This window comes from Streptomyces sp. NPDC088745 (assembly GCF_044751045.1).
In the GTDB taxonomy this organism is placed as follows: domain Bacteria; phylum Actinomycetota; class Actinomycetes; order Streptomycetales; family Streptomycetaceae; genus Streptomyces; species Streptomyces cremeus.
Genome location: NZ_JBIVLB010000006.1, coordinates 219,174 through 274,646, shown reverse-complemented (window position 1 = coordinate 274,646; position 55,473 = coordinate 219,174). Strand labels below are relative to the sequence as shown.

Sequence of the window (55,473 nt, the reverse complement as noted above, 5' to 3'; positions counted from 1 at the left end):
TCGGCCGCCGGGGTGCTCGTGCGCAGGCGCTCGACCAGTTGTCCGGGGAAGCGGCCGTCGGTCTCCAGGACCACCCGGGCGGTGGCGTCGGCCCGTTCGGGATACGACAGGTAGAGGGCGCGGGTGTCGGCGACGAGCGCCCCGCGTGCCGGGCCGTCACCGGTCTCGACGTCCACGTGCAGCCTCGGGGCCAGCCGCGGAACGACGTGACCGGCGGCTATCGCGGCGGCCAGCGGGTCGTGACACGCCGACCCCCGGAAGGGCAGCGCGACCTCCTCGTGGAAGTCGAAGTAGACGTCGAGCGCGCGGGCGGCGAAGACGCAGGCCGGGGAGCCGTGGGCGAGCAGGTCCCGCTGGGTGGCGGTGGTGAGGTTCTCCCGCATGGTCACGTCGAGCGGAACGATCGTCAGGTCCCAGTCGGCGGCCAGGACCAGCGCGGCTGCTTCCGGGTCGTTGCCGATGTTCGCCTCGGCGAGCGGGGTGATGTTGCCGGGGTGGTGCACGGCGCCGCCCATCACGGTGAGGTGACGGACCAGTTCGGGCAGCCGGGGCTCCCGGCGCAGGGCGAGGGCGAGGTTGGTGAGCGGTGCCGTGGCGAGCAGGGAGAGCGCCCCGTCCGCCTGCCGGGCCGTCTCGATGATCAGGTCGACGGCGTCCGTGTCGGCCACCGGGGCGGTGGGGGCGGGCAGTTGCACGTTGCCGATGCCGTTGTCGCCGTGCACGTGGGTGGCGTAGTGGGGCAGCGAGCCCTTGAGGGTCCGGTCGGCTCCGGCGGCCACCGGGATGTCCGTACGTCCCACGAGTTCGAGGACCTGCAGGGTGTTGACCGCGGCCTGCCGGGCGGCGGTGTTGCCGCCGACGGTGGTGACCGCGCGGAGGTCGACGTCCGGGGAGAGCGCCAGGTAGAGCAGGGCGAGGGCGTCGTCGACGCCGGTGTCGCAGTCCATCAGCAGGGGCTGGGGGGTCGTCATGTCACTTCGTCCTTGAGGTGATCGATCGGTTGGGTACGGGGGGCTGCCGCCGGCCGGGCAGGGGGATCGTGTGGGGGCGGGGTGGGTGAGTGCGGGGCGACGGGGCGGCGGCCGGGGTGAGGGTGGTGCGCTCAGGGCGGCAGAACCCCGGCGGGGTCGGGCCGGAACGAGGGCGGGCGCGCTCAGGGTGGGGAGAGCGTGGGTGTGGAGTGGCGGGGCCTCGGCCGGGATCAGGGCGGAGGGGAGGTGGGTGCGCTCAGGGCGGGGGGGGTCCCGGCGGGCCTGGGGGGGAGGGAGTGGGTGCGGGGGGAACGGGACCGTGGCCGGGGGGCGAGGCGCGGGGAGCGTGGATGCGCTCAGCGCGACAGGGCCTGGAGCCGGCTCACCGCGCAGCGAGCGTGGATACGCCGGGGGCGGGGCCCCGGCCGCCGTCAGGGCGGAAGGGTCGTGAATGCGTCCAGAGCGGCAAGACCCCGGCCGCGCTCACGGCGCGGGGAGCGTGGACACGCCCAGGGGCGGGACCCCAGCCCGGCTCACCGCGCAAGGAGCGTGAGTGCGCCCAGGGGTGGGGCCCCGACCGCCCTCGGGGCAGAAGGGGCGTGAACGCGCCCAGAGCGACAGGGCCCGGCCGGGCTCACGGCGCACGGAACGTGGATACGCTCAGCGCGACAGGACCCCGGCCCGGCTCACCGCGCAAGGAGCGTAAGTCCGCCCAGGGCAGAGGCGGGGCCCCGGCCGCCGTCAAGGCAGAGGGGGCGAGGAGGGCGCGTCCAGGCTTCGTCCCTGGGCGCCGTGCCAGGTCGTCGCACGTGCCCCCGCCGTGACCGCGGCACGGAGCGCCTCGGCCGGCGGTTCCCCGGCGGCGATCCGGGCGGCGAGCGTGCCCGCGAAGCAGTCGCCGGCACCGGTGGTGTCCACGACCTCGACCGGCGGCGGCACGGCTTCGTGTTCGCCCCAGCGGGCGCCCCGGCCCCCGAGGGTCACGCACACCGACCCGGCGTCCTCGCCGAGTGCCTCGTACTCGTGCTCGTTGACGATCACCGGATCGGCGAGCCGCAGGAGCCGGGAGGGCACTTCGGCCACGGGAGAGGCGTTGAGGACGACCCGCACGCCGGACCGGTCGGCGAGCTCCGCGGCCCGCACGACGGCCGGGAGCGGCGTCTCCAACTGGAGCAGCAGCACGTCGGCCTCCGCGATGACGTCGGCGGCCCGTTCGACGTCGGCCGGGGTGACGGCCCCGTTGGCGCCCGCGATCACCACGATGGTGTTCTCGCCGAGGTCGTCGACACAGATGTGCGCCTGCCCCGTGGGCTCGCCGGGGGTGGGGACCACGTCCCGTGTGTCGACGCCGTCGGCGTCCAGTGCCGCGAGGTAGCGGCGGCCGCCGTCGTCCTCGCCGACCCGGCCGAGCATCCGGACCCGGGCTCCCGCACGTGCGGCGGCCACCGCCTGGTTGGCGCCCTTGCCGCCGGGCAGCACGGTGAGCCCGCTGCCGAGCACGGTCTCGCCGGCCCCCGGGTGCCGGGGCACTCGGGTCACCAGGTCGATGTTGAGGGATCCGAGCACCACCACGGTGGGCTGCTGGTCATGCATTGTCGGACCTTTCGCGGGGAGCGGAGGAAACTTTTCGGCCGATTTGCCGCCCAGGGAGGGAGGGCGAGACGCCAGTTGTCTTACAACTCGTGATCGACTGGTGGGACAGTAGCTCCGGACGGGGCCCGCGACAAGGGGGAACTTCACACGTATTCGGGCGGGCCGGGCCCGAGTATGCTCGGCAGGGCCCGCAGAAGTCCGACAACTCGCGCGGCCAGTGAGGACGAACGGATGTGCCGGGCCGGCACAGCAGCAGCACGAGGGGGATGCGGAGTGACGCAGGTTCGTACGCGACGCCGTCAGCCGAGGGTCGAGCTCTACGAGCGCATCGTCGCCGCGATTCATGACGGCACGTATCCACCGGGCACGAAACTCCCCTCCGAGCCCGTGCTCGCCGCCGAACTGGGGGTCGGCCGGCCCGCCCTGCGCGAAGTGCTGATCCTGCTCCAGGAGGACGGCGTCATCACGCGCAAGCACGGGGTCGGAAGCCGGGTGAACCAGCCCCCCGCCACCCGGGGCATCGAACGCCTGTCCCCCGTCGAGGCGCTGCTCGGCCCCGGTCCGGTGACCTGCCGTCGCCTCGCCGCCGAGCTGGACGAGCCGACCGACTTCTCCGGCTTCCACCTCCGGCTCCCGCCCGTCAGCCGCACCTGGTTCTGGGAGACCCTGGTGGAGGTCGACGGCGTCCCGGCCTGCTTCGCGCACGAATGGGCGGCCGACGCCTCCGCGCTGGGCGAACTCGGCCCCGCGTTCGCGGCCGCGCTCGGTGCGACCGTCTCGCCCGCGCCGCCGATCAGCATGCTCGCGCTCCTGATCGCGACGGCCGAGGACCGTGCGCTCGCGGCCAAGAGCACGATGGGCGCGACGATCCTCGGCAAGGAGCGGGGCAGGGCCATGAACCGGCCGCCCGAGACGCCCGCGATGCTGATCACGCAGGTCGTGACCGCGGACAACAGCCCCGTACTGGCCGCGAAGTACCTCGTCCCCGGCGGCGCGCCCCTGATCCACCTGAACCAACGCCACTGACGGCGGCGGGAGCGCTCGCGCAGGAGGAGCGTCAGCGCGATCCGGCGGCGGATCACACCAGGGTGACGTCCATGCCGCCTTCGGCCAGGACTTCCAGGACCGAGGCGAACACGTCGTAGGGGCGGCTCGTCGGTGACGTACCGGCCGTCGAGTTCCTGGGCGTGCCCGGCCGGCCGGTCCCGGCCCGGTCGTCGGCGGCTCCGCTCGCGTACGAGGTCGTGCCGGGCCCCGCCGCGGCGGGTGTCGAGACCGGCCCAGATGTCCACAGCGGCCGGTAGTCCACGGTGATCATGCCTCAGTCCGTGCCGGACGGGCGCTCCGGGAGCAGGCACTCCGCCAGCAGGGCGACGACGTCGTGCCAGGCCCGCCGGGCGTGCCGGGGGTGGTGGCCGACGCCGGGACGCACCGTGTGGCCGACCGTCGGGTGGTGGAAGGCGTGCAGGGCTCCGCCGTAGACCACGATGCGCCAGTCGACGCCCGCGGCCTGCATCTCCTCGGCGAACGCCTCCCGTTGCGCGGGCGGCATGATCGGGTCCTGGGACCCGACCCCGGCCCACACCGGGCAGCGGATGCGCGCCGCCTCGCCCGGCCGGCCGGTGGTCAGTGCGTTGACCGTGCCGATCGCGCGCAGGTCGACGCCGTCGCGGCCGAGCTCCAGTGCGATCGCGCCCCCGGTGCCGTAGCCGATGGCGGCGGTCCGGGCGCGGTCGGCACCTGGTTCGGCCCACAGCACGTCGAGCGCGGCGTGACCGATCGCCCGCATCCGGTCGGGATCGGCGAGCAGCGGCATGCAGCGCGCCAGCATGTCCTCGGGGTCCGCCAGATAGCGTCCGCCGTGGAGGTCGAAGGCCAGTGCCACGTACCCCAGTTCGGCCAGCGCCTCGGCGCGGCGGCGTTCGACGTCGCTGAGCCCCGTGCCCTCGGGTCCGATCAGGACGGCGGGCCGGAGTCCGGTGCCGGCGGGGAGGGCGAGGTGGCCGGTCATCGTCAGGTTGTCGGCGGGGTACTCCACCGTGCGCGTGGTGATCGTCGTCATGCGGCTGGACGGTAGTGCCGGTCGCGTCCGCTCGGGGTGGTGTTCACCGACGGCAGACGGCGGGCCGGCACCGGCCGGGGGTCAGGGGGTGACGGGCACCGCGTTGTTGTCCGGGGCGCAGCGGACGGTCCAGGGAGTGGCGGAGCGGACGAGGTTCTCGTGGATGCGGATGTCGATCTGCTCGGGTTTCCTGGTGCCGGGGACCTCCGCGTGCGCGGCGGTGCAGGCGAGCTGGCTGATGGCGGTGACGTCGAGGTCGCCGGCGCTGACCGCCGAGGGGACGAAGACGTCCACCGCGCCGGTGACGGCGTTCGCGGTGAGCTGACCGCCCATGGGCGGGACCTGGTTGATCAGGCCGCGCCGGCGTTCGGCGGGGGTGGGGCCCTCCAGGAGGAGGTCCAGTGCGTGCTGCGGGCTGAGCGGGCGGTCCGTGGGCCGGGTGACGGCCCGGATGCCGTACGGGCCCGCGAAGTACAGGCGTACGGAACGGGCTTCGGTGCCCGGCCGCGGGACGCCCGAGGCGGGGCCGCCCGCGTCGCGGGGATCGGTGGCGCTGATCCCGCAGCCCACGGTGGTCGTGAAGAGGAGAAGGAGAAGGAGGGCGGGGGCGGGGCGGGGGCGGGTCATGGCTGTTCCAGCGGGGCGGGGGGCAGGGCCAGGGTGAAGACGGCGCCCCCGTGGGGGCTGTTGGCGGCGGTGAGGGCGGCGCCGTGCAGGAGGGCGTTCTCGTGGGCGATGGCGAGGCCCAGGCCGCTGCCCTCGGAGCGGGTGCGGGCGGTGTCGGCCTTGTAGAAGCGCTCGAAGACGTGCGGGAGGACGTCGGCGGGGATGCCGGGGCCGTGATCGGTGACGGTGACGACCGTACGGCCGTCGTCGGCGTCGGCACGGGCGGCGAGGACGACCGGCGGGCGTCCGTGGCGCAGGGCGTTGCCGATCAGGTTGCCCAGGATCACGTCGATGCGGCGGGGGTCGGCCCGTACCGGCAGCGGTCCTTGGAGGTCGGTGCGCACGCGGGGGTCGTCGGCCCAGCCGCGGAGCTGGAGCGTCTTGGCGACGAGGGTGCGCAGGTCCGTGTTCTCCAGGTGCAGGGGGGCCGCCTTGGCGTCGAAGCGGGAGACCTCCATGAGGTCCTCGACCATGCGGGCCAGGGTGCGGGTCTCCGTGCTGATCAGACGTACCGCGTCGGCGGTGTCCTCGGGCAGGACCCCGGACGCGGCGTCCTCGTCGAGGACTTCGGTCACGGCGGCCATGGCGGCGAGCGGGGTGCGCAGTTCGTGGGCGACGTCGGAGGCGAACCGGCGGGCGCCCGCCTCCAGGCGGCGCAGCTCGGCGTCGTCGCGTTCCAGGGTGGCGGCCATGGTGTTGAAGGAGCGGGTGAGGGAGGCGAGTTCGTCGTGACCCCGGACGTCGAGCCGGGTGTCGAGTTCCCCGGCGGCGATGCGTTCGGCGCCGCCCCGCAGCCGGCGTACGGGACGCAGGATGTGCGCGGCGGCGTACAGGGCGGGGATCAGGGCGAGCGCGAGGGCGGGCACCGCTCCGGCCTGTGCGGCGGTGATCAGGGCCTCGATGTCGGCCTGGTCGTCGTCGAGGGGGAAGGAGACGTAGGCGGTGAGACCGGAGAGCCCGGCGGGGTTGTCCTGCCGTGGGGTGTCGGCGCGGGCGGGTTCCCGGGCGTAGGCGACGGGCATGCCGACGGCGAGCCAGGGGCGGCCGTCGCGCTCGACGTACTGGTAGGCGGCGTGGCCGCCGCTCTCGACCTCGCGGCGCAGGGTGTCGGGCACCGGTGCGACCGGCGGTGCCGGGGAGGCGGGGGCGGCCGGGGACGCGGAGACCAGGGGGCCGCGCTGGTACGCGGCGGAGGCGTGCCAGAGGCGGGAGCCGCCGGCCCGGTCGAGCTGGAGGGCGAGGCCGCGCAGGGTCTGCGTCGTCGGAGGGAAGACGAGGTCGGGGGCGAGGGAGTCGAGCTGGCCGCGCAGGTCGGCCGTCGCGGTGTCCTGGGTGCGTTGCAGGATCGCCGAGCGGGCCTCGCGGAAGGTGAGACCGGCGGTCAGCAGGGCCCCGAAGGCGGCGGCGAGCAGGAAGGCCACGACGAGCCGGGCCCGCAGGCCGCGCGGCGGGCGCGGCCGGAGGGGCGGGCGGGGCTCGTGTGCCGGGACCGGCCGGGACGGTCTGCGGGCCCCTGGGGGCGCGGAGTCCGTTTCCCCGCCGGGCGGGCGAGGGCTCACGACAGGGGCCCGAAGCGGTATCCGAAGCCGCGCACCGTCTGTACGTAGACGGGGTGGCGCGGGTCGTCCTCGATCTTGGCGCGCAAGCGCATGACGCAGGCGTCGACGAGGCGGACGTCCCCGTAGAAGGAGTGCTCCCAGACCTGTTCCAGGAGCTGCTGGCGGCTGTGGACCTGACCGGGTACCGCGCTCAGGAACAGCAACAGCTTCAACTCGGAGGGGGCGAGGGCGAGTTCGGTGCCGTGCTTGGTGACGCGCAGGGAGGCCCGGTCCACCGTGAGACCGGCGAACTCCTCCATGCCCAGGGGGGCGACACCCGTGTCCTGGTGGGGGGCGACGCGGCGCAGCACCGCCTTCATCCGGGCTTCGAGGATCTCCCCGCTGGCGGGTTTCACGACGTAGTCGTCCGCGCCCGCCTCCAGGCCGACGATCATGTCGAGTTCGTCGCCGCGCGCGGAGAGGATGATGATCGGGATCTGCTGGGACTCACGGATGCGGCGGCACACTTCGAGGCCGCTCATCTGCGGCAGCATCAGGTCGAGCAGGACGAGGTCGGGCCGGTACCGCTCCAGGGCGAGCAGCCCCGTCTCGCCACTCCCCGCGATCTCGGTGTCGTGACCGCGCCGCTTCAGGGCGAGGGCGACGCCCTTCTGGACGGCGGGGTCGTCTTCGATGAGCAGGACTCGTGCCATGGGTGCTGTGCCCTTCCGGCGGAACACGGGGGTCGGGGTGGGAGGGGGCGGCGCTGGGGCGCTCCCGCCACCAGGGTGCTGGAAGCATATGACGCGGCTTCTCCCGTTTTATGACGAAACGTTGACGGTCGGGGTGAAGACGGCGCGCGTACGAATGGCGTCGGCCCCGGCGAGGTGAGGTCAGGCCGCCGGGAGCCGGGTTCAGCCCCCCGTGAGGCGGGTGAGGTCCACCGAGCCCGCGCCCGCCCGGGGCTGCGGGATGACGCCCCAGAGGCACACCAGGACGACGTACACCGCCGCCAGGGCCAGGGCTCCGGTCCTGCCCGTCGCCCAGCGGGCCCGGAACCGCACCGGGTCCTCCACCAGGTACGTGGAGAGCGCGGCCGCTGCCACGGACACCGCCATGACGACGGCCGTACGGCTCTAGCCCGTCAGCCCGAGGCGTTCCTCGCTCAGCAGCAGGAACACCGGCCAGTGCCACAGGTAGAGGCTGTACGAGATCCGCCCGGCCCAGCGCAGCGGCCGGACCCGCAGGGCCCTGCCGAGCGGGGCGGCCGGGGCCTGGGCCAGGCAGCCGATGAGCAGGGCGGCGGCCAGCGCGTGGGCGAACAGGCCGCCGCGGAAGAGGGCGGCCGACGTCTGCCCTTCGGTCAGCGCCCAGTACGCGCCGATCCCGCACGCCAGGACCAGCGCCACCCGCCCGGCCGCCCTGGTGGTGAGGCGGGCGAGCAGCCGGGCGGCGGGCGGAGTGGCCGTCAGGGCGCCCAGGAGCAGCGAGAAGGCCCGGGTGTCGGTGCCCTCGTAGACGCGGGTGGTGTCCACCGGGTCGACGAGGACGATCATGAGCAGCAGCGAGGCGAGGGCCCCGGCGGCGGCCACGACCGCGACGTTGCGGCCCGCGTGCCGGCCCCGCGCCACCAGGCACAGCAGCGGTGGCCACAGCAGGTAGAACTGCTCCTCGACGGCGATGCTCCACAGGTGGCTGAAGACGTGGGTGCCGGCCGCGTCCCAGTAGCCGAGCCGGTCGGATATGAAGTGCCAGTTGGCGAGGTTGGCGAGCACCCAGGGGGTGTCGTCACGGGCCTGGCCCAGGAGCGCGGGCGGCCCGAAGGCCCACAGCAGGACCAGGGTGGCGGCGACGGTCACGGCGAGGGCGGGCACCAGACGGCGGGCGCGCCGCCCCCAGAAGGCGAGGAGGTCGACGCGTCCGCCCCGGGCCGCCGTCTCCCGCAGCAGGAGTCCGGTGATCAGGAACCCGGACAGCACGAAGAACAGGTCCACGCCGAGGAAGCCGCCGCCGAAATGGCCCGCGTGGAAGAACAGGACACCGAGGACGGCCAGACCGCGCAGCCCGTCCAGGGGTTCGATGTGCCGCTTCCGCCCGGCCGGGGCCGCGGGGACGGCGGCCGGGGCTGCGGCGCCGGCGCCGGTGGTGGGTGGCGCAGTCGTGTCTGCGGTACGGGCATGCCTGCCGGCGCGCTGGGAGGCGGCGCGCGAGAACGCGGTTCGGAGGGCGACGGGGGTGCGCATGCGGATGTCTTTCGGGTGGACGGGGTGACGGGTGCGGGGAGGGGGCAGAGCGGGGCGGGGCCGGCCGGACGCCGGGGGCGGCAGCAGTGACGCCACGCGGCCGGCGGCCCGCCGCCGGCACAGCCGGAAGACCGGGCGGCCCGCAGGGCTGCGGCTGCGGACCCGCTCGCGGCTACTTGCAGCCCAGCGGGCCGTAAACCTTGTCGCCCGTCCAGGAACCGGTGGCCCACTGATCGGCGGGCGCGGGCGTGTACGAGTACCGCTTGCCGAGTTCCTTGTCGAACCACTGGGCGAACGCGGCCGAGCCCTGCTGGCAGGAGTGGATGCCGTCCTTGCTCCGCTGGGCCTTCGCCGCCGAACCGTCGTCGCCCCACAGGGCGGAGGCGTCGAGGAAGTGGACCTCGTCCGGGTGCTGCGAAGCGACGTCCCGGGCCGACTTCGGGGCGGCCTTGATCGCCGCCTCGTTCGCCTTGTAGAAGTCGTCGATCCTGAACGGGGGCGCGGAGACCAGGACGAGTTCGGCGCCCGCGTCCTTCACCGTCTTCGCCAGCTTCTCGTAGGCGGCCCTCTGCTCCGCCGGGGTGCCCCAGTCGTAGGTGGTGATCTGGTACGCCACCACGTCGGGCTTGAAGGAGCTCAGCTCGCGGGGCAGGCTCTCCCAGGTGGGCGCGGCGATCTCACCGACGACACCGCCGCCGCCGGCCGCCGCCATCGACTTGAACTCCACGCCGTCGGCCTTCATCGCCGCGCCCAGCGCGGGTGCCTGCGCCTCGCCGATGGAGTCGCCCATCCACAGCAGTCTGGCGGGCTTCGCGCCGTCCTTGGTGGCCGCGCCGGACGCGGTGCCCGTTCCCTTGCCCGCGGTGTCCGCGTCCTTGGCGGACCCGCTGCCCTGGCAGGCCGTGAGCCCGAGGACACCGACGCACGCGGCCGCCGCGACGAGGGCGGCGAGCCGGCCGGAGGGCCGACGGAGGAGCGGCCGGCCCGCCCGGTTGCGGTTCGTGCCGTTGCCGTTGCCGTTGCCGTTGCGGTCGAAGTCGTGGTTGTTCATGTCGTGGTTGTTCATGCGGTCCAGCGAAAGACACGGAACCGCCGTTCGGACGGCCCGTCATCGCTTCATCACACACCGGGGAACGGCCCGTCACGTTCCGCGGAAGCCGCCGTCAAGCAGGCGCTTCGCGGCCCGTGATCACCGGCGTCCCGCGAAGGCGCTCCTTTGTCGCGGTGCAGGGGGTAGCGTCCTGGTCATGGACTTTCACACCACCGTTGAGCGGGCTCAACGCCTCAAGAAGCTGCACGCCGAGCACCAGCCGCTCGTTCTGCCGACCGTCTGGGACGTCTGGTCCGCCCGGACGGCCGTCGCCGCCGGGTTCCCCGCGCTGACCATCGGCAGTCATCCGCTCGCCGACTCCCGGGGAGCCGCAGACCAGGAGGGGCAGACCTTCGAGGAAGTGCTCGCCGCCGTCAGGCCGATCATCGCGGCGGTCGACGTCCCCGTCTCCGTGGACCTGGAGGCGGGTTACGGGCAGGACCCCGCCGACCTGATCGCCGGACTCACCGAGGCCGGCGGGGTCGGCCTCAACCTTGAGGACACCGTCCACTCCGAGGGCGGCCGCGTACGGACCACGCAGGAGCACGCGACGTACATCGCCGGCCTCCGCGCGGCGGCCGACAAGGCGGGCGTCCCGGTCTGGGTCAACGGGCGCACCGACCTGTTCATGCACGCGGACAACGCCGCCGACGTCCTGGACGAGACCGTCGAGCGCCTGCGCGCCCTCCAGGAGGCCGGCGCCGACAGCGTCTACCCGGTGGGCATCCAGGACAGCGACGACCTGCTCACGGCGGTGACCGGCGCGGTCGGCGTGCCCGTGAACACCACGGCCCACCCGGTCAAGCACGACCTTGAGCGCTTCCGCCGCCTCGGGGTCGGCCGGATCACCTACGGCCCGTTCCTGCAGTTCGCCATGACGGAGGCGATGAAGGACGCCATCGCTCCGTGGGCGCCGTGACGGCCTCGTGACCGGTCACTGAGCCAGGCGTACGGGCCGGCTCCCCGCCACGGAAACGGGTGCGGGGAGCCGGCCCGTACGGCATGACGGCCCCGCGGCACGGCGGAACGGTCGCCGCCCAGGACAGGACGCACACCGGACCGCCGGGCACTGGGCCACCGGGCCACCGGGCCACCGGGCCACCGGGCCCAGGCTCCGAGCGCGCCTCTGTACTATGTCATCCGATCGACGACAGCTCAGATGTCGTCGCCACGATGACCGTTCGCCCGAGGGAGGTACCCATGGCCGCAGCCGACCAGCCGCCCACGCCCCGTACCGACGACGCCCACGGTCCGGCGTCCTTCCTCGCCGCGGCGGCCGCCCTCGCCGCCGTGGACGACGCCCTGCGCGACGCCCAGCACGAGGGACCCGACCCCGTCCGGCCCGGTCCCGAACAGGCGCTGGCCTCCCTGATGCTGCTGCGGCAGGTCCGTGAGCGGTTGGCCGGCTGGGAGACCGGCCTGATCGAGACCGCCCGCGGCGCGGGCGCCAGTTGGGCGGACCTGGCCGGCCCGCTGGGCGTCGCCAGCCGCCAGGCCGCCGAACGCCGGTACCTGCGCGGGCGCCCCGGCGCCGTCGGCACCACGGGCGAGCAGCGCGTGACGGCCACCCGCCGGGCCCGCGCGGCCGAACGCGACACCGCCGCCCGGGCCCGCGCCAACGCGGCCGACCTGCGCCGCCTCGCCGCGCGGATCACCGCGCTCCCCCACCTCGGGTCCGAGGCGCGGCCGGCCCAGGCCGCCCTGCACAGCGCCCTCGGCGCCGCCGACGCAGCCGAACTCCTCGCGCCGCTGGCCGACCTGCGCCCCCACCTCCTCGCCCGCCACGCGGGTCTCGTCGCGTCCCTGGACGCCCTCGAAGACCGAGGCGCTCCGACGGCCGCTCCCGAGGACTGACCTGCCCGGCGCGGCGCACGCGGTGGCCGCGCCCGCCCCGTCCCTGCCCGTTCCGCAGCCCAACAAGCCCAGACCCACAGAAAGGTCCCTCCATGGCCAGCAGTGTCGAGACGATGGAATTCCAGGCCGAGACACGGCAGTTGCTCCGCCTGGTGATCCACTCGATCTACTCGAACAAGGACATCTTCCTGCGCGAGCTGATCTCGAACGCCTCCGACGCCCTCGACAAGCTGCGGCTGGAGTCGCTGACCGACTCCGGCCTCTCCGGGCTCGACACCAGCGACCTGCACATCGCACTGGAGGTCGACAAGGAGGCCCGCACGCTGACCGTCCGGGACAACGGCATCGGCATGAGCCGGGACGACCTCGTGGAGCTGATCGGCACGATCGCCAAGTCCGGCACCGCCGACCTGCTGGCGAAGATCAAGGACTCCCAGGACGCCGTCACCGCCGAGAACCTGATCGGACAGTTCGGCGTCGGCTTCTACTCGGCGTTCATGGTGGCCGACACGGTCACGGTGCGCACCCGGCGGGCCGGCACCGACTCCGGCACCCAGTGGGAGTCCGACGGCGAGGGCGCCTACACCCTGCGGCCCGTCGAGGACCTGCCCGTGGGCACCTCGGTCACCCTGCACCTCAAGCCCGTCGACAGTGAAGACGGCCTCGCCGACTACCTGTCGGAGTCGAAGATCCGTCAGATCGTCAAGCAGTACTCGGACTTCATCCGCTGGCCCATCCGGATGGCCGCCGAGCGCACCGACGCCGAGGGCGCGACCACGCGGGAGGTCGACACGCTCAACTCGATGAAGGCGCTGTGGGCCCGCCCGCGCGCCGAAGTGACCGAGAGCGAGTACCACGAGTTCTACCAGCAGATCAGCCACGACTGGCAGCCCCCGGCCGAGACGATCCACATGCGCGCCGAGGGCACCTTCGAGTACGAGGCACTGCTGTTCGTCCCCTCGCAGGCGCCCTTCGACCTGTTCTCCCGCGAGACCCGCGGCGGCGTGCAGCTCTACGTCAAGCGGGTGTTCATCATGGACGACTGCGAAGCGCTGATGCCCGACTACCTGCGCTTCGTCAAGGGTGTCGTGGACGCCCACGACCTGTCGCTGAACGTCTCCCGGGAGATCCTCCAGCACGACCGGCAGATCCGCGGCGTACGCCGGCGGCTGGTCAAGAAGGTCCTGGGCGCGGTCAAGGACATGCAGGCCAAGGACGCCGAGCGCTACGCGAAGGTGTGGGCCCAGTTCGGCCGGGCGCTGAAGGAGGGCCTGATCGAGGACCCGGACAACACCGAGACCCTGCTGGAGCTGGTGTCGGCGGCCTCCACCCACGATCCGGAGAAGACCACCACGCTGCGCGAGTACGTCGAGCGCATGAAGGACGGTCAGGACGCCATCTACTACCTGACCGGCGAGACCCGCGCGATGGTGGAGAACTCCCCGCACATGGAGGCCTTCACGGCGAAGGGGTACGAGGTGCTGATCCTCACCGACCCCGTCGACGAGGTGTGGGTGGACCGGGTCCCGGCCTTCGACGGCCACCGGTTCCAGTCCATCGCCAAGGGGCAGGTGGACCTCGGCGGGAGCGCCGAGGGCGACGAGGAGAAGGACGCCGAGAAGGCCCGGCACGAGCAGGACTTCGCGGCCCTGCTGCCGTGGCTGACCACCGCGCTGTCCGAGCAGGTCAAGGAGGTCCGCCTGTCGTCGCGCCTGACGACCTCCGCGGCCTGCATCGTCGGTGACGCCCACGACGTGACGCCGACCCTGGAGAAGATGTACCGGGCGATGGGGCAGGAGCTGCCTCCGGTGAAGCGGATCCTGGAGCTCAACCCCGCGCACCCGCTGATCACCGCGCTGCGCACCGCGCACGAGGCCGACGCAAACGATCCGGCGCTGGCGGAGACCGCCGAACTGGTCTACGGCAGCGCGCTGCTCGCGGAGGGCGGCGAGCTGCCCGACCCGGCCCGGTTCACCCGGCTGCTGACCGAACGTCTCACCCGCGCGCTGTGACGCACGGGTGCGGCCGGGCGCGTGCGCCGCGCCCGGCCGCACCCGCCCCGGCACGGGACGGTGGGACGCGGACGACCCGTGCGACGGGGGCCGTGACAAGTTTCACCATGCAGACGCATGCCGTCGCCACGCCGGACAGCGGTAAGAATGTCTTCTCGTGACTACCTCAGCCATATCCGCACCCACACCGATCTACGACCTCCTCGTCCAGGAACGGGGAGACGCCCTGACGGCGAGCCGTGTCGCCGCCGAGCAGACGCAGGACCAGGCCAGGCGGGCCCTGGACTGGGGCGGTCCACGCGCCGTTCCGGGTCAGCGGCCCGAACGCGCGTTCTCCGCCTTCGGCCACGCGGAGAGCTTCGGCCGCACGGACGGTCCGGAGGGCCCGGACGGGGCGCGGCCCGCGTCCTCGTAGCGCCTGTCGCCCGGACCGGAGGGGCGGAGGCGCCCGCCCTCCTTCCCGCCCCTCCGGTCCGGGCGGCTGCTCAGCGGTTCTCGGGCAGGTCGGCCTCCGCCGGGACGACCGAGAGCGAACGCTGCTTGCCCTGGCCGGCGGCCGGCTTGGCCGGCTTGCCGCAGAAGGCCGCCTCCAGCGTGCCGCCGAGCACGGTGTTCACCGCGCCCCGGTTCGAGGTGTTCGCCATCGCGGACAGCGCGCGGCGGCCGTCGCGGGTGGCGAAGGCGTAGGTGTAGAAGCCCTGGACGGTCCCGGTGTGGCCGTACACCTGGGTGCCGCAGGACAGGTCGTACCGGCGCAGCCCCAGCCCGTAGAAGCGGGTCTGGGCGGCGTCCGTCGGGGTGACCGTGGTCATGGCGTCCATCATCCGGGGCGACAGCAGCCTGCCCCGCATCAGCGCGGTGGTGAAGGTGTTGAGGTCGGCGGGGTCGGAGATGACCGCACCGGCCGCCTGCGCCCAGGAGACGGTCTGCTCCGTGGAGTCGACCAGCGGCGCGCCCTCCTCGTCGGGGTGGAGGTAGCCGCGTACGTGCTGGCCCTGGATCCGCGTCTCGGGGTGGACGTAGGACGTGTGGCGCAGGTTCAGGGGCTTGATGACGCGGCGCTCGTACTGCCGGGCGAGGGAGGTGCCGGTGGTCTTCTCGATGAGCATGCCGACGACGACGAAGTTGGTGTTGGAGTACTTGTACGCGGCGCCCGGCTCGGTGGTGCGCGGGAGGGCCAGCGAGAGGCCGACCAGTTCCTGGGGGCTGAAGACGCGGTTGCGGACGGCTTCGAAGCCGGGCACGGTCCGGGCGAACATCTGGTCGGTGTAGTCGGCCAGCCCGCTGCGGTGGGTGAGCAGGTGACGGACCGTGATCCGCTCGTCGGGCAGCAGGCCCGGCAGGTAGCGGTTGACGGGAGCGTCCAGCTCCAGCCGCCCCTCGTCGACCAGTTGGAGCAGGACGACGCTGGAGAAGGTCTTGCTGACGCTGCCGATGCGGAAGCGTGCCCGGGTGTCCATGGCCTCGCCGCTGACCCGGTCGCGGACGCCCACGGTACGGGTGCGGACGCCGTCGGGGCCGGTGAAGCGGGCCATCGCGCCCGGGGCGCCGTTGGCCATCGCGGCGTTCAGGGCCGCGGTCACCCCTTCCAGGTCGGGGGCGGGGACGGCGGGGGTCCGGGGCCCGGCCGGGGCCTGCGGGGCGGCGGAGGCCACCGTGGCGGGGGCGAGGCCGCAGGCCAGGGCGGTGATCAGGGTGGCGCTGACGGCCATGCGCCGGTGCGTCGGCAGGGACACGTGACTTCCTCGTTCTCAACTGGTCGCTGAAGCGGCGCACCTGTGGGGTGCGCCGCCGGGGCCGGGAGGACGGCCGTCGAACGCGGCCCCGCCCGCCCCTCACCGATCATGAGGGTCCGCACGGCGGGACGGTTCCTGACACGGGGCGGAAAATTGAGTTCGACCCGAGGACGGCCGTTGTTCACCCGCCCGGCGACGGATCCGCTGTCCGCCCGCCCCGGGGCGGTTCCCCGTGTCCACCCGCCCGGTGACGGCCCCTCAGCAGCAGCCGCCCTCCTCCATCAGGTGCCGGACGGCCTCCCAGTGCGACTCCGCGCCGCGCGCCGCGGCGGCCGCGCTCCGCTGCCGGTACGGCGCGGCCAGGGCCGCCCGGGTGTGCGGCCGCCCGCCCACGAGGACCGCGCTCACCTTCACCAGGTCGTCGAAGTCGACCAGCGGGTTGCCGTCCACGACCGTCAGGTCGGCCAGCTTCCCGGGCTCGACCGTGCCCAGGTCCCGGTCCGCCCCGAAGAGTTCGGCCGGGGCCCGGGTCACCGACCGCAGGGCCTGCGCCGCCGGGAAGCCGCCCCGTACCATCGCGCGCAGGACGATGTGCAGGGTGAGTCCGACCGGGGTGATCGGGGTGTCCGTGCCGATGGCCATCAGCCCGCCGCCGTCCACGATCCTCCGGTACGTCGCCAGCTCCCGCCGCAGCGCCAGCCGCTGGACGTCGGTCGGCCGTTCGGCGGCGCTGGCACGGACCGCCGCCGCGTCCCACGGCGGCATCATCGCCGTGACCCGGGCGTCGTCGGCCAGTTCCGGGAAGTCGCCCAGCAGCGGGGAGGCGACGAAGGGGGTCGCGAGGAGCTTCAGCCCGCCCCGCGTGTAGGCGGCGACGGTGTCCGCGTAGGTGAAGCCCTCGCTGGTCGCCCCGTGGCCCTGCTCGGCGCGCTCGGTGGCGACGAGGTGGCTCGTCAGGTCCTCGCCGCTCTGCAGGCCCTGCGACACGAGGTGGGAGCCGGACAGCACCCCCAGCCGCTCGTGCCCGAAGCGGGCCGCCTGCTCCATGTGGTCCTGCGGGGAGCGGACGTACGTCTTCACGAAGTCCCAGTCCAGGGCGGCTCCCCGGGCGAGCGAGCGCCGCAGCCCCTCCCGCGTCCGGTGCGCCCGGCCCATGCTGTAGGCGACGCGCGAGCCGTCGAGGAGTTCGCCGGTGGTGAGCAGCCGGGGGCCCGCCAGCCGCCCGGCGACGACGTCCTCGCGCAGCCGGGCCTGTTCGTAGGAGAACCCGGCCAGGGACACGGTGGTCGTGATGCCGTACGCGAGCGAGACGGCGGTCTGCCGCGCCCCGTACGTGTACTGCCAGGGGTGGGTGTGCGCGTCCCAGAGGCCGGGCAGCACGGTCTGGCGCGAGGCGTCGACGAAACGGCCGGCCCGGCGGCCCGCCCGGTGCGGTTCGACGGCGGTGATCCGCCCGTCACGGATCAGGATGTCGACGTCGGTGCGCACCCGGCCGTCCGTCGCCGTGCCGTCCCAGAGCCGTCCGGCGTGCACGACCACGTCGGCGGGCGCGGAGCTGCGGTAGTCGAGCCGTACCGGGAGCACGCGCCCGGGACCGGCCGCGTCGCGGGTGGTGAGCCGGACCTTTCCCTCGGCGAGGTACAGGAGGGTGCGGCTGTCGGCGCCCCAGCTCGGATGGTCCGCCCCGAGGTCGCCGATCTGCCGGGCCTCCCCCGCCGGGCTGCCGTCGGCGCGCACCGGCAGCACCCACAGCGCGGACTCGCTCACCACGGCCAGCCACCGGCCGTCGTACGACCAGACGGGCCCGGAGGCGTACCGGTCGGACAGCGAGGCGAAGCGGGCGACGGGGTACAGGCGGGAGGCGCCGGTGGCGACCTCCACCACGCGGATCAGGTTGTACCCCTCCCGGAAGCGGAAGTTGAGCCGGTTGCGGTCGGCGTAGACGAGGTGGCGTCCGTCCGGCGACCAGCTCGGCGGGCCGGGCAGTCCGCCGCCGCCCAGCGGCGCGGCCACCACCTTCTCCGTTCCGCCCGCCAGGTCCCGGACGACCAGGCCGCCGGCCATGTCCAGGCAGGCCAGCCGGGTGCCGTCCGGCGAGAGGGCGGGATGGGTGCGTCCGCCCGGCGCGAGCAGCTCGTTCTTCCCGGTGGCGAGTTCGATCCGCCGTACGGCGTTGAGGCCGTCGCGGTCGTCGACGTAGAGCAGCCACCGGCCGTCACGGCTGAAGGAGGGACCCTGGAGGTACGTGGACGGATCGGCCTCCAGGACCCGCCGGGGCCCGGCCGACCGCCCAGAAGTCGGCTGGATCCAGAGGGAGTTGAGGGCGACGAAGGCGAAGGAGCGGCCGTCGGGGGCGAGCACCGGCTGCTGGATGCCGCGCACGCGGCGGGTGCCGCGCGGCTCCAGGTCGTAACGCTTCACCCGGTACGCCGGCCGGTGGACGGGCAGGGTCGCGGTGAACGGCACCGTGCGCCCGGCGGGGTCGCGGTGCGGGCGCAGGATCTGGAACTGGCCGTCGACGGTGAGCAGGAGCCGCTCGTCGTCCAGCCAGCGCGGCGGCACGGCCGCGAGGGAGCCCTCGACCGGTACGTTCCGGCCGTCGACGACGAGGGTGACGGGCTGGAAGCGGGTGGTCGTGCCGGTGGCGGTGGCGCGCAGCCAGGCGGTGCGGCCGGCCGGGGAGACGGCGGGCGTGAGGAGCCCGCCGGGCGGTGCGGAGGCGGGCTCGGTGTGGACGACGGCGACCGGGCCCGCCCGGCCGGCGTCGGCGGGGACGGCGGCGATCGTACGGGACCGGAGCGCCGTCCCCTCGACCGTGCCGCGCACGAAGAGCACCCGGGAGCCGTCGCCGCTCCAGGCGGGGTCGAAGTCCTCCCAGGGCTTGTTCTGGTGGGGCCCCGGCTGCCCGTTCAGGCCCGTGAGCTGGCGCAGCGTGCCGTCGGCGACGTCCACCGTCCAGATGCGGTACGGGCTGCCCGTGACGGGGTCGCCGCCGCGTTCGGAGGAGAAGGCGAGGCGGGTGCCGTCGGGGGACCAGGCGGGGCTCCGGTCGTCCCAGGGGCCTTCGGTGAGGCGGCGCAGGCCCGTGCCGTCGGCGTTCAGCAGCCAGAGGTGGAACTGGCCGCCCCGGTAGCCGGAGACCGCGATGCGGCGGCCGTCGGGCGAGAGGACCGGGCGGACGGGTTCGAGGTCGGGCGGGGTGAGGGCGCGGGCGGGCCGGCCGTCGTCGCGGAAGGACCAGAGGACGTTCTGCACCTCGGCGACGTAGTGGCCGCGGTGGGCGGTGGCGGAGCCGTTGGTGGCCGCGTCGAGGCGGACGCGCCGGGTGGGGCCCCCGGGGTCCGCGAGGGCTTCGGAGGGCGGGGCCGCGCCGACGGCGGCGGCGCCGATGGTGACGGTGGCGGCCTGGAGGAAGGTGCGGCGGGGCAGGGACGGCAAGGTGACTCCCCCTGGGGTCTCAGGTGTACGCACGTGCCCCACCAGGAAACGCCGCGGGGGGCCCGGCGTCCATGAGGCGGGGCGGGCGGGGGCTCATTCCGGCCGACCCCGCACGCTGCCGCGACGGGGCTTGAGGGGGTGTCAGGCGTCTGTGCGGGCCGTCTCCTCGTGGGCGGCCCAGGCGTGTTCGCGGACGGCGGGGTCCTCCAGTACGTCCGCGGCCGTGCAGGCCGGGGCCCCGGCGGCGGCGAGCAGCACGGCGCGGGCGCGTGGTGCTGCTCGCCGCCCCGGCGAAGTGCGGGGTGTGGTCACCGGGGTCGGGGCCGTGCGGCGTGCGTCAGGGGGACGCGTCCGGCTCCGGGGCGGGCGCGGCCCGGCCGGTGTCCTCGGCATCGGCCTGCCCGACGCGCGACGCACGGGCCAGCGGATGCACCGCCGGGCCCTGCAGGACCTCGCCGTCCACCCCGAACCGGGACCCGTGGCACGGGCACTCCCAGGTGCGCTCGGCGTCGTTGAACCGCACCAGGCAGCCCATGTGGGTGCAGCGGGCCGCCACCGCGTGCAGCGCTCCGGTGTCGTCGCGGTGCACCGCGAGGTGCCGCTTGCCGTCCCGTACCACCGCGCCGCCGCCCGGGGCGATGTCCTCGACGGAGCCGGTGCGGTGCGGCAGCCGGTCGCCGACGAAGTGCGCCGCGACCGTGGCCGACGTACTGAGCACGGAGGGCGCCTCGTGCCGGGGGCTCAGGCGCACCGGGTCGTACAGGTCCGCCCACGACAGGACGTCCTGCCCGGACACGCCGGTCCCGCCGCCGTCGCCCTCCTTCGCGGTGATGCGCGCCGCGAGCAGCCGGCCGGCCATCACTCCGCCGCTCATCCCCCAGCCGTTGAACCCGGTGGCCACCCAGGTGTGCCGCGCGCCGGGATGCAGCCTGCCCACGAAGGGCACGCCGTCGGAGGGTTCGTTGTCCTGGGCCGCCCAGCGGTGGGTGAGGCGTACGCCGGGGAAGCGTTCGGCGGTCCACCGCTCCAGTCGCGCGTACCGCTCCTCGACCCCGCCGGCGCCCGGGGTGAACTTCTCACCGGTGACGATCAGCAGCCGGCGGCTCCCGCCGTCCTCGTCGTCGTCGTAGGGCGCGGTGCGCACCGAGCGGGTCGAGCCCTCCGGGGTCAGGTACATGCCGTGCGGGTCCTGCGCGGCGGGGATCGGCCCCGCCACGACCAGTTCGCGGTGCGGGGTGAGCCGGGCGAACAGCAGCGACCGGTCGAAGAGGGGGTAGTGCGTCGCCACGACCACCTCGCGCGCCCGCACCACGGACCCGCCCGCCAGCGTCAGGCGGCACGGGTCGCCCTCGTGCAGGCCGGTCACCCTGGCTCCCTCGAAGACCGAAGCGCCCTGCCGCCGCAGGTCCGCCACGAGGGCCAGCAGGTACTTGCGCGGGTGGAACTGGGCCTGGTCCTCCACCCGCACGGCTCCCGCCACCGGGAACGGCAGCCCGGTCTCGGTGACGTACGTCGCGGGCAGTCCCGCCGCCCGGGCGGCCTCGGCCTCCGCCACCACGGCGCGTCCCTGCTCGCCGGTCTCGCTGTAGGAGTAGGCGGCCACGCGTTCGAAGTCGCAGTCGATCCCCAGTTCCTCGCAGACCTGGGCCACCCGCCCGATCGCGTCGCTCTGCGAGCGCGCGTAGCGGGCGGCGGCGTCCGCGCCGCGGGACTTCCGCACCCGCTGGTAGGCGAGTCCGTGCAGGGCGGACAGTTTGGCGGTGGTGTGTCCCGTCACGCCGGACGCGATCCGGCCGGCCTCCAGGAGGACCACCGACCGTCCGGCACGGGCGAGCTCCCAGGCCGTGGAGATCCCGGCGATGCCCGCGCCGATCACGGCGACGTCCGCTTCGACGCGGCCGGAGGGCGGTGGATGCGCCGCGCCGGCCCCGTACTCCATCCAGTACGAACCGGAGTCCGGCGATTCCGTGCTCATGAGCCGCTCCTTGCCATCGTTGCCCGGGGGCCGGCGTTCCCCCAATGGGAGGAAGCCACTTTCGACTGTGCCACAGCGGGGTACCCACGTCTCGCGCACCTACACGGCATGCGGACCGGGGGAAGGGCGAGTAGACCGGGACCACAGGGGCACCCGGCGAGTGCCGCACCCGGCCTGCCGGTCCCCCCGCGACCGGCCGACGACCAGCCGATATCCAGGAGGACACATGGCCGTCCGACACCAGCTCATCCGCCGCCCGCCGGACGCCCTGTGGGCGGTGCTCAGCGACCCGTCGCGTTACGAGGAATGGGTGGTGGGCACGTACTCCACCCGCCCGGGCACCGGGGCCTGGCCCCAGCAGGGGGCGACCCTGCGCTACACGGTGCGCCTGGGCCGCAAGGAGTTCGAGGGGCACACCACCGTGCGCCGCCACGAGCCTCCGCACTCCCTGGAGCTGGAGGCGTACAGCGGACCGCTGGGCACCGCGCGGATCGCCTTCGACATCAGGCCGTGGGGCGAACACACCCTGGTGACCCTGGACGAGCACCCGCTGCGCGGCGTGGGCGGCGCGCTGCACAACGGGGCGCTGGACGCGCTGATGCAGTTGCGGCACCGCAGTCTGCTGGGCCGCCTGGCCCGCACCGTGGAGGGGGCGAGCCCGGACCGGAGCGGGCGGGACGCCCGGGTCTGACGCCGCGGCTCCGGCGCCGGGGCCGCGGCGCGCCTTCCGCCGCCCCGCCCCCGGCGCCCCGCGGGTCCGTCGCACGGGAGCACGACCAGCACACCGTGCGCGGCAAGCACGGCAAGCACGAAATGCACGACGAGCACGAGAAGAGAGAACGCATGATGGACAGCACCCTGCCCCTGCTTCTGAAGGGCTACGCCTGGCTGCCCGACCGGCACCGGCGCGAGGGGAGCTGGCCCGTGCACACGCGGCTGGCCGGGCGCCGGGCGCTGGCCCTGCACGGCCCGGACGCGGTGCGCTGGTTCTACGACGAGCACAACGTCGTACGCGAGGGCGCCCTGCCGGGGCCGCTCCTGGACACCCTGTTCGGGCGGGGCGCGGTGCACACCCTGGACGGCGGGGCCCACCGGGTCCGCAAGTCGCTCTTCATGGCCGAGCTCAAGGACGCGGGCGGGCTGCGGGACCTGTCCGACCGGCTGGCCCGCGAGTGGGACCGGACGGTGGCCGCGTGGCCCGGCCGGGACCGGGTGGTGCTCTTCGACGAGGTGTCCGAGATCATCACCCGGGCGGTCTGCGACTGGGCGGGCGTCGCCCTGCCCGCGGGCCCGGACGGCTCGCGGCACCTGGCCGCCGACCTGGTCGCCATGGTCGACGGCTTCGCCACGGCGGGTCCCCGGCACTTCCGCGCCCGCCGGGCCCGGGCGAGGCAGGAGGCCAGGATCGCGGAACTCGTGACGGCCGAGCGCCGGCGGGCGGGGACCGGGACGGAAACGGGCGGACCGTCCGTCAAGGCTGCCACGGCATTCGCCGCCGTCGCCCACCACCGGGACGCCGACGGCGCCCTGCTGGACCCGCACACGGCGGCCGTCGAGGTGCTCAACGTCATCCGGCCCACCGTGGCGGTCAGTTGGTACGTGGCGTTCGCCGCCCACGCGCTGCACCGGTGGCCCGAGCAGCGCGAGCGGCTCGCCGCGGGGGACCCGGCCCGGGCCCTGGCGTTCGCCCAGGAGGTGCGCCGCTTCTACCCCTTCGCGCCCTTCGTCGCCGGTCTGGCCGCCGACACCGCGCAGTGGGACGGCCGGCCGGTGCCCGCCGGCACGATGGTGGTCCTCGACCTCTACGGCCACGACCACGACCCGGCGCTCTTCCCCGACCCCTACGCCTTCGACCCCGGCCGCTTCCTGGACCGGGCGCCCGGCCGGGACGAACTCGTCCCCCAGGGCGGCGGCGATCCGGCCACCGGGCACCGCTGCCCCGGCGAGGACGTGACGCTCGCGGTGCTGGCGACGCTGACGCCGCGGCTGGCACGGCTGGCGTACGACGTGCCGGAACAGGACCTCCGCATCCCCCTGAACCGGATGCCGACCCGGCCGCGCAGCGGCTTCGTCCTCACGGACGTACGGACGAACGCGCGGGAGACCGACGCAGCCGGATGACGCGCCGGCCGGGCGCGGGGCGCGTTCCGCACCGCGCCCGGCCGGGACGGGCGCACAGGCGCAGCCGTCGGGGTCCCGCCGGGCCCGCACCCCGTGCAGCCGCCCCGGCCGGGCGGGTGCGCGGGGGGGGCGGACGCACCTGAGCGTGCCGGTGCTCCGTGTCGGTACGGCGACCGGCGGACGGCGGGTGACCCCGTCGTCCGGTGTACACGAAATGAACGAGGGGGAGCCCCGCCGAGCGCGGCGATCTCCCGGAGTCCAATAGCCCTCCCCCCGCGCCGGGTTCAGGAGGGCTTTCTGCTGCCCACGAGCAACTCCTCATATTCCGCTTAATCGTTAGGAAGGTTTCCCAACACTCTTGACGCCGCCTGGGCGGACCCCTAGCTTTCACGCCAGGAACACACGCTCACCCCACACCTGGAGTTCGTGATGCGCCGGTCCGCCCGATCTGTCATGTCCATGGCCAGCGGCTCCCTCGCGGCCGTCCTGCTGGCCCTCTCCGGCACCGCCTCCGCGTCCCCCGCGGGGGATTCCTCCTCCTCCGCACCGGGGGCCCGTGCGATCAACGGTCCCCTCAAGGTCTGCGGCACCCAGCTCTGTGACGCCGACGGCAAGGCCGTCCAGCTCAACGGCATGAGCACCCACGGCACGCAGTGGTTCCCCCAGTGCGTCACCAGCAAGTCCATGGACGCGCTCGCCACCGACTGGCGCGCCGACGTCCTGCGCGTCTCCACGTACGTCCAGGACGAGGGCTACGAGGACGACCCCGCCAAGTTCACCGCCCGCGCGCAGAAGTTCGTCGACCTGGCCCTCGCCCGGGGCATGTACGCGATCATCGACTGGCACATGCTGGAGCCGGGCGACCCGCACTACAACCTGGAGCGGGCGAAGACCTTCTTCACCGCCATGGCGAAGAAGTACAAGGACCACCCCGGCGTCCTCTACGAGATCGCCAACGAGCCGTCCGGCGTCAGCTGGTCGCGCGTCAAGTCCTACGCCGAGCAGGTCATCCCGGTCATCCGCGCCAAGGACCCCGACTCGGTGGTGCTCGTCGGAACGCGCGCCTGGTCGTCCTTCGGGGTGTCCGAGGACTCCGACGAGTCCGAGGTGGTGAACAACCCGGTACGGGCCTCGAACATCATGTACACCTTCCACTTCTACGCGGCCTCGCACCGCGAGGAGTACCTGCAGACGCTCGACCGGGCCTCCGACAAGCTGCCCGTCTTCGTCACCGAGTTCGGCACCCAGAACTACAAGGGCGAGGACGCCAACGACTTCGCGATGGCGCAGAAGTACCTCGACCTCATGAAGCGCAAGAAGATCTCCTGGGTCAACTGGAACTACTCCGACGACCACCGCTCCGGCGCCGTCTTCAAGGACGGCGTGTGCGACACCGACGACAAGTGGACCGGCACGTCCGTCCTCAAGGAAGCCGGCGTCTGGATCCGGAGCAAGATCCGCGCCTGATCCGCACCACCAGCACCGATTTCGACGTACGGCGGCTCGGCGCGGTGCCCGCGTTGCGACGGGCATGACGCGCTCAGCGAGAGCTCTGACCCGGCCGCCGTTCCGCCGTCCCGCCCGCCCCGGCGGGCGGGACGGCGGCCCGCACACATTCCAGCTCTCCTCGCCCCACGTCAGGGAGTCCAGGTATGCGCCTGAACGTCTCAGCCCATCTCCCCCCTTCCCCCGGAAGGACCCCCACCCTCCTCCTCTCCCTCACCGCCCTGCTCGCCCTCGTCGGCGGGCTCCTCCTCGCCCTTCCCGGCCCGGCCACGGCCGCCGCCGACCCGGTCATCTCCGGTGGGAAGGCCACCACGTCCTCCTCCGACGAGTCCTCCTCCTTCGGCCCCGAGAACGCCGTCGACGGCGACCCCGCCACCCGCTGGGCCAGCGCCGAGGGCAAGGACCCGCAGTGGCTGCGCATCGACCTGGGCGCCAACGCCTCCGTCTCGCGGGTCCGGCTGGTCTGGGAGGCCGCCTACGCCAAGGCGTACCGCGTCGAGACGTCGGCGGACGGGGTGGCCTGGACCACGATCGCCCAGGAGACCGCCGGAAACGGCGGCACCGACGACCTCACCGCCCTCACCGGCACCGGCAGGTACCTGCGCGTGTACGGCACCGCGCGCGGCACCGAGTACGGCTACTCGCTGTTCGAGGCGGAGGTGTACGGCACCCTCGACTCCACCCCGCCGCCCACCGGCGCCTTCACGGTCGTCGCGGCCGGTGACATCGCCGCCCAGTGCACCGCGTCCGACAGCAACTGCGCCCACCCCAAGACCGCCAAGCTGGCGCAGCAGCTCAACCCGAAGTTCTACCTGACCATGGGCGACAACCAGTACGACGACGCCCGCCTGAGCGACTTCCGCGCCTACTACGACAAGACCTGGGGCGCCTTCAAGGCCAAGACCCGCCCGGTGCCCGGCAACCACGAGACGTACGACCCGGCGGGCTCCCTCTCCGGCTACAAGTCCTACTTCGGCTCCATCGCCTACCCGAAGGGCAAGAGCTACTACAGCTACGACGAGGGCAACTGGCACTTCGTCGCCCTCGACTCCAACTCCTTCGACAAGGCCGAGCAGATCAACTGGCTGAAGGCCGACCTCGCCGCCAACAGCAAGAAGTGCATCGCCGCCTACTTCCACCACCCGCTCTTCTCCTCCGGCGGGCACGGCAACGAGCTGGTCTCCAAGCCGGTGTGGAAGATCCTGTACGGCGCCAAGGCCGACGTCGTCCTCGGCGGCCACGACCACCACTACGAGCGGTTCGCCCCGCAGGACCCCGAGGGCAAGGCCAAGGCCGACGGGATCGTGCAGATCGTCGGCGGCATGGGCGGCGCCGAGCCCTACCCGATCGAGGAGATCCAGCCGAACAGCCAGAAGCGGATCAGCGGCCCCTACGGCGTGCTGAAGATGGACTTCGACGACACCGGCTACGCCTGGAGCTACATCGGCGTCGACGGCAAGGTGAAGGACACGAGCCCGAAGTACAGCTGCCACTGATGTACCTGGCAGCCAACGGCCGCCCGGACGCGCCGCCCCGCCCCGCAGGGGCCCGGCGGCGCGTGCCCGGCACCGTCATCGCACTCGGCGCGGTCAGTCTCGTCACGGACGTCTCCTCGGAGATGGTCACGGCGGTGCTGCCGCTCTACCTGGTCCTCGGTCTGGGTCTCACCCCGCTCCAGTTCGGCTTCCTGGACGGCCTCTTCAACGGGGCGACCGCCCTCGTGCGGCTGCTCGGCGGACGGCTCGCCGACCGCGGGGGCCGGCACAAGCGGGTCGCCGGGGCCGGCTACCTGCTCTCCGCCCTCTCCCGGCTCGGGCTGCTCCTCGCGGGCGGCGCCACCGCCGGGATCGCCGCCTCGCTCGCCGCCGACCGGCTCGGCAAGGGCGTGCGCACCGCGCCCCGGGACGCCCTGATCTCGCTCAGCTCCCCGCCCGGCGAACTGGGCCGCTCCTTCGGCGTGCACCGGGCGATGGACACCACCGGCGCGCTGCTGGGCCCCCTGGTCGCCTTCGCCGTGCTGTGGGCGACCGCCGACGCCTACGACGCGGTGTTCGTGGTCAGCTTCTGCGTGGGCCTGCTCGGCGTACTGCTGCTCGTGATGTACGTCCCGGCGGCCCCCGCCGGCCCGCCCGTCCGCACGCGCCCCGCCACCCACCGGCCGCTGCGCGACCCCGCCTTCCGGCGCATCCTGTACGCCGCCTCCCTGCTCGGCGCGGCCACCATCGGCGACGCCTTCCTCTACCTGCTGCTCCAGCAGGGCCTGGACCTCCCGCCCGCCCTGTTCCCGCTGCTGCCGCTCGGCGCCGCCGTCGGTTACCTGCTGCTCAGCGTCCCGGCGGGCCGGATCGCCGACCGGACCGGACGCCGGGTGCCGTTCCTGCTCGGGCACGCCGCGCTGCTCGGCGCGTACGCCGTGCTGCTCGGCCCGGTGACCTGGACGACGCTCGTCGTCGTCCTCGCTCTGCTGGGCATCTTCTACGCCGCCACCGACGGCGTCCTGATGGCCCTCGCCGGTCCCGTGCTGCCCGCGCACGGCCGGGCGAGCGGATTCGCGATCCTGCAGACCGGGCAGGCCCTGGCCCGGCTGGTCGGCGCGGCCGGCTTCGGCGCGGCCTGGACCTTCTGGGGGTCGGGGCCCGCCCTGGCGACGGCGGCGGCCGTCCTGGCGGCGGCCCTGGTCGCGGCGTGGCGCGTGCTGCCCGCCTCCCCGCAGCCGCCCTCCCCGCCGCCCACCTCCTCCGCTCCCGCTCCCTCTGCCGCCCCGGAGGCGTCATGAATCTCCGCAACCGGCGACTGCGTCTGGTCCTGGTGGTCGCCGCCGTGCTCCTGCTGGGGGGCGGCTCGCTGGGTTACGTCCTGCACGCCCGCGAGCGCCAGGCCCCGGCGGGCCAGGTGCAGGCCGACGCCTCGTTCACCCTCGCCACGCCGGGCCTGTACTTCCGCGAGGGGGACTCGGGCCGGGTCGCGCGCCGGGTCGCCGGCCAGGCGTCCGCGCAGACCGGCGGGCCCTCCTGCGACCGGTTCCACGCGGCGGGGCAGCACGCCCTGTGCCTGCGGAAACTGCCCGGGGTGCCCGCCCGCACGCACGCCGTCGTCCTCGACCGGAACCTGCGGGAGGTCCGCCGGGTCACCGTCGCGGGCATCCCCAACCGGGCCCGGGTCTCCGCCTCGGGCAACGTCCTGGCCTGGACCACCTTCGCCACCGGCGACTCCTACGCCACGTCGGCCTTCTCCACCCGGACGGCCGTCCTGGACCTGCGGACCGGGTTCCTGGTCAAGTCGATCGAAGGCATCCCGCTGACCATCGACGGGGTCCGCCACCACTCCCCCGACGTCAACTTCTGGGGCGTGACCTTCGCCCGCGACGACAACCGCTTCTACGCCACCGTCTCGACCAAGGGCAGGACCCACCTCGTCGAGGGCGACCTGCGGAAGTGGTCGGCCAAGGCGCTGCGCACGAACGTCGAATGCCCCTCGCTGTCGCCGGACAACACCCGGATCGCCTTCAAGAAGAAGGTCAGGGACGACCCCTCGAAGCCCTGGCAGCTGTACGTCCTGGACCTGGCGACCCTGCGCGAGCACGCGCTCGCCGAGACCCGCAGCGTCGACGACCAGGCCGCCTGGCTGGACGACGCCACCCTCGGGTACGCCCTGCCGGGACAGGACGGCCGCAGGAGCGACCTGTGGACCACCCCCGCCGACGGCACCGGCGCTCCCCGCCTCTCCGTCCCGGGCGCCTCCTCCCCGGTGGCGGTGCGCTGACCCGGCCGCCCCCGGCCCACGACGGCGGGCCGGGGGCGGAAGTCCTTACGGAACGCGGACGTCCGCGCGCTGCGGCCGCCCGCGTGCGCCTCCCCGCCCGCGCGGATGCGAGGCTGTGCGGATGGGGAACGTGCAGCGGGTGCTGGTGGTGGACGACGACCCGACCGTGTCCGAGGTGGTCGCCGGATACCTGGAGCGGGCCGGGTTCGCGGTGGACCGCGCCGCCGACGGGCCCGGTGCGCTGGCCGCGGCCCGCCGCTGCCGGCCCGACCTGGTGGTCCTGGACCTGATGCTGCCCGGCATGGACGGCCTCCGGGTCTGCCGCACGCTGCGGGCGGACGGACCCGTTCCGGTGATCATGCTGACCGCCCGCAGCGGCGAGGAGGACCGCATCCTCGGGCTGGAGGTGGGGGCCGACGACTACGTGACCAAGCCGTTCAGCCCCCGCGAACTGGTCCTGCGGGTCGCCTCCGTGCTGCGCCGCGCCTCCCGGCCCCCCGCGCCGGGTCCCGTGCTGCGCGCGGCCGGCCTCGAACTCGATCCGGCGGCGCGGCGGGCCCGCCAGGACGGGCGCGAGCTGTCCCTCACGCAGCGGGAGTTCGACCTGCTCGCCCACTTCCTGCGGCACCCGGGGCAGGTGTGCGGCCGGGAGCTGCTGATGCGGGAGGTGTGGGGGTGGGAGTTCGGCGACCTCTCCACCGTCACCGTCCATGTGCGGCGGCTGCGCAGCAAGATCGAGGAGGACCCGGCCCGCCCCCTGCTGATCCAGACGGTCTGGGGCGCCGGATACCGTTTCGACCCGCCGCACCTCCCACCGCGGGACCGGATGCAGGACCCGCCGCGGCCCCGGACGGCGGAGAGCTGAGGGCCGCCCGTGCGCGACATCCTGATCATCGCCCTCTACGCCTTCCTCGGCGCGGCCGGGGCCGGACTGCTGGGCGCCGCCGTCCTGCACCTGCTGCGCCGCCGTTCGGTCGCGGTGTCGCTCGCCGTGGTGGCGGCGGTCGCGGTGGGCGCGATGCTCGCCGGGACCCTCGCCGTGGCCTGGGCGATGTTCCTGTCCCCCCACGACCTCTACGTGGTCACGCTGGTCGTCGCGATGGCGGCGGGGGTCTCGCTCCTCACCGCGCTCGCCCTCGGCCGCCGCCTCGTCGTCAGCACCCGGCAACTCGTGCACTCGGCGCGGGAGTTCGGTGACGGCGGCACCTTCACCCCGCCGCCGCCGGGGGCCGCGCCCGCCGAGCTGGCCGCCCTCAGCGCCGAGCTCGCCGCGACGGCCGCCCGGCTGGCCGGGGCGCGCGCACGCGAACGCACCCTGGAGGCGTCCCGGCGCGAGCTGGTGGCCTGGATCTCGCACGACCTGCGCACCCCGCTGGCCGGTCTGCGCGCCATGTCGGAGGCGCTGGAGGACGGCGTCGCGCAGGACACCGCCCGCTACCACCGGCAGATCCGCACCGAGGTGGACCGGCTCAACTCCATGGTCGGCGACCTGTTCGAGCTCTCCCGCATCCACGCCGGCGCGCTCGCCCTGCAACCGGTCCGGATGTCGGCGTACGACCTGGTCGGCGAGGTCCTGGAGGGGACGGATCCGCTCGCCCGGGAGCACGGGGTGCGGCTCGTCGGGGAGCGGGTCGATCCGGTGCCGCTGGAGGTGGACGGCCGGGAGATGTCCAGGGTGCTGGCGAACCTGCTGGTCAACGCGATCCGTCACACCCCGGCCGACGGCACGGTGACGGTCGCCGCCGAGCAGCGGGCCGCCGGGGCGGTCCTGTCCGTCACGGACGGCTGCGGCGGCATCCCGGCCGAGGACCTGGCCCGGGTCTTCGACACCGGCTGGCGCGGCACCGCGGCCCGGACCCCGCCGGCCGGGGCGGGTCTGGGCCTGGCCATCGTGCGCGGCATCGTGGAGGCGCACTCCGGGCGGGCCGAGGTCCGCAACGTGCCGGGCGGCTGCTGCTTCGAGATCACGCTGCCGACCGCCGGGGCGTGAGGTCGGCGGCGCCGAAGGACACCGAGAAGCGCTCGCACCAGATGACGGCGCTGCGGTAGGCGGAGAGATCGGTTCCGGCCGGGACGGCGTAGTTCTGGTCGCCCCGGTTGCCCTTGAGCCCGCCCAGCTCCACCGCGCCCTCGCCGAGGTTCCTCTCTGCCCCCTCGGCGTCCTCGCGCGACAGGTAGACCCGTACGTCCGGGCCCTCCGAGGTCGCGAGGCCCTCGAGGCGCAGCACGGTCCCGGCGCCGCCGGCGAGGCGGACCGTGCGGGCGGTGCCCGTGGTGGTGTGCTCGTGGCTGACGAAATCGCCCCGGGCGAGGTCGACGGGGCCGGCCGTGCCCGGGACGGGCGTCGTGCCCGGCGGGCCGGGGGCGGTGGGGGCGGCCGCCGCGGGGGGAAGCGCCTCGTTCACGGTGGTCGTGGTGAACGCCTTCCAGGGCTGGAAGGCGTGGAGGGCGGCCCCCGCGGCCACGGTCAGGACGACCAGCAGGGCGACGAGCGGGCGGCGGCGTGCGGCGGGCGCGGGCATGGGGACTCCAGGGGGGCTGGGCCGGGACGGCCGGGCCCGCGCAGGGTGCCGGGCCGGGTGTTCGTGCCCCCAGTAGACCCGCGGCCGCGCCCGCCGGGCGAGCCCTGGCGGGGGGCCGTAAGAGATCGGTAACACCTGTCCGGCCGGCGGCACTTCACCGCCGCGGCCGGGTGCGCGGCCCACCGCATCCGGAACCTCGAACTGACGACGCGCAGCGCGGCGCGGAGCCGCCCGCCGGGCCACGCCGGCGGTCCGGCCCCTCGGCCTGAGGCGTCCTCTCAGTGGCCCGAGGCGTCCTCCTGGGCCTCCTCGTTGGGGGACAGCGCGTCCCCGGCCTCCCCGTCGTGGTCCGCGGGGAGGTCGGTCCGGCCGACATCGCGGGTCTCGGCTTCCTCGAACTCCTTCAGGGCCTCGTCGAGAGCCGTCTCCGGGCGTCCGGCGTCCTGGTCCGACTGGTGCTGGGGGCTGGTCATGCGCGTCCTCATTCCTGGCCTGTACGCGTCCTCGGGTCCGCGTGCCTCCGCGCTCTGTTCGCAGCGGCTGCGTACACACGTAACCCGCTCCCCCGTCCCGTAACCCGTGCAGATGACATCGGTCCGCCGTACGGGACAGAATCGGCATTCGTCGCACAACGGGCCGACGGCGTCGGCGCGGCGCATTCGCGAGCGAGAGGGAGAGCCGGGATGGGCAACGAGTCCTACGGGAAGAAGCGGTTCAAGAGGTCGCGCAGTCACTTCGCGGACCGGATCACCGCCGACGGGCGCGACGGCTGGCCGGTGGAGGCGGGACGCTACCGGCTCGTGGTGAGCCTGGCGTGCCCGTGGGCCGGCCGGGTGCTCGTCGCGCGTCGGCTGCTCGGCCTGGAGTCCGCCCTGTCGCTCGGGATCACCGACCCGATCCAGGACGACCGGAGCTGGCGCTTCACCCTCGACCCGGACGGCCGCGATCCGGTCCTGGGCATCCGGTACCTGAGCGAGGCGTACGAGGCGCGGGAGAAGGACGCGCCGGGCGGGGTGAGCGTGCCGGCGATCGTGGACGTGCCCAGTGGGCGGCTGGTCACCAACGACTTCCAGCAGATCACCCTCGACCTGGCCACCGAGTGGACGGAGCTGCACCGTCCGGGAGCGCCCGACCTGTATCCGCGGGCCCTGCGCGCGGAGATCGACGAGGTGATGGAGGACGTCTTCCAGGACCTCAACAACGGTGTGTACCGGGCGGGGTTCGCGACCGGCCAGGAGGAGTACGAGAGGGCGTGCCGGGACGTCTTCCGCCGGCTCGACGCGCTGACGCGGCGGCTCGCCGACCGGCGCTACCTGGTGGGCGACACCCTCACCGAGGCCGACATCCGGCTGTTCACGACGCTGGTGCGCTTCGACGCGGTCTATCACGGCCACTTCAAGTGCAACCGGTACAAGCTCAGCGAGAACCCCGTGCTGTGGGCGTACGCCCGGGACCTCTTCCAGACGCCGGGGTTCGGGGACACCGTGGACTTCGACCACATCAAACGCCACTACTACCGGGTCCACCGTGGCATCAACCCGACGGGCGTCGTGCCGCTGGGGCCGGACACCGACGGCTGGACCACCCCGCACGGCCGCGAGCGCCTGGGCGGCCGTCCCTTCGGAGAGGGAACGCCGCCGGGCGCGCCCTGACGCGGTCCGCGCACCGGCCGTGGGCGCCGGCGCGTACGGCCGGGGCGGTCAGGCCGCCGCGGTGCGGAACGCGCGGGGGCTCTCGCCGGTGTGGCGTTTGAACGCGGCGCTGAAGCCGAAGGCGTCGGCGTAGCCGACGGACCTTCCGATCTGCGCGACGCTGAGGTCCGTGTCGGTCAGCAGCGTCTCGGCCTCGGCCATCCGGCATTCCGTGAGGTAGGCCAGGGGCGGCCGGCCCATCAGCGCGGTGAAGCGCTTGGCGAACAGGGCCCGGGAGACCCCGGCCCGGGTGGCCAGCGAGGCGACCGTCCAGGGTTCGGCGGGCCGGTCGTGGAAGGCCTGGAGGGCGGGGCCGAGGACCTCGTCGGCGAGGCCCCGGTACCAGCTCGGCGCGTCGGCGCCGGCCTGGTCGAACCAATTGCGCAGGGTGCACACCAGCGCCCAGTCGAGGAGCCGGTCCATCAACGCCTGTGATCCTGCGGTGAGTTGGGCGGCGTCGGCGGCGGCCTGCTCAAGCCAGGCGCAGACCTCCGCGTCCTCCGTGACCACCAGGACGGGCGGCAGCGCGCGCAGCAGCCGCTCGTGGCGGCGGCCCGAGGCGCGGTAGGCGCCCACGATCAGCGCGGTCGCCGCCTCCGTTTCGCCGCCCCAGCGGATTCCGGCGAGCTCCTCGGCGGTGCACTCCGCGTCCGCGGCGAAGCAGGCGATCTCGTAGGTGGAGTGGGGGCGTCGGACGCTGTCGGGGCGGTCCGCCAGGTGGAACGGCGCGGGGCCGCGCACGATGGCCGTGTCACCCGCGCGGACCGTCCGCCGCGTGCCGTCGGGCAGCAGCAGGGTGCCGCCGCCGCGCAGCACGCTGACCATGGTCAGCGGCGCCCCGTCGGCGAAGCGGATGGTCCAGGGCGCCGTCAGTACGGCGTGGCTGACGACCGAGCCCTCGGCCCGGATGCCGCTCAGGAGCGAACTCAGAGGGTCCATGGAAGCAGCGTAGACGATCGCCTATGTTCCGTAGCGTTTCTCCCATGGATCATCCATCCCGCCGGGTCTGTACTGGGTTCATCGCACCGACCGAGACCTACCGGGAGACACCGTGACCGAGCTCGCCAGCCAGAGCAGGACCGCCCTCGTCGTCGTCGCGCACCACCGCGCCGACTCCCTCACCGCGCACACCGCCCGCCGGGCCGCCGCCCGGCTCGAGGCGGCCGGGTACCGCGTCGACCTGCTCGACCTGCACGCGGAAGGGTTCGACCCGCGGATGAACACCGCGGACGAGCCGGACTGGGGCAACAGGGAGAAGGCGTACTCGGACGAAGTGCAGGCCCACATGCGGCGCGTCCTCGACGCCGATGTCGTCGTCGCCGTCTTCCCCGTCTACTGGCAGAGCGTGCCCGCCGTGCTCAAGGGCTGGATCGACCGCGTGTGGAACTACGGGTTCGCCTACGGCCGCAGCAAGCCCCGCCTCGCCGGCAAGCGCATGCTGTGGCTGGGCCTGGCCGGCGCCCCGTCTGACGATCCCGTCGTGGCGGGGATGCAGGCCGTCCTGGACAGCGGCCTGAACGACGGCATCGCCTCCTACTGCGGTTTCTCCCGGTCCACCGTCGGCCTGCTCACCGACGCGGAGGAGCGCCCCCAGCGCGTCGACGCCGAAGGCAACCTCCTGGTCGGCCAGGCGGTCACGGGCGCCGAACGGGAGGCGCAGTACGCCGACTTCGACCGCCGCGCCCAGGAGTTCGTGGACAGGTTCGTCGCCGAGGAACTCGTCGCGGCCTGACCGCCGACGGTCACCGCGCGCCCGCCGGTGCGCGGCGTCCGCCGACGGCGCCGCGCACCGGCCGCGGCCCGTCACCGTCTCAGACCCTGCGCACGACGTGCAGCAGGTACTCCCGGCGGTGCAGCGGGTTGTGGTCGGTGCGCGCCCTGGACGGGGGCCGCCGGGTGGCCGTCACCGGCCGGTGACGGGCGAAGGAGGTCTCCAACAGCCCCTCGCCGCCGGTGAGCCCGGCCAGCCGGCGTTCCAGCGGGTGGACGGAGGCGGCCGGGATCTCACCGGTCAGCGAGCAGCCGTACCGCTCGACGCGCGGTGCGGCCGGCACCGCCCGCAGGCGGGCCAGGAGTGGCACGACCTGTCCGAGCGCGGCCGACGGGACTTCGAGGCGGAAGTCGTGCATCGGCTCCAGCACGGTGGTCCCGGCCCGGCGCAGCGCGCTCATCAGCACCAGCGGGGTCAGGCCGCGGAAGTCCGCGGCGGTGCTCCGCACGGAGCAGAATCCGCTGTGCGTCAGCGTCACGACGCAGTCGCTCACCTGCCAGCCGTACAAGCCCTGGTGGAGCGTCGCCCGGACGGTGTCCTCCACGGCGCGCATGAACGCGTGGGGCATCGAGCCGAGTTCGACGCCCAGCCGGTGGTCCACGCCGCTTCCGGGCGGGCCCGGCTCCACCCGCAGTCCGACGGTCGCCGCGAAGGGGTTTCCGTCCTCCCCCCTCGTTTCGCGCGCCTGCCCCGGACCGTCGACGCTCTCCCGGTGCAGGGTGGTGGTCGCGGAGAACGAGACGGGGATGCCGTAGTCCTCGTCGAGCGTCGTCCCGATGACCTCCTTCTGCACCTCCCCGTACAGCGATACGGAGGTCTCGCGCCGGATCTCGTCGTGCCGCAGCCCGATCAGCGGGTCCTGCTCGGCGAGTTGCAGGAGCGCGGAGTGCAGGGCGGCGCGGTCGCCGGGGCGGACCGGCCGGACGACGGTCTCCAGGGCGGGCGGCGCGAAGTGGCGGTCCGTCCCCGTCCGCGGCCCGGGCCTGCCGACCGTGTCGCCCACCCGTACGTCGGCGAGGCCGAGCAACTGGCCGATCTGCCCGGCCGCGACCGCCCGCGCACCGGTGACCGTGCCCTCCGCGAAGACCCGCACTCCGGTCACCCTGCCCTCCCGGGCCGCGCCCGGGCCCTGCCGGAGGGTCACGTGGTCGCGTACCCGCACCCGTCCGCCGAACAGCCGGACGTACGCGATCCGCTCCCCGGCGGCGCCCCGCTCGACCTTGAAGACCGTGCCCGAGACCGGTTCGTCCGGGGCTCCCCCGGCCGGCGGCAGCAGTTGGCCGATGCCCTCGGCGAGGGCGTCGACGCCTGCCCCGGTGACGGCCGATCCGAAGAACACCGGGTGGATCAGCGCCCGGTGGGTCTGCCGCACGAGTTCCGCGCGCAGCCGGGCGGGCGGCAGCGGGTGCGGCAGGGCGTTCAGGCAGGCGGCCAGCACGGCGTCGTCCTGCTCCGCGAGGCGCTGCCCCAGGCGGTCGGCGACGTCCGCGTCCGCTTCGGGGTACGGCTGGAAGGAGGCGGTGGGGAGGCCCGCGTCGTGGACCGCGCCCAGCGGGGCGAGCGCGGGGGTGAGCCGGTCGCCGAGGGAGCGCAGCAGGGAGGTGTCCTGCGCCCCCCTGCGGTCGATCTTGTTGACGAAGATCAGGGTGGGGATGCGCAGGCGTCGCAGGGTGCGCATCAGGACGCGGGTCTGCGCCTGGACGCCTTCGACGGCGGACACCACCAGGACGGCCCCGTCGAGCACGCCGAGGACCCGTTCCACCTCGGCGATGAAGTCGGGGTGCCCGGGGGTGTCGATGAGGTTGACCGTACGGCCGTCGAGTGCGAACGACGCGACGGCGGACTTGATGGTGATGCCGCGGCGGCGCTCCAGCGCGAGGGTGTCGGTGTGGGTGCTGCCCGCGTCGACGCTGCCGATCTCGTCGAGGACTCCGGCGAAGTGCAGGAGCCGCTCGGTGAGGCTCGTCTTGCCCGCGTCCACGTGGGCGACGATGCCCAGGTTGAGGGCGTCAGACCCGGGGTCCGGGGAGGCGGAGCGCGCGGGGTTGGGCGCGCCCGCGGAGATGTGCGTTTCCGTGTGCACTGACGATCCGGTTCTCTGAAGAGGTGAAGGGGGCCTTCGGAGGGAACGCGGAAAGTCGGCGCATGTGCTGTCTCCTTGCGGGGTGGCTACGAGTGCTGGTCGCACCCTGCCGCAGGCGGGCCGGGGCCGCAATCGAATTGTGTGCGCGCGAATCGTGTGCGCGAATCGTGCGCGCGGGAGGGGGGGCGGGACCGCGCGGACGCAGCGCACCCGTCCCCTTCCCGGCGCTCGTGCCGAGGGGCCCCCTCGGCACGGGCGCGTGCGGCGGGGTCAGGACGACGGAGTGGGCTTGGGCTCGCCGGGGTTGACCACGACGACCCCCTCCCCTTCCAGCTTCAGCTGCACGGCCTCGCCCGAGCCGCCCTTCACCATGGACCCGATGCTCTGCGAGCGGTGCAGCGAGGTGCTCAGCGCCGGGCTCCAGGCGACCACGGCGTCCGTGTCCACGTGGACGGGTGTCTGCGGCGTCACCGGCAGCACCAGCGGGATGCCCGCACTGGTGAGCGCCAGCCGGCCGGTGCCGGTGAAGGTGCAGTTGAACAGGCCGCCGCCGGCCATCCCGGCGCCCTTGACGGTGGTGATGTCGTAGTTCAGGGAGGCGTCGAAGCACAGGACGTTCTTGCCGTTGACCGTCAGGCCGTGGTTCTCGTCCACGTCGACGAGGAAGCAGTGGGCCGCGTCGGAGGCGAACCACGCCTCGCCCTCGCCGGTGACCGTCATGAGGGCCAGGCCCTCGCCGGTCACCGCGCGCTTGAGGAAGTTGCCCACGCCCTGGCCCTGGCGCTCGAACTCCAGGGACCCGCGCCAGGCGACCATGGTGCCCTGCCTGGCCCGTGCCTCGCCCTTGACGGCGTACCGCACCGCCATGGCGTTCTCCTGGGTGAGCCCGGGGGCCGACACGGGCTGGACGAGGTTCTCGGGATCGAAGAGGTTTCTCAGCATGCCGGTCCCGGTACCCGGCCGTGCGGCGGTCATACGACCGGAGTTGTACGTTCCGCGCACAGGTGGTTCCGCGCACAGATTCACGTCTCGTGTTCACGTCCCGTGCGGACGTCGCGCCCGCTGTGTGCGAGCCGCGCGGTGAAAATCGGATGTGCTGACGGCGCGGGCTTGTTAGGTTCGCCGGGTGCCGAAGCTGAATCAGATCATCGCCGTCGAAAAGGGCGTCAAGTCCAAGGCCCTCCAGGAACTCACCCAGGCCCACCAGGACGTGCAGAAGCCCGCCCTGCTGGCCGGCATCTCCCGGACCTACCAGCCCAAGGACGAGGAGGGCGAGCAGTTGCCGCCCGAGTCCACCCGGGTGCAGATCAAGGCCGAGGACGCGCTGCGGGCGACCGCCGGGACGCTGACGCGGCTGTTCGACGTGACCGCGACGAAGGACTGGGCGAACCGGTCCGCGGCCGCGGACGTGGTGGTCGACGGTGCGGTGCTGCTGCCCCAGGTGCCCGTCCCGTACCTGCTGTTCCTGGAGAAGCAGCTCACCGATCTGCACACCTTCGTGCGCAAGCTGCCGGTGCTGGACGCCTCCGAGTCGTGGAACCTGGACCCCTCGACGGATTCCTGGAAGACGGAACCGGTGCGGACCATCCGGACGAAGAAGGTGCCGCGCAACCACGTGAAGGCCGAGGCCACCGAGAAGCACCCGGCGCAGGTCGAGGTGTACTACGAGGACGTGCCGGTCGGTTACTGGACCACGGTGAAGTTCTCCGGCGCACTGCCCGCCCGGCGGGTCAACGAGCTCCTGGAGCGCGTCGAGAAGCTCCAGCAGGCGGTCAAGTTCGCCCGTGAGGAGGCGAACAACACGGAGGTCACCGACCAGCGGGTCGGCGACGCGGTATTCGGCTACCTCTTCCGGTAGCCCCACACACGCCCTCCGTCGCGAGCGGAGGGTGCGCGATGAGCGCAAGCTGAAACTGATGTTGAAGCTGATCAAGGGGTGTCAGTCGGGGGTTCGAATCCCTCCCCCCGCACCACGTGCGGGGGTGGCCCAGACCTGGCAGAGGCGGCCCCGTGAAACTCAGATTCTCGCTCCAGTCTCAGTATTCGCCGCCGAACACCGGATCGACCGGCCGTGGGCGAACATCGACGGATGGAGGTTCAAGTCCTCTCGGCGCCTCTTGCGTGGCGCTGTAGTTCAAAGGCAGAACACGTCGATCTCAACCTGATCCGCGGTCTTCAACGCCGCCGGTGTGCGCAATTGGGTGGCAAGCTGGAGCCCGGGAGCTGGACATGCTCCCGGGCTCCGTCACGTTCCGGCGCGTTCTTCGCGCCGAATTCCGGCCGGTTTCCGGTCAGAAGGGCATCCGCCCGCGGCCCTTGCGGCCGGCCGCACCGCTGCGGGAGACGGCCCGGGAGCTGGTGCCGAACGGCTTGCTCAGCCAGCGGCCGAGCGGCCCCGGGGCCTTGCTCGCGGCACGCGAACCCGCGCCGAGCGTGCGCTGGGTGCCGCGCTCCGGGTGCCGCGAGAGCCGGGGCAGGAAAAAGGCCAGGACCAGCAGGACGACACAGACGACGACGATGCCGACGACCATCATGGGGACACCTCGGTTCACTGGGGAAGGGGACGGCAGGGGACGCGTTCCGTGTGCCCCGCACCGCACCGCTTACGCCCCGCGCCCGGCCCGCAGCTCCGCCCGGGTCCCGGGCGCCGGCCTTGTCCACGCATATGACGGATCGTCATGTCGGTTGTGTGGCACAGGTGTTACGGGAGTGCGAGACCTCTTGTGGGGTCCGGGGGGATGGGCCAGTCTTTCGGTGTCGGCGGGTCGGCGGCAAGCCGGGATTCACCGCGCGTTGGCTTGTCATGCCCCTGTCGTGCACTCCCCCACAGCTGCACCCCGGTGCACCACCCCACGAGGAGGATCCCTCCGATGTCGATGCATTCAGCGCCTTCCCGCAGCGGTTTCGTCGCCCGAAGATGGGCGGTGGCCGGCGCCACCTCCGTGGCCGCCCTCGCGCTCGGCGCCGTCTCCGTGCTGCCCGCCGCCGCCGCTCCGGCCGCCGCGGAAGGCCGGATCGAGAACGCCGGCGTCGCCGGAGCCGTTCCCGGCAGCTACATCGTCACCCTCAAGGACTCCGTCGTCGACGCCGAGTCCCCGCGGGGCCAGGCGCTCGCCAAGCGGTACGGGGCCACGATCAAGGACACGTACGAGCGGGCCCTCAACGGGTACGCGGTCGAGCTGTCCGAGGCCCAGGCGAAGAAGTTCGCCGCCGACCCGGCGGTCGCCTCGGTCGCCCAGAACCGCGTCTTCAAGATCTCCGCCACCCAGCCCAACCCGCCCTCCTGGGGCCTGGACCGCATCGACCAGCGGGCCCTGCCGCTGGACCGGAGCTACACCTACCCCGACTCCGCGGGCGAGGGCGTGACGGCGTACATCATCGACACCGGTGTCCGCATCACCCACAGCGACTTCGGCGGCCGCGCCAGCTACGGCTTCGACGCGATCGACAACGACAACACCGCCCAGGACGGCAACGGCCACGGCACGCACGTCGCGGGCACCGTCGGCGGCACCGCGTACGGCGTGGCCAAGAAGGCGAAGATCGTCGGCGTCCGCGTGCTCAACAACCAGGGCTCCGGCACCACCGCCCAGGTCGTCGCCGGCATCGACTGGGTGACCCGGAACGCCGTGAAGCCCGCCGTGGCCAACATGAGCCTCGGCGGCGGCGTGGACAGCGCGCTCGACACCGCCGTGCGCAACTCCATCGCCAGCGGCATCACGTACGCCGTCGCCGCGGGCAACGACAGCTCCAACGCGCAGAACTACTCCCCGGCGCGCGTCACCGAGGCGATCACGGTCGGCTCGACGACCAACACCGACGCCCGCTCCAGCTTCTCCAACTACGGCAGCGTGCTGGACCTGTTCGCCCCGGGCTCCTCCATCACCTCCTCGTGGAACACCGGCGACACGGCCACCAACACCATCTCCGGCACGTCGATGGCCGCTCCGCACGCGGCGGGCGCGGCCGCGCTCTACCTGGCCGCCAACCGGACCGCCACCCCGGCGCAGGTCTCCTCCGCGCTGACCGCCGCCGCCACCCCGAACGTGGTCGGCAACCCGGGCACCGGCTCCCCGAACAGGCTCCTGAACGTGGGGAGTTCGACCACCCCGCCGCCCGGCAAGCGCTTCGAGAACGCCACCGACGTGGCGATCGCCGACAACGCCACCGTGGAGTCCCCCGTCACCGTCAGCGGTGTCGCGGGCAACGCCCCGGCGGCCCTGAGCGTGCAGGTCGACATCAAGCACACGTACATCGGCGACCTGAAGGTCGACCTGGTGGCCCCCGACGGCAGCGTCTACAACCTGAAGGCGTTCGGCACGGGCGGCAGCGCCGACAACATCGCCCAGACGTACACCGTCAACGCGTCCTCGGAGCCGGCCAACGGCACCTGGAAGCTGCGGGTGGCCGACAACGCCAACGCGGACGTGGGCAAGATCGACCTCTGGGCCCTCCAGTTCTGACAGTTCCGACCCCGGGCAGCCGGCGGTACCGGGAATGAAGGACCGCTCCCCGGGGCGGGCCGGGCGGCGGGGCCCCTGGGCTCCCCGCCCCGGCCCGCCCCGGCTCGTCCCGGCTCATCCCGGGGCTGCCCGTGCTTCAGCCCTTCGGCCCGAGCTCGCGCAGGTACTTCGCGAACTTCTCCAGGCCGTCCATGTTGCGCGGCCCGCTGATGCCCTCGTTGTAGTCGAGGACGAAGAAGTTGTTCTTCTTGACGGCGGGGAGTTCCTTCGTGCGGGGCGAGTTCCTCAAGAAGTCGATCTTCTTCTGGGCGGGCAGGTCCCCGTAGTCGAGGATCACGACGACCTCCGGCTCCGCCTCGGCGACGGCCTCCCAGTTCACCTGGGTCCAGCGCTGGTCGAGACCGTCGAAGACGTTCCGGCCGCCGGCGGACTTGATGATGTCGTTGGGCGGGACCTGGTTACCCGCGGTGAAGGGCTGCTCGGTGCCCGAGTCGTAGAGGAAGACCGGGACCGGGTCGCCCTTGGGCGCCTGTGCCTCGACCTTCGCCACCCGCTCCTTCAGGCGGCCGACGACCGCTTTCGCCCGGTCCTCCACCCGGAAGATCTTCCCCAGCCGTCCCAGGTCCTCGTACAGGGCCTCGAAGGGGGTCGACTTCTCCGGGAAGCCCGGGTAGTTGAAGCAGCTCTCGCCGTGCAGGAAGCTCTGCACGCCCAGCTTGTCGAGGATCTGCGGGGTGATGCCCCGCTCGGCCTTGAACCCGGAGTTCCAGCCGGCCACGACGAAGTCCGACTTGGCCTTCACGACGATCTCCTTGTTGAGCAGGTCGTCGCTGAGCATCTTCACCTTGGCGTAGTCGGCCGCCCACGGCGACTCCGTCACCGGCGGGTTCGCCGGGGGCATGACGTACCCGTGGACGTGGTCCACCAGACCCAGGCTGAACAGCTTGTCGGCGCTGCCGCCCTCGTACACGACGGCCCGCTGGGGAACCGTGTAGGCGACCGGTTCGCCGCACCTCTTGACCGTGACCTTCGGGGGCGCCTTGGCGTCCGCCTCGATCGTGGCGCCGCAGCCGCTGAGCAGCAGGACGGCGGCGAGGGCCGTGCCGAGGGCGACGGGGCGGCGCAGAGCGACGGGGGCGCTGTTCGTCTTCATGACGGGGGTGCCTTTCACGGGTTGTCACAGGAGGGGAGGGAGTACAGCAGTTGGGGGCCGCCCGTCAGCGGGTGGGGCACGACGCTCGCCGTGACGCCGAAGACCTCGGCGACGAGTTCCGGAGTGAGGACGTCCCGCGGCGGGCCCGCCGCGACCAGTCGTCCCTCGCTGAGCACCCCGATGCGGTCGCAGGCGGCCGCGGCGAGGTTGAGGTCGTGCAGGACGACCAGGACGGTGAGTCCCGAGCCGCGCAGCAGGGAGAGCAGTTCGACCTGGTGGCGGACGTCGAGGTGGTTGGTCGGTTCGTCCAGGACGAGGATCTCCGGTTCCTGGACGAGCGCACGGGCGAGCAGGACGCGCTGGCGTTCCCCGCCCGAGAGGGTGAGGATGCCGCGCCGGGCGAGGTGGCGGACGTCGAGCCGGTCCATCGCGCGCTCGCACAGTTCCCGTTCGCGGCGGTCGAGCGCCTGGTTGCCCCGCAGGTGGGGCGTGCGTCCCAGGGCGACGACCTCCTCGACGGTGAAGTCGAGGTCGACGGAGCCGTCCTGGGTCATGGCCGCGACGAGCTGGGCGCAGCGGCGCAGCGTCAGCGCGGAGAGGTCGTGGCCGTCCGCCCGTACGGCGCCCGCGCTGGGAGTGAGGGCCCGGTAGACGCACCGCAGCGCGGTGGACTTGCCGCTGCCGTTCGGTCCGACCAGTGCGACGACCTGCCCGCTCGGGACGTCCAGGGTCAGTGCGTCCACCAGCGTTCTGCCGTCGGTCTCGACGGAGATCCGGTCCAGTGCGAGGTCCATGTCAACGCCCCCCGAACAGGTAGCCCTTGCGGCGCATCACGGCCAGGAAGACCGGCACGCCGACGAGGGCGGTGATGACGCCCAGCGGCAGTTCGCGCGGTGCCACGAGCGTCCGGGACACCAGGTCGACCCACACCATGAACACCGCTCCGGCCAGCGGCGCCACGGCCAGCACCCGGGCGTGCGAGGCGCCGACGACCATGCGCACCAGATGCGGCATGACCAGTCCGACGAAGGCGATGGAGCCGCTGACGGCGACCATCACGCCCGTCATCAGCGAGGCCAGGACGAGCAGGGCCTTGCGGTGCCGGTCGGGGCCGATGCCCAGGCTCGCGGCGGTCTCGTCCCCGAGGGCGAGCACGTCGAGCGCCCGCCCGTACCGGTGCAGGACGAACAGGCCGAGGACGACGACCGCGGAGACCACCGGGAGCGCCCCCCAGTCGGCGGCGCCGAAGCTGCCCATCGTCCAGTACAGGACCATGCTGGTGGCCTCGCTGTCCGGGGCGGCGTAGATGAGCAGGCTCATCACCGCCTGGAAGCCCAGCGACAGGGCCACCCCGGTGAGCACGAGCCGCAGCGGGGAGAGCGCACCGCGCCGCGAGGAGGCGGTGTACACCAGGAACGACGCCGCGAGTGCTCCGAGGAAGGCGCCGGCCGAGACCGCGTGGACGCCCAGCGCGGCCAGGCCCCCGGTGACCGTCACGGCGACGGCCCCGACGGACGCGCCGGAGGAGACGCCCAGCACGAAGGGGTCGGCGAGGGCGTTGCGCACCATGGCCTGTACGGCCACGCCGACGGCGCTCAGCCCGGCTCCCACGAGCGCCGCGAGCAGGACGCGCGGGGTGCGGATCTCCCAGATGATCTGATACGTCGTCACCTCGGCGGCGGTGACGCTGCCGCCGCTGACGGCCGCCCACACGTACCGGGCGGTGTCCGCCGGGGAGACGACGGCGGCCCCCAGGCCGATCGCGACCACGATCGAGCACAGGAGGAGGACGGCCAGCAGGCCGCAGGCGAGCAGCAGGCCCGTGCGGGACGCGAGCCGGCCCCTGGGGCCTGCCGGGGGTCCGAGCGGAACCGGGTCGGCCGGTGGGGCGGCGCCGCTGTTCGCCGACGGTGCGGCGACGGGGGGCGGGGACATGAGGCAGGACCTTCCGGGATGAGTGTGCCGAGGGCGGCGAGGGCCGCGCGGCCCCTGAAGGGGGGCGCTTCGTTCGCCGGCCGCCGCCGACGCGGCGCGGGAACAGGGCAGTTGCCCGTTCCTGTCCGTCGGGAGCGGTCGCCCGGAGGAGGGCGGCGAGGCCAACGTATATGAAAACGATAATCAGAACTAGTCTTGCCCGGAACTTCTTGACAATCATTTTCATCTCGTGAAGGCTGCTGGAGGCCTCCCCCACTCCGCCTGCCCCGGCGCCTCTCCCCGGGCTGCCCGGGCGCAGTTCCAGCGCAGCTCAGGCGCATCCCGATCCGACCGAAGGGCCACCCATGCACGAGCACATAGCCGAGGCCGTCAAGGAACCGCACGTCGTGACCGTCCCGCCGGGCGCGATCTGTCTGCGGTTCGAGACGATGAAGCTCTACGCCGCCCTCGGCGCCGTACGTCACCTGCTGGACACCGGGCTGGTGAAGCCCGGCGACACCCTCGTCGACAGCTCCAGCGGCATCTACGCCCACGCGCTCGCCCTGGCCTGCCACCGCCACGGCCTGCGCTGCCACATCGTCGGCTCGACGACGGTCGACCGCACGCTCCGCGTCCAACTGGAGATCCTGGGCGCCACCCTGGAACAGGTCCGCCCCTCCCGGAACCTGCGGCTGGACCAGAACCTGCGCGTCGAGCGGATCTCCCAACTCCTGCGCGAGAACCCGCACTTCCACTGGATGCGGCAGTACCACGACGCCGTCCACTACCTCGGCTACCGCGACGTCGCGGACCTGATCCGCAAGGAGGTGCCGGAGGGGCCGCTCACCCTGGTCGGCGGCGTGGGCACCGGGGCGTCCACCGGGGCCGTCGCCACGTATCTGCGCGAGGCGGGCCGGGACGTGAGACTCGTCGGGGTGCAGCCCTTCGGCAGCGTCACCTTCGGCGCGGAGCACGTCCTGGACCCGGACATGATCATCGCCGGTATCGGCAGCTCCATCCCGTTCCAGAACGTGCGGCACGACCTGTACGACCGCATCCACTGGGTGAACTTCGACTACGCCACCTCCGGCGCGGTCGCCCTCCTGCGGGCCAGCGGCATCTTCGCCGGACTGTCGGCGGGGGCCGCCTACCTCGCCGCGCGCTGGGAGCTCCAGCGCGACACCACGCGGACCTGCGTCTTCTTCGCGGCCGACACCGGGCACCGGTACGTCGACAGCGCCTACTCCCGGCACGCCGACGCCGTCGCCCCCGGCGCGATGCGTCCCCACGAGGTCGCGGGGCAGGGCGCGTTGCGGCATCCGTGGTCGGCGATGGACTGGCCGCCGGCCGGCGCCCCGGAGGCCCAGGGCGACGGCCGCCCGCAGCGGTCCCCGCACCCACTCCACCCGCGGCCTCTTCCCCAGCCCGAGAACGTCTGACGCTCCCCGGGAGCCGTCAGCGCCCCGCCACCGAACCGCACCCACCCTGCACACCCCGAGGAACCGCGATGCCCCCTTCGCTGCCGCACTCCCTTCCCGACCTCCAACACGCCGTGCTCGACGGCGACTTCGGGCCCCGCCCGGCCGAGCTGACCGTCACCAGCGCCTTCTGGCTGCACCACACCACGCGGCTGGCGGACAGCGCGGTCACCTACCGCAACAGGTATCTGCTGATGCGCTCGGGCGACGCCTTCGGCGCCTGCTCGTTCGAGGGCGACGAGGTGGCCGCCGACTTCTGCGCCGACGCCTCGGGGCAGACGCTCGACGCCCTCCTGCGCCACGACGCGCCGGCCGTGCGCGTCGCCGCGCTCGACGCCTACCTCGGCCGCGTACGGCCGCACCGCACCGACCCGGAGGCCGAGCCCGTCCTGCTGCCCACCGGTACGCCCGAGGAACGCGCGCGGGCCAGGGACGCCGCCGTCGCCGGGCTGCTGGACATCGCGCCCGGCGCGAAGGTCGCACTGATCGGCGTCGTCAACCCGCTCGTCGCCGCGATACGGGAGCGGGGCGGCGTACCGCTGCCCTGTGACTTCCAGCTCCGCGCCACCCACTGGGGCGACCCCGTCACCGACGACATGACGCAGGTGCTCGCGGCGGCGGACGCCGTGGTCGCCACCGGCATGACCCTCGGCAACGGCAGCTTCGACCCGATCCTGGAGCACTGCCGCAAGCACGCGCTCCCCCTGACCGTGTACGCCCAGACCGGCAGCGCGGTGGCCCGCGCCTTCCTGGGGGCGGGCGTGACCGCACTGTCCGCGGAGCCGTTCCCCTTCTCCCAGTTCAGCGCCGACACCACCGTGCTGTACCGGTACCGGGCGGAGCGGGCATGAGCAACGAGACCCAGCACGACGCCGCCGCCCCCGAACCTCCCGCTTCGACCGCCACGGGCCGGGGCGAGGTGCCGGGCGACCTGCGGATGACCCGCCTGCTGTGGCCCTTCGTCCTGGCTTCGGCCGCCGGCCTGGTGCCCTTCACCGTCTACGGCACCTTCCTCGTGCCCATCGCCCGGGCGGCGGACGGCAGCGTCGCCGCGCTCGGGCAACTGCGCGGCCTCGGCGGGCTGGCGGCCCTCGCGGTGGGCACCGCCCTGGCACCGCTGATCGACCGGGTCCGCAAGGAGTGGGCGGCCGCGGGCGGGCTCGCCGTGCTCGCCGTCGCCGCGGCGCTCGGCGCGAGCGGCGACGTCCTGCTCCTGGCGGCGTTCTGCCTGCTCGTCGGCGCGGGTACCGCCGTACTGAATCCGGCCCTCACGGCGGCGGCCGCCGACCGCTTCGACAACGACGCGGCGGCCGGCCGCGCGGCCACCCTGATCACCGCCACCCAGTCGCTGACCGCCCTGCTGGCGGCTCCGCTCGTGGCCCTGCCCGCCCTGTTCTGGGGCTGGCGGGGCGACCTGTGGGCCGTCGCCGCGCTCACCTCGGCACTCGCGCTGTACTTCCTGCTGCGGGGCCGCCGCGCGCGGCGCGCCGAGGTCCCGGCCGAGGCGGCGGCACGGCCGGGCTACCTGGAGTCGTTCCGGCTGCTGGGGGCGCTGCCCGGCGTGGTACCGCTGCTGCTGGTGGCCCTGCTCCGGACGGCGGCCTTCATGGGGTACCTCGCCTACCTGGCCGCCTACTACGACGAGCGCTTCCGCCTCGGGCCCGAGACCTTCGCGCTCGTCTGGACGCTCAGCGGGACCTCCTTCTTCCTCGGCAACCTGTGCGCCGGACGGCTGCTCAGCGCGGAGCGGCGCGGGCTCGGCGGGGAGCGGCTGATGGCGGTCGCGCTGGGGGTGGCGCTGTGCGCGCTGGTCGGCGTCTTCCTCTCCCGGTCGCTGCTGGTCGCGCTGCCGCTGACGGCCCTGCTCGGCGCGGCCCACGCGACGGTGGCGGCCTGTGTCACCACCCTGCTGGTACGCCGCTGCGGCTCCCTGCGCGGAACGGCGCTGGGCGTCAACGCGGCCGGCATGAGCTTCGGCGTCTTCCTGGGGGCCGGTCTCGGCGGCGTGGGACTGTCGCTCGGCGGCTACCCCGGCGCGGCGGCGGTGCTGGGCGCGCTCACCCTCGTAGCGCTCCTGCTCACCCGGTGGGTGAGTCGCGGCGCGCCCGCCCCCGCCACGTGACGCGCCGTCAGCACGCGCGGGAGCGGACGCTGACGGCGTGGCCGCGGGCGGGCCCGCAGGGGGTGCCGTCCCAGGTGGCGGGCCACGGCGGGTCCGGTGCCGGGGACCGGCAGCGGGATCACGTGCCGGTCTCCGCGGCAAGGGACGCCCCCGCCGTACATGACATGTACATCTGGGTGGAGGACGGTGGGTGTCCGGCGGCTGCCGTGGCGTCACGTGGCGGCGGCACGCTCGCGCGGAATCGTCACTCGGCAGAGGAGAACCCCGTGTTCCGCTCCCCCATCGCCCCGCCGCTCACGCTGGCCGCGACCACCCTGCTCGCGGTGTCGGCCGTGGCCGTGCCCGCCCAGGCGGGCGACCGTTCGTCCGGCGGCCCGCTGCCCGCGGTCGCCGCCCGCGCGGAGACGCCGGTGCTGCACGACGACGCGCAGGGCGGCAACGCCGACGCCGACGACCCGGCGATCTGGCGCGACGCCACCGCTCCCGGGCGCAGCCTCGTCATCGCGACGGCGAAGGAGGGCGGCCTGCGGGTCTACGACCTGGACGCGCGGCCCGTGCAGACGATCGCCGCGCCGCCGGCCGCCGGGGAGGGGGACGCCCCGGGCCGGTTCAACAATGTCGACCTCGTCGCCGGGCTGCGGCTGTCGTCCGGGCGGGCGGACCTGGCCGTCACCACCGACCGGGGCCACGACCGGCTGCGTTTCTACCGCATCGACCGCGACCGTGCGGGCGGCCCGCTCACCGACGTCACGGACCCGGCCGCTCCCGCCGTCTTCTCCCGGGACCAGGCCGAGGTCAATGAGCAGCGGACCGCGTACGGGCTCGCCACCTGGACCGACCGGTCCAGCGGACGTTCGTACGCGTTGGTGAGCCGCCGTGAGCGGACCGGGATCGCGCTGCTGGAGCTGCTTCCCGCCGCGGGCGGCAAGGTCACCTACCGCACGGTCCGCCACCTGGACCTGCCCTCCGCCTTCCGGCTGCCGAACGGCAGGACGTGGACCCCGTGCGCCGAACCGGGCGAACTGCCCCAGGTCGAGGGCATGGTGGTCGATCCGGCCGACGGCACCCTGTACGCCGGGCAGGAGGACGTCGGCATCTGGCGTCTGCGCGCGGACCTCACCGGGACGCCCGAACTCCTCGACAAGGTCCGCGAGTACGGGGTGCCCGGCACCTACGACGAGCAGACCGAGGAGTGCGTGGCGGGCGCCGACCCCGGCTTCGGCGGCACCCGGATCAGCGCGGACGTCGAGGGCCTGACACTGGTCACCGAGGCGGACGGGGACGGACACCTCCTCGCCTCCAGCCAGGGCGACAACACCTTCGCCGCCTACGACCGCGAGCGCGGGGACGACAACGAGTACGAGGGCGGGTTCCGGGTCGCACCGGCGGGCGGCAGGCCGGACGGGTCCGAGGAGTGCGACGGGGCCGCCGCGCTGAACGCCCCCCTCGGGTCCCGCTACCCGCGCGGCCTGCTGGTCGTGCAGGACGGGCAGGACTCCCCCGGTGACGGAGACCGTCCCGCGACCAACTTCAAGTTCGTCGACCTCGGTACGGTGCTGGACGCCCTCGACGACTGAACCCCCCTCACCCCGCGTCGCGCGCCGGGCCGAGGACGGCCCGCATCTCCTCCTCGATGATCTGCGGGAACGGCGCCCCGTCCTGGTTGCCCAGGATGACGCCGACCCAACCGGTGTCCGGATAGATGTTCCAGCTCGCGAAGCTGCCGGGGTTCACGCCCGCACGCCCCTTCAGCCACTGGCCGTTGACGATGCCGACCGGCATCTGGTACGCCCCGAACGACGCGTCGACGGGGAACGCCGCCCCGCGTGCCAGGCCGCCGCCCTGCGGGGCGTGCGGGATCTTCGGTCCGGTGAGCAGTTCGGCGTAGTGCCGGTCCAGCAGTGTTCCGTCGGTCAGCGCGTGCGCGAAGCGGACGAGGTCCGGCGCGGTCGCGAAACCGCCGTCCCCGGGGGCGTCGACGAAGGTGCGGGCGGGGTTCTTGCCGAGCTGGTACGGGTCCTGGCTGCCCTTGTCCAGGTTGCGGACGGCGTCCACCAGGCTGCCGTCCGCCTGGCGCATGTACGAGTGCGCGAGGTGCCTGTCGGTGAGCCACTGGGGCCGGGTGAAGAACGCCGTGCCGGTCATGCCGCAGCGCCGGAAGACGTTCTCCTCGACGTAGTCCCAGTACGTCGTCCCGGTGACGGCCTCCACGATCATCGCGGGGATGGCGATCTCGGCCCCGGCGTGCTCGGTCGGCGTGCCCGGGGCGGCCACCGGCCTGGCCTGCCGGGCCCACCGCTCGCAGTACTCGCGCACCTCCTCGCGGCTCTGGAAGACGCGTTCCAGGTCCTCGGGCGGGCTGTCCAGGCCGGAGGTGCCGGAGAGCAGGTGGTGGAGGGTCACCTTCTCGGCGACCTCCTCGGCGAAGCCCTTCAGGTGAGCGCCCACGGTGTCCCAGAGGTGCAGCCTTCCCTGCTGTACCAGTTGCAGGACCGCCACCGGGCCGAACGGCTTGCCCGCCGAGGAGAGGTTGAAGGCGATGCCGGGGTGGTTGCGGATGCCTCTCTCCTTGTCGGCCATGCCGTAACTGCGCGACAGCACGGTGCGGCCCCGGTGCGAGAGCAGCACCACACCGGAGAAGTCGCCCTCCGCCGCCAGCTTCGCCAGGTACCGGTCGTAGGCGCCGCCGGGCCGGGTGTCCGGCGGCACGGTGTCCGCTCCATCCGCTCCATCCGCTGGCGGAGCGGCGCGGCCGGGTCCGGCGGCCGCGGCCCGCCCCCCGCCGGCCACCATCGCGGCCGTCGCGGCCCCGCTCCAGCCCAGCAGCCGCCTCCTGCCGAGACCGCGTACGGAATCCGATCCCATCGCCACACTTCCCTTCCGTTGCCCCGGCGCCCGGTCCTCCGGATCGCCCGGTCCTCGGGGCCGCCCGCTCCTGCGGCTGCCCGCCCGACCGACCGGCCCCGTGCGCACGGTGGTTCGTGGGTCCACTGAAGCCGGTGCGCCGATGCGGGGACGTATGCGTTTTTCGATATGTCCACGAAAGGCGCGGGGTGCCGTCTGTGCCCGTGGGGAGGGCGTGCCGAAGGGCGCGGCCCGGCCGGCAGCGCACGGCCACCGCCCGGATAGGGTGGCGTCCTCCCCCTTCGCCTTACGCTCCGGAGCCCCCATGGAACCGCCCACCGGCCTGATCCAGGCCCCGCCGGGCAGCTCACCGGGCCGGGGCACCCCGGCTTCCGTCCGGGCCGCGGGCGCCGCGTCGGTGGTGACCGTGTGCGCGATCGCCTGGGCCGCCGGGGGCGACGAGCTGCTCACCGGCCCCGGTTTCCGCGCCTGGCAGACGATCACCGTGGCGATCCTCGTGCAGGCACTGCCGTTCCTGCTGCTGGGCACGCTGATATCCGGCGCGGTCAACGCCTTCGTGCCGGCCCAGGTGTTCGGCAGGGCGCTGCCGCGCAATCCCGTTCTCGCGGTTCCGGTGGCGGGCGCGGCGGGGATCGTGCTGCCGGGCTGCGAGTGTGCGTCGGTACCGGTCGCCAGGAGTCTGATCCAGCGCGGGGTGACCCCGTCGGCCGCCTTCGCCTTCCTCCTGTCGGCTCCCGCGATCAACCCCGTCGTCCTGGTGTCCACGGCGGTCGCCTTTCCGACGAGCCCGGAGATGGTGGCGGCCCGGCTGGTCGCCTCGCTGGCGACGTCCGTGCTGATGGGCTGGCTCTGGCTGCGGTTCGGACGTGACCGGTGGCTGCGGATGCCCGCCCGGCACACCGGTCACCAGCACGGCGGCAGCCGCCTGGAGGAGTTCCGGACCGGCTTCCAGCACGACTTCCTGCACGCCGGCGGTTTCCTGGTGCTGGGCGCGGCGGCCGCGGCCACCTTCAACGTCACCGTCCCGAAGTCGGTGCTGGAGGCCTTCTCGTCGTCGCCCTGGCTCTCGGTGCTCTTCCTCGCCGCGCTGGCGATCGTGCTGGCCGTCTGCTCGGAGGCGGACGCCTTCCTGGCCGCCTCGCTCACCGGCTTCTCCCCGACCGCCCGGCTGGCGTTCATGGTCGTCGGGCCGATGGTCGACCTGAAGCTGATCGCCCTCCAGGCGGGGACCTTCGGCCGGGCGTTCGCCTGGCGCTTCTCGGCGGCGACCGCCGTCGCGGCCGTCGTGTGCACCGCGCTGACCGGATGGTGGCTGCTGTGAGACCCCACGCCCAGCCGCTTCTTCTGCTGGTCCTCGGCACGGCGGTCCTGCGGATCTCGCTGTTCAGCGACGTGTGCCTGCGGTACGTGAAGGAGAGCGCCCAGCCGTTCCTGATCGCGACCGGGTTCCTGCTCGCCGCCCTCGGGCTGGTGGGGGTGGCGCGCGATGTCGTGCCACGGGTGCGGAAGCGGGTCGCCGGGAAGGGCGCCGAGGAGCTGGCGCCGTCCGGGGCGGGCGGCCCGGCTCCCCGCGCGGGCGCGCCTCAGGACGTGCCCGGGCACGAGGGTGACGGCGGGGGCGGAACCCACGGCGAGGAGCACGGCCACGACCACTCCCGCGGGCCGCGGGTGGCCTGGCTGCTGCTGCCCCCGGCGCTGCTCCTGCTGCTCCTCGCCCCGCCCGCCCTGGGTTCGTACACCGCCTCCCGCGACCAGCCGCAACTCGTCCAGGACTACGGGCGGTTCGACCCGCTGCCCGCCGCGGGACGCCCGGTGCCCCTGTCCCTCACCGAACTGGTCGCCCGGCTCCAGCAGGACGGGAGCGGAAGCCTGAAGGGCCGCACGCTGGTCGTCCAGGGCTTCGTCACTCCCGTCCGGGACCCGGCCGGGGACAAGGCCGGGACCTGGCGGCTGACCCGCCTCCTGGTCTCCTGCTGCGCCGCCGACTCCCAGTCCCTGAGCGTCACCGTGCACGGGGCGCAAGCGCCGCCCGCCGACGCCTGGGTGCGGGTCACCGGCACCTGGCGGCCGGGCGGCACGTTCGGCACCACCTCCGCCTCGCTCGCGCTCGACGCCGCCTCGGTCACCCGCGTCCCGGACCCCGCGAACCCCTACCTGGACAAGGCTCCCGCCCTCTGAACCAGCCCCTCGGCGGGGGCGTCGGTCAGGAGACCTGGGGGACCCGGAACCGGCGCCGGTACTCAGTCGGCGTCGTGTTCAGCCGGCGGCGGAAGGCCCGTACGAGCGTGTCGGTGGTGCCGAAGCCGCACAGGGACGCGATCCGGTCGAGGGTGGCGTCGGAGGACTCCAGTTCGTGGCGGGCCTTCTCGACGCGCACCGACTCGATGTACGCGTGCGGGGTCATGCCCAGTTCGGTCTTGAACAGGCGCGTCAGGTGCCGGTCGCTGACGTGGGCGTGGGCGGCCAGGTCCACGACGGTGAGCGGCTCGGAGAGATGACGCAGGATGTGGTGGCGCAGGTCCTCGATGCGCCGGGTCGTGGAGACCTGTTCCAGCGGAACGCTGAACTGGCTCTGTCCGCTGGGGCGTTTGAGGTACATCACGAGCTGGCGGGCCACCCGCAGCGCGACGGCCTCGCCGAGGTCGTCGGCGATCAGGGCGAGCGAGAGGTCCAGGCAGGCGCTGATGCCGGCGCCGGTCCACACGTTGCCCTCGCGGATGAAGATCGGGTCGGCGTCGACCTCCACCTCCGGGTGGTCGGCGGCCAGTTGCTGCGCGGTCGACCAGTGCGTGGTGGCCCGTTTGCCGTCGAGCAGTCCGGCGGCGGCGAGCAGGTGCGCCCCGACGCACACCGAGGTGATCCGCCGCGTCCGCGCGGCGAGTTCCTTCACCCGGTGGACCAGTGCGGGCTCGACGAGGGGGTGGACGCGCCCCTCGCCGTCGACCTCCACCGCGCCCGGGACGATGAGCGTGTCGATGCCGCGCGCGGCGACCTGGTCGAAGGTGAGGTCGGGCAGGACGCGGACGCCGGCGCCGGTGGTGACCGGGTCCATGGTCTCGGCGGCGAGGACCACCCGGTACCCGGCCGCCTCGGCGGTCTCGCGTCTGGCCAGCGCGAACACCTCCGGCGGTCCGGTGACGTCGAGCAGGTCCACGCCTTCGAAGATCACGATCACGACGAGCCGTCGCGCGGTGTCCGCCACTGTTTCCTCCTGCTGGTGCTGCGGGTCGTGTTGAGGCTGGTGCTGCCGATGCCGGCGCTGCCGCCGTACGGGTCCGGACCGCACGTCGGTATCTGCATGTTAGAGGTCATTGTTGACATCGAGTTGAGCTCGTAGCGTGGTGGACACAGCCGCCCGACCGGCAGATCCGGGGTGGCGGGCTGTGTCTCTCCCACGCGACACGAAGGCGGTACACCCATGCCCAGGACCACGCTGCGCGAGCTGAACGGCTTCGACCAGGCGCCCGCGAAGCTGGCCGAGTCGACGCTCGTCCTGATCGACTTCCAGAACACCTACACCCGGGGCGTGATGGAGCTCGACGGGTGGCAGGAGTCCCTCGACGCCGGCGCGCAGTTGCTGGCCCGGGCCCGTGCGGCCGGCACGAAGGTCGTGCACGTCATCAACGACGGCGGGGAGGGAACTCCGTACGACATCCGCGCGGAGATCGGCCGGATCCACCCGAAGGTCGCCCCCGTCGACGGCGAGCCGGTCGTCGTCAAGGAGGTCCCGAACGCGTTCGTCGGCACCGACCTGGCCCGTCACCTCACCGAGGGCCAGGACGTCGTCATCGCGGGCTGGATGACCCACATGTGTGTCGCGTTCACGGCACAGGGCGCGTTCCTGAACGGCAACCGTCCCACGGTCGCCGCCGACGCCACCGCCACCCGCTCGCTGCCCGTCGCGGGCACCGAGGTCCCGGCCGAGCAGGTGCACCAGGGCGCCCTCGCCACCATCGCCGACCTGTACGGGGTCGTCGTCGCCTCCCAGAAGGAGATCGTCTGATGAAGCCGCTGCGCACGCTCGTCGCCCTGGGCGCCACCGCTCTGCTCGCGGTCACCGTGACCGCGTGCGGCGGGGAGACCCAGGCCGCCACCGGCACCGACCGGCAGAACGCGAAGGCGTCGCCGTCCGCCGCGCCGACCGCCGGCGAGAACGTCGCGAAGAACACCACGACGCTGCGTCAGCTCATGAAGCTCGACGAGACGCCGGCGACGCTCTCCAACGCCACGCTGGTGCTGGTCGACTACCAGAACGTCTACACCGGCGGAACGATGGAGCTCACCGGCTGGAGCGAGGCGGTGAACAACACCAAGGCCCTGCTGGAGCGGGCCCGCAAGGCCAGGACGCCGGTCGTCCACATCGTCGAGAAGGGCTACGACCTCAAGTCGAAGGCCGGGCAGATCATCCCGGCGCTCAAGCCGGTCAGGGGCGAGGCAGTGGTGGAGAAGGCCGTCCCCAACGGCTTCCACGACACCGGGCTCGACAAGGAGCTCAAGAAGACCGGCCGCAAGAACGTCATCATCGCCGGTTTCATGACGCACATGTGCACCCTGTTCACCACCGAGGGCGCCGTCTACAACGGCTACCGGCCGACCGTGGTCGGCGACGCCTCCGCGACCCGGCCGCTGCCGGTCAACGGCAACCCCGGCGGCATTCCCGCGAAGCAGGTCCACGAGGCCGCGCTCGCCACGATCCAGGACCGCTTCGGCGTCGTGGTGCCGAAGCAGGCCGACCTCAAGTAGCGCTCCGCGCAGCCGTCCTCGGCGGGGGAAGGGACCTGGTCTCCTTCCCCCGCCGACGGCCGCGGCCGCGCCCCCCCCCCCCCCCGCCCCCCCCCCGGGGG

Annotated in this window: 51 protein-coding genes (1 of these 51 cut by a window edge); 25 read left to right on the top strand and 26 right to left on the bottom strand. The window is 73.6% G+C overall.

The features are described from left to right. Both ACIP93_RS18690 and ACIP93_RS18685 read right to left on the bottom strand, forming a co-directional pair. A protein-coding gene (locus ACIP93_RS18690; protein ID WP_401760261.1) for a nucleoside hydrolase crosses the window boundary here: on the bottom strand, nt 1-971 show its 5' portion. Its footprint begins 70 nt before the window's first position; 971 of the gene's 1,041 nt are visible here — the first part of the coding sequence; it begins with the start codon at nt 969-971; its stop codon lies beyond the left edge, outside the window. Nucleotides 972-1,712: 741 nt separating this feature from the next. Then, nucleotides 1,713-2,564 carry a ribokinase gene (locus tag ACIP93_RS18685; protein WP_401760258.1) on the bottom strand — a complete coding sequence of 284 codons (852 nt, stop codon included), beginning with the start codon at nt 2,562-2,564 and terminating at the stop codon, nt 1,713-1,715. 273 nt (nt 2,565-2,837) lie between these two features. On the opposite strand from ACIP93_RS18685, the gene ACIP93_RS18680 reads away from it, so the two are divergent. Beyond that, nucleotides 2,838-3,590, top strand: a complete 753-nt coding sequence (locus tag ACIP93_RS18680; RefSeq protein WP_401760255.1) for a GntR family transcriptional regulator — start codon at nt 2,838-2,840, stop codon at nt 3,588-3,590. Nucleotides 3,591-3,642: 52 nt separating this feature from the next. Here the strand turns inward: ACIP93_RS18680 and ACIP93_RS18675 are convergent, their stop codons facing one another. The 8 genes from ACIP93_RS18675 to ACIP93_RS18640 form a co-directional block, all read right to left on the bottom strand. Continuing rightward, on the bottom strand, nt 3,643-3,882 hold the full coding sequence (locus ACIP93_RS18675; protein ID WP_401760252.1) for a hypothetical protein: 240 nt from the start codon (nt 3,880-3,882) through the stop codon (nt 3,643-3,645). 3 nt (nt 3,883-3,885) lie between these two features. Then, a complete protein-coding gene (locus tag ACIP93_RS18670; protein ID WP_401760249.1) occupies nt 3,886-4,626 on the bottom strand; it encodes a dienelactone hydrolase family protein in 741 nt (246 codons plus the stop codon). Between the two features lie 81 nt (nt 4,627-4,707). Beyond that, entirely contained in the window at nt 4,708-5,253 is a 546-nt protein-coding gene (locus tag ACIP93_RS18665) for a hypothetical protein (protein ID WP_401760246.1), read from the bottom strand. Next, on the bottom strand, nt 5,250-6,713 hold the full coding sequence (locus ACIP93_RS18660) for a sensor histidine kinase (protein ID WP_401760243.1): 1,464 nt from the start codon (nt 6,711-6,713) through the stop codon (nt 5,250-5,252). The genes ACIP93_RS18665 and ACIP93_RS18660 overlap by 4 nt, the downstream gene beginning before the upstream one ends. Nucleotides 6,714-6,847: 134 nt before the next feature. Further along, a complete protein-coding gene (locus tag ACIP93_RS18655) occupies nt 6,848-7,543 on the bottom strand; it encodes a response regulator (RefSeq protein ID WP_401760241.1) in 696 nt (231 codons plus the stop codon). A gap of 201 nt (nt 7,544-7,744) precedes the next feature. After that, nucleotides 7,745-7,948 carry a hypothetical protein gene (locus ACIP93_RS18650; RefSeq protein WP_401760238.1) on the bottom strand — a complete coding sequence of 68 codons (204 nt, stop codon included), beginning with the start codon at nt 7,946-7,948 and terminating at the stop codon, nt 7,745-7,747. 18 nt (nt 7,949-7,966) lie between these two features. Then, nucleotides 7,967-9,073, bottom strand: a complete 1,107-nt coding sequence (locus ACIP93_RS18645) for an acyltransferase family protein (RefSeq protein ID WP_401760236.1) — start codon at nt 9,071-9,073, stop codon at nt 7,967-7,969. A gap of 172 nt (nt 9,074-9,245) precedes the next feature. Next, nucleotides 9,246-10,139, bottom strand: a complete 894-nt coding sequence (locus ACIP93_RS18640) for an SGNH/GDSL hydrolase family protein (protein ID WP_401760233.1) — start codon at nt 10,137-10,139, stop codon at nt 9,246-9,248. Nucleotides 10,140-10,320: 181 nt separating this feature from the next. Here ACIP93_RS18640 and ACIP93_RS18635 point away from each other — a divergent pair, with 181 nt between their 5' ends. The 4 genes from ACIP93_RS18635 (at nt 10,321) to ACIP93_RS18620 (ending at nt 14,444) form a co-directional block, all read left to right on the top strand. After that, complete coding sequence (locus ACIP93_RS18635) at nt 10,321-11,082, top strand: isocitrate lyase/phosphoenolpyruvate mutase family protein (RefSeq protein ID WP_345219655.1); 762 nt, start codon at nt 10,321-10,323, stop codon at nt 11,080-11,082. Between the two features lie 281 nt (nt 11,083-11,363). Beyond that, nucleotides 11,364-12,017, top strand: coding sequence for a type III effector protein (locus ACIP93_RS18630; RefSeq protein ID WP_401760230.1), 654 nt, complete (start codon nt 11,364-11,366; stop codon nt 12,015-12,017). Between the two features lie 92 nt (nt 12,018-12,109). Beyond that, nucleotides 12,110-14,029, top strand: coding sequence for a molecular chaperone HtpG (gene htpG / locus ACIP93_RS18625; protein ID WP_401760227.1), 1,920 nt, complete (start codon nt 12,110-12,112; stop codon nt 14,027-14,029). A 157-nt stretch (nt 14,030-14,186) separates the two neighbouring features. Further along, nucleotides 14,187-14,444 (top strand): hypothetical protein, encoded by a 258-nt coding sequence (locus ACIP93_RS18620; protein WP_345219652.1) that lies wholly within the window; start codon nt 14,187-14,189, stop codon nt 14,442-14,444. A gap of 70 nt (nt 14,445-14,514) precedes the next feature. Here the strand turns inward: ACIP93_RS18620 and ACIP93_RS18615 are convergent, their stop codons facing one another. The 4 genes from ACIP93_RS18615 to ACIP93_RS18600 all read right to left on the bottom strand — a co-directional run bounded on the left by ACIP93_RS18615 (nt 14,515) and on the right by ACIP93_RS18600 (nt 21,178). Next, nucleotides 14,515-15,741: a serine hydrolase domain-containing protein gene (locus ACIP93_RS18615; RefSeq protein ID WP_380837488.1), complete on the bottom strand. Its 1,227-nt coding sequence runs from the start codon at nt 15,739-15,741 to the stop codon at nt 14,515-14,517. A 282-nt stretch (nt 15,742-16,023) separates the two neighbouring features. Further along, on the bottom strand, nt 16,024-19,203 hold the full coding sequence (locus ACIP93_RS18610; protein WP_401760225.1) for an amidohydrolase family protein: 3,180 nt from the start codon (nt 19,201-19,203) through the stop codon (nt 16,024-16,026). Nucleotides 19,204-19,344: 141 nt separating this feature from the next. Further along, nucleotides 19,345-19,515 (bottom strand): hypothetical protein, encoded by a 171-nt coding sequence (locus ACIP93_RS18605; protein WP_345219649.1) that lies wholly within the window; start codon nt 19,513-19,515, stop codon nt 19,345-19,347. Between the two features lie 25 nt (nt 19,516-19,540). Next, nucleotides 19,541-21,178, bottom strand: a complete 1,638-nt coding sequence (locus ACIP93_RS18600; protein WP_401760221.1) for an FAD-dependent oxidoreductase — start codon at nt 21,176-21,178, stop codon at nt 19,541-19,543. 226 nt (nt 21,179-21,404) lie between these two features. Here ACIP93_RS18600 and ACIP93_RS18595 point away from each other — a divergent pair, with 226 nt between their 5' ends. The 8 genes from ACIP93_RS18595 (at nt 21,405) to ACIP93_RS18560 (ending at nt 30,557) form a co-directional block, all read left to right on the top strand. Beyond that, nucleotides 21,405-21,869, top strand: a complete 465-nt coding sequence (locus tag ACIP93_RS18595; protein ID WP_401760218.1) for an SRPBCC family protein — start codon at nt 21,405-21,407, stop codon at nt 21,867-21,869. Between the two features lie 152 nt (nt 21,870-22,021). Further along, nucleotides 22,022-23,299 carry a cytochrome P450 gene (locus ACIP93_RS18590; protein WP_401760215.1) on the top strand — a complete coding sequence of 426 codons (1,278 nt, stop codon included), beginning with the start codon at nt 22,022-22,024 and terminating at the stop codon, nt 23,297-23,299. A gap of 453 nt (nt 23,300-23,752) precedes the next feature. Further along, nucleotides 23,753-24,766 (top strand): glycoside hydrolase family 5 protein, encoded by a 1,014-nt coding sequence (locus ACIP93_RS18585; RefSeq protein WP_401760212.1) that lies wholly within the window; start codon nt 23,753-23,755, stop codon nt 24,764-24,766. Nucleotides 24,767-24,951: 185 nt separating this feature from the next. Beyond that, nucleotides 24,952-26,301, top strand: a complete 1,350-nt coding sequence (locus tag ACIP93_RS18580) for a discoidin domain-containing protein (protein WP_345219645.1) — start codon at nt 24,952-24,954, stop codon at nt 26,299-26,301. Further along, on the top strand, nt 26,301-27,581 hold the full coding sequence (locus tag ACIP93_RS18575) for an MFS transporter (RefSeq protein WP_401760209.1): 1,281 nt from the start codon (nt 26,301-26,303) through the stop codon (nt 27,579-27,581). The genes ACIP93_RS18580 and ACIP93_RS18575 overlap by 1 nt, the downstream gene beginning before the upstream one ends. Continuing rightward, entirely contained in the window at nt 27,578-28,567 is a 990-nt protein-coding gene (locus tag ACIP93_RS18570; protein ID WP_345219643.1) for a hypothetical protein, read from the top strand. The genes ACIP93_RS18575 and ACIP93_RS18570 overlap by 4 nt, the downstream gene beginning before the upstream one ends. A gap of 121 nt (nt 28,568-28,688) precedes the next feature. Continuing rightward, complete coding sequence (locus tag ACIP93_RS18565) at nt 28,689-29,432, top strand: response regulator transcription factor (RefSeq protein ID WP_401760206.1); 744 nt, start codon at nt 28,689-28,691, stop codon at nt 29,430-29,432. Nucleotides 29,433-29,441: 9 nt separating this feature from the next. Next, nucleotides 29,442-30,557 carry a sensor histidine kinase gene (locus ACIP93_RS18560; RefSeq protein ID WP_401760203.1) on the top strand — a complete coding sequence of 372 codons (1,116 nt, stop codon included), beginning with the start codon at nt 29,442-29,444 and terminating at the stop codon, nt 30,555-30,557. Here the strand turns inward: ACIP93_RS18560 and ACIP93_RS18555 are convergent. Then, nucleotides 30,532-31,089, bottom strand: coding sequence for a DM13 domain-containing protein (locus tag ACIP93_RS18555; RefSeq protein ID WP_401760200.1), 558 nt, complete (start codon nt 31,087-31,089; stop codon nt 30,532-30,534). The two genes, ACIP93_RS18560 and ACIP93_RS18555, sit on opposite strands and share 26 nt — an antisense overlap. A gap of 278 nt (nt 31,090-31,367) precedes the next feature. Further along, nucleotides 31,368-31,562 carry a hypothetical protein gene (locus ACIP93_RS18550; RefSeq protein ID WP_345219640.1) on the bottom strand — a complete coding sequence of 65 codons (195 nt, stop codon included), beginning with the start codon at nt 31,560-31,562 and terminating at the stop codon, nt 31,368-31,370. A 210-nt stretch (nt 31,563-31,772) separates the two neighbouring features. Here ACIP93_RS18550 and ACIP93_RS18545 point away from each other — a divergent pair, with 210 nt between their 5' ends. Then, nucleotides 31,773-32,741, top strand: a complete 969-nt coding sequence (locus ACIP93_RS18545) for a glutathione S-transferase family protein (protein ID WP_401760197.1) — start codon at nt 31,773-31,775, stop codon at nt 32,739-32,741. Nucleotides 32,742-32,789: 48 nt separating this feature from the next. Here the strand turns inward: ACIP93_RS18545 and ACIP93_RS18540 are convergent, their stop codons facing one another. After that, complete coding sequence (locus ACIP93_RS18540) at nt 32,790-33,719, bottom strand: AraC family transcriptional regulator (RefSeq protein WP_401760195.1); 930 nt, start codon at nt 33,717-33,719, stop codon at nt 32,790-32,792. A 112-nt stretch (nt 33,720-33,831) separates the two neighbouring features. On the opposite strand from ACIP93_RS18540, the gene ACIP93_RS18535 reads away from it, so the two are divergent. Continuing rightward, nucleotides 33,832-34,512 carry an NAD(P)H oxidoreductase gene (locus ACIP93_RS18535; RefSeq protein WP_345219637.1) on the top strand — a complete coding sequence of 227 codons (681 nt, stop codon included), beginning with the start codon at nt 33,832-33,834 and terminating at the stop codon, nt 34,510-34,512. Between the two features lie 79 nt (nt 34,513-34,591). Here ACIP93_RS18535 and ACIP93_RS18530 read toward each other — a convergent pair whose 3' ends face one another. Further along, nucleotides 34,592-36,616, bottom strand: coding sequence for a GTP-binding protein (locus tag ACIP93_RS18530; protein ID WP_401760621.1), 2,025 nt, complete (start codon nt 36,614-36,616; stop codon nt 34,592-34,594). Between the two features lie 288 nt (nt 36,617-36,904). Further along, nucleotides 36,905-37,576: an AIM24 family protein gene (locus ACIP93_RS18525; protein WP_401760191.1), complete on the bottom strand. Its 672-nt coding sequence runs from the start codon at nt 37,574-37,576 to the stop codon at nt 36,905-36,907. A 184-nt stretch (nt 37,577-37,760) separates the two neighbouring features. On the opposite strand from ACIP93_RS18525, the gene ACIP93_RS18520 reads away from it, so the two are divergent. Beyond that, nucleotides 37,761-38,492, top strand: a complete 732-nt coding sequence (locus ACIP93_RS18520) for a hypothetical protein (protein ID WP_345219635.1) — start codon at nt 37,761-37,763, stop codon at nt 38,490-38,492. Nucleotides 38,493-38,925: 433 nt separating this feature from the next. Here ACIP93_RS18520 and ACIP93_RS18515 read toward each other — a convergent pair whose 3' ends face one another. After that, a complete protein-coding gene (locus ACIP93_RS18515) occupies nt 38,926-39,168 on the bottom strand; it encodes a DUF6411 family protein (protein WP_345219634.1) in 243 nt (80 codons plus the stop codon). A gap of 336 nt (nt 39,169-39,504) precedes the next feature. Between ACIP93_RS18515 and ACIP93_RS18510 the strand changes: the two genes are divergently transcribed. Continuing rightward, nucleotides 39,505-41,097 (top strand): S8 family serine peptidase, encoded by a 1,593-nt coding sequence (locus ACIP93_RS18510; protein WP_380837445.1) that lies wholly within the window; start codon nt 39,505-39,507, stop codon nt 41,095-41,097. 136 nt (nt 41,098-41,233) lie between these two features. On the opposite strand, the gene ACIP93_RS18505 is transcribed toward ACIP93_RS18510, so the two are convergent. Genes ACIP93_RS18505 through ACIP93_RS18495 form a run of 3 tightly spaced genes read right to left on the bottom strand, consistent with a single transcriptional unit; the run spans nt 41,234 to nt 44,065 of the window. Continuing rightward, nucleotides 41,234-42,250, bottom strand: a complete 1,017-nt coding sequence (locus ACIP93_RS18505) for an ABC transporter substrate-binding protein (RefSeq protein ID WP_401760188.1) — start codon at nt 42,248-42,250, stop codon at nt 41,234-41,236. Between the two features lie 14 nt (nt 42,251-42,264). Beyond that, nucleotides 42,265-43,044, bottom strand: coding sequence for an ABC transporter ATP-binding protein (locus ACIP93_RS18500; protein ID WP_345219632.1), 780 nt, complete (start codon nt 43,042-43,044; stop codon nt 42,265-42,267). Nucleotide 43,045: 1 nt separating this feature from the next. Further along, nucleotides 43,046-44,065: a FecCD family ABC transporter permease gene (locus tag ACIP93_RS18495; protein ID WP_401760620.1), complete on the bottom strand. Its 1,020-nt coding sequence runs from the start codon at nt 44,063-44,065 to the stop codon at nt 43,046-43,048. Between the two features lie 464 nt (nt 44,066-44,529). Between ACIP93_RS18495 and ACIP93_RS18490 the strand changes: the two genes are divergently transcribed. From ACIP93_RS18490 to ACIP93_RS18475, 4 genes are all read left to right on the top strand, one after another. Continuing rightward, entirely contained in the window at nt 44,530-45,603 is a 1,074-nt protein-coding gene (locus tag ACIP93_RS18490) for a pyridoxal-phosphate dependent enzyme (RefSeq protein WP_401760185.1), read from the top strand. Nucleotides 45,604-45,671: 68 nt separating this feature from the next. Continuing rightward, nucleotides 45,672-46,493, top strand: coding sequence for a Rossmann-like domain-containing protein (locus ACIP93_RS18485; protein ID WP_401760182.1), 822 nt, complete (start codon nt 45,672-45,674; stop codon nt 46,491-46,493). Then, nucleotides 46,490-47,764: an MFS transporter gene (locus ACIP93_RS18480; protein ID WP_401760180.1), complete on the top strand. Its 1,275-nt coding sequence runs from the start codon at nt 46,490-46,492 to the stop codon at nt 47,762-47,764. The genes ACIP93_RS18485 and ACIP93_RS18480 overlap by 4 nt, the downstream gene beginning before the upstream one ends. Before the next feature lie 266 nt (nt 47,765-48,030). Continuing rightward, entirely contained in the window at nt 48,031-49,341 is a 1,311-nt protein-coding gene (locus ACIP93_RS18475; protein WP_401760177.1) for a phytase, read from the top strand. Nucleotides 49,342-49,348: 7 nt separating this feature from the next. Here ACIP93_RS18475 and ACIP93_RS18470 read toward each other — a convergent pair whose 3' ends face one another. Then, complete coding sequence (locus ACIP93_RS18470) at nt 49,349-50,629, bottom strand: serine hydrolase domain-containing protein (protein WP_401760174.1); 1,281 nt, start codon at nt 50,627-50,629, stop codon at nt 49,349-49,351. Nucleotides 50,630-50,933: 304 nt separating this feature from the next. On the opposite strand from ACIP93_RS18470, the gene ACIP93_RS18465 reads away from it, so the two are divergent. After that, entirely contained in the window at nt 50,934-51,950 is a 1,017-nt protein-coding gene (locus ACIP93_RS18465; protein WP_401760171.1) for a permease, read from the top strand. Continuing rightward, nucleotides 51,947-52,807: a TIGR03943 family putative permease subunit gene (locus tag ACIP93_RS18460; protein WP_401760168.1), complete on the top strand. Its 861-nt coding sequence runs from the start codon at nt 51,947-51,949 to the stop codon at nt 52,805-52,807. Before ACIP93_RS18465 ends, ACIP93_RS18460 begins: the two co-directional genes overlap by 4 nt. A 25-nt stretch (nt 52,808-52,832) precedes the next feature. Here the strand turns inward: ACIP93_RS18460 and ACIP93_RS18455 are convergent, their stop codons facing one another. Continuing rightward, nucleotides 52,833-53,831, bottom strand: a complete 999-nt coding sequence (locus ACIP93_RS18455; RefSeq protein ID WP_345219625.1) for a helix-turn-helix domain-containing protein — start codon at nt 53,829-53,831, stop codon at nt 52,833-52,835. Continuing rightward, nucleotides 53,801-53,929 carry a hypothetical protein gene (locus tag ACIP93_RS18450; RefSeq protein ID WP_401760164.1) on the bottom strand — a complete coding sequence of 43 codons (129 nt, stop codon included), beginning with the start codon at nt 53,927-53,929 and terminating at the stop codon, nt 53,801-53,803. The genes ACIP93_RS18455 and ACIP93_RS18450 overlap by 31 nt, the downstream gene beginning before the upstream one ends. 118 nt (nt 53,930-54,047) lie before the next feature. Between ACIP93_RS18450 and ACIP93_RS18445 the strand changes: the two genes are divergently transcribed. Further along, nucleotides 54,048-54,632: an isochorismatase family protein gene (locus tag ACIP93_RS18445; RefSeq protein ID WP_345219624.1), complete on the top strand. Its 585-nt coding sequence runs from the start codon at nt 54,048-54,050 to the stop codon at nt 54,630-54,632. Further along, a complete protein-coding gene (locus ACIP93_RS18440) occupies nt 54,632-55,372 on the top strand; it encodes a cysteine hydrolase family protein (protein ID WP_401760161.1) in 741 nt (246 codons plus the stop codon). The genes ACIP93_RS18445 and ACIP93_RS18440 overlap by 1 nt, the downstream gene beginning before the upstream one ends. Nucleotides 55,373-55,473: the final 101 nt, after the last annotated feature.

Excerpts from the sequence above, each read along its gene's own strand:
- ACIP93_RS18600 (WP_401760221.1), bottom strand. The coding sequence starts at position 21,178 with ATGAGCACGGAATCGCCGGACTCCGGTTCGTACTGGATGGAGTACGGG.
- ACIP93_RS18505 (WP_401760188.1), bottom strand. The coding sequence starts at position 42,250 with ATGAAGACGAACAGCGCCCCCGTCGCTCTGCGCCGCCCCGTCGCCCTC.
- ACIP93_RS18590 (WP_401760215.1), top strand. The coding sequence starts at position 22,022 with ATGATGGACAGCACCCTGCCCCTGCTTCTGAAGGGCTACGCCTGGCTG.
- ACIP93_RS18540 (WP_401760195.1), bottom strand. The coding sequence starts at position 33,719 with ATGGACCCTCTGAGTTCGCTCCTGAGCGGCATCCGGGCCGAGGGCTCG.
- ACIP93_RS18665 (WP_401760246.1), bottom strand. The coding sequence starts at position 5,253 with ATGACCCGCCCCCGCCCCGCCCCCGCCCTCCTTCTCCTTCTCCTCTTC.
- ACIP93_RS18470 (WP_401760174.1), bottom strand. The coding sequence starts at position 50,629 with ATGGGATCGGATTCCGTACGCGGTCTCGGCAGGAGGCGGCTGCTGGGC.
- ACIP93_RS18685 (WP_401760258.1), bottom strand. The coding sequence starts at position 2,564 with ATGCATGACCAGCAGCCCACCGTGGTGGTGCTCGGATCCCTCAACATC.
- ACIP93_RS18615 (WP_380837488.1), bottom strand. The coding sequence starts at position 15,741 with ATGGCCGTCAGCGCCACCCTGATCACCGCCCTGGCCTGCGGCCTCGCC.
- ACIP93_RS18445 (WP_345219624.1), top strand. The coding sequence starts at position 54,048 with ATGCCCAGGACCACGCTGCGCGAGCTGAACGGCTTCGACCAGGCGCCC.
- htpG (WP_401760227.1), top strand. The coding sequence starts at position 12,110 with ATGGCCAGCAGTGTCGAGACGATGGAATTCCAGGCCGAGACACGGCAG.
- ACIP93_RS18575 (WP_401760209.1), top strand. The coding sequence starts at position 26,301 with ATGTACCTGGCAGCCAACGGCCGCCCGGACGCGCCGCCCCGCCCCGCA.
- ACIP93_RS18655 (WP_401760241.1), bottom strand. The coding sequence starts at position 7,543 with ATGGCACGAGTCCTGCTCATCGAAGACGACCCCGCCGTCCAGAAGGGC.
- ACIP93_RS18550 (WP_345219640.1), bottom strand. The coding sequence starts at position 31,562 with ATGACCAGCCCCCAGCACCAGTCGGACCAGGACGCCGGACGCCCGGAG.
- ACIP93_RS18525 (WP_401760191.1), bottom strand. The coding sequence starts at position 37,576 with ATGCTGAGAAACCTCTTCGATCCCGAGAACCTCGTCCAGCCCGTGTCG.
- ACIP93_RS18490 (WP_401760185.1), top strand. The coding sequence starts at position 44,530 with ATGCACGAGCACATAGCCGAGGCCGTCAAGGAACCGCACGTCGTGACC.
- ACIP93_RS18630 (WP_401760230.1), top strand. The coding sequence starts at position 11,364 with ATGGCCGCAGCCGACCAGCCGCCCACGCCCCGTACCGACGACGCCCAC.
- ACIP93_RS18595 (WP_401760218.1), top strand. The coding sequence starts at position 21,405 with ATGGCCGTCCGACACCAGCTCATCCGCCGCCCGCCGGACGCCCTGTGG.
- ACIP93_RS18580 (WP_345219645.1), top strand. The coding sequence starts at position 24,952 with ATGCGCCTGAACGTCTCAGCCCATCTCCCCCCTTCCCCCGGAAGGACC.
- ACIP93_RS18645 (WP_401760236.1), bottom strand. The coding sequence starts at position 9,073 with ATGCGCACCCCCGTCGCCCTCCGAACCGCGTTCTCGCGCGCCGCCTCC.
- ACIP93_RS18640 (WP_401760233.1), bottom strand. The coding sequence starts at position 10,139 with ATGAACAACCACGACATGAACAACCACGACTTCGACCGCAACGGCAAC.
- ACIP93_RS18585 (WP_401760212.1), top strand. The coding sequence starts at position 23,753 with ATGTCCATGGCCAGCGGCTCCCTCGCGGCCGTCCTGCTGGCCCTCTCC.
- ACIP93_RS18570 (WP_345219643.1), top strand. The coding sequence starts at position 27,578 with ATGAATCTCCGCAACCGGCGACTGCGTCTGGTCCTGGTGGTCGCCGCC.
- ACIP93_RS18670 (WP_401760249.1), bottom strand. The coding sequence starts at position 4,626 with ATGACGACGATCACCACGCGCACGGTGGAGTACCCCGCCGACAACCTG.
- ACIP93_RS18675 (WP_401760252.1), bottom strand. The coding sequence starts at position 3,882 with ATGATCACCGTGGACTACCGGCCGCTGTGGACATCTGGGCCGGTCTCG.
- ACIP93_RS18650 (WP_401760238.1), bottom strand. The coding sequence starts at position 7,948 with ATGGCGGTGTCCGTGGCAGCGGCCGCGCTCTCCACGTACCTGGTGGAG.
- ACIP93_RS18500 (WP_345219632.1), bottom strand. The coding sequence starts at position 43,044 with ATGGACCTCGCACTGGACCGGATCTCCGTCGAGACCGACGGCAGAACG.
- ACIP93_RS18555 (WP_401760200.1), bottom strand. The coding sequence starts at position 31,089 with ATGCCCGCGCCCGCCGCACGCCGCCGCCCGCTCGTCGCCCTGCTGGTC.
- ACIP93_RS18465 (WP_401760171.1), top strand. The coding sequence starts at position 50,934 with ATGGAACCGCCCACCGGCCTGATCCAGGCCCCGCCGGGCAGCTCACCG.
- ACIP93_RS18515 (WP_345219634.1), bottom strand. The coding sequence starts at position 39,168 with ATGATGGTCGTCGGCATCGTCGTCGTCTGTGTCGTCCTGCTGGTCCTG.
- ACIP93_RS18485 (WP_401760182.1), top strand. The coding sequence starts at position 45,672 with ATGCCCCCTTCGCTGCCGCACTCCCTTCCCGACCTCCAACACGCCGTG.
- ACIP93_RS18450 (WP_401760164.1), bottom strand. The coding sequence starts at position 53,929 with ATGCAGATACCGACGTGCGGTCCGGACCCGTACGGCGGCAGCGCCGGC.
- ACIP93_RS18565 (WP_401760206.1), top strand. The coding sequence starts at position 28,689 with ATGGGGAACGTGCAGCGGGTGCTGGTGGTGGACGACGACCCGACCGTG.
- ACIP93_RS18510 (WP_380837445.1), top strand. The coding sequence starts at position 39,505 with ATGTCGATGCATTCAGCGCCTTCCCGCAGCGGTTTCGTCGCCCGAAGA.
- ACIP93_RS18440 (WP_401760161.1), top strand. The coding sequence starts at position 54,632 with ATGAAGCCGCTGCGCACGCTCGTCGCCCTGGGCGCCACCGCTCTGCTC.
- ACIP93_RS18635 (WP_345219655.1), top strand. The coding sequence starts at position 10,321 with ATGGACTTTCACACCACCGTTGAGCGGGCTCAACGCCTCAAGAAGCTG.
- ACIP93_RS18480 (WP_401760180.1), top strand. The coding sequence starts at position 46,490 with ATGAGCAACGAGACCCAGCACGACGCCGCCGCCCCCGAACCTCCCGCT.
- ACIP93_RS18545 (WP_401760197.1), top strand. The coding sequence starts at position 31,773 with ATGGGCAACGAGTCCTACGGGAAGAAGCGGTTCAAGAGGTCGCGCAGT.